The following is a 55,526-nucleotide window of genomic DNA, read 5'->3' as shown; positions in this document are numbered from 1 at the left end:
CTCAAGCCGGTGCGCGCCGAACGCCTCGCCGAGACGGTGCGCAGGCTCGAGGCGGCCGCCGCCCCCGCCGCCGACCACGGCTGTGACGACGTCATCCCGGTCGAGCTCGGCGGGGTCACCAGGTTCGTGCCGCAGCAGGCGGTGTGGTACGCCGAGGCCAAGGGCGACTACGTGCGCCTGCACACGCCGGACGGCGGCTACCTGGTGCGCATGTCGCTGGCCGCGCTGGAGCGCCGGTGGGCGGGCGCGGGCTTCATCAGGGTGCACCGCAGCACGCTGGTGTCCGCCCGCCATGTCAGCGAGCTGCGGTTCGACGGCGGCCGGGTGACGCTGACCGTCGGCAGGGAGACGCTGCCCGTCAGCCGCCGCCACACCAGGCAGGTCAGGGAGCAGCTGGTGCGGCAGTACAAGGCGTTCACGTGAGCGGCAGGCGGGTGCTCGTGGTCAGGCGGCCCGCTCTTCGGCGCGGTCCCCGGCGGCGTGCCGTCGTGCCGCGGGCCCCCGTGCCGCTCGCCTCTGACGGTGCCGTCAGTGACGCGCGGGTCAGGGCGCTCATGGGCAGGCAGGCCAGGATCGCGCTGGCCACGGTCGCGGCGGTGCTCGCCGCGCTGGTCGCCCTGCCGCTGCTGACGGCGCGGGGCGACTGGCTGGTGGTGACGATGGCCGTCCAGCCGCTGTGGGTGGTGCTGGCCGTGCTCCAGCTCAGACGGGCGGAACGCGCGGAACGCGACAGGTGAGCGGCGGCAGCGTCGCCGCGTCGGCGGTCGGCATCGCGTTCGTGGTGGTCATCTCGGTGGTCGTCGGCGTGGTGCGGCCGCGGCGCTACACCAGCGCCGCGGAGTTCTACGTGGCGGCGCGGACCGTCCGGCCGTGGTGGAACGGGGCGGCGATCAGCGCGGAGTTCACCTCGGCCGCGGCCTGCCTGGGGCTGGCCGGCCTGATCGCCCTGCACGGCGCGTCGGCGCTGTGGTACCCGGTGGGCGCGGCGGCGGGCTACGTCGTCGTCATCGCCCTGGTGGTGGCGCCGCTGCGCCGCTCGGGCACCTTCACGCTGCCCGACTTCGCCCAGTGGCGGCTCGGGTCGGTCGCCCTGCGCAGGTTCGCCACCTGGCATGTGCTGGCGATCGGCCTGCTCTACCTCGTCGCCCAGCTCCACTCGGCGGGGGTGGTGCTGCGCGTGCTGACCGGGATGCCGACGTGGACGGGCTGGGTCTCGGTCACGCTCGTCTCGGTCGTCGTCACGCTGGCCGGGGGCATGGGCAGCGTGACCAGCGTGCAGGCGGTGCAGTACTGGCTCAAGCTGGTCGTCTTCACCGGGGTCGCGCTGGTGCTGTGGTGCGCCTGGCGGTGCGGGGGGCGGGGCGGGGCGCGGGCGACGGCGGGGTTGGAGGGGTTCGAGGGGTTGGCGGCGCCGTACGGGGAGGCGCTGGCGGGGGCGGGCGAGCCCTCGCTGCCGGGTGTGCTGGCCGTGCTGCTGGTGTGCGCGCTCGGCACCATGGGGCTGCCGCACATCATCGTGCGCGTCTACGCCAACGGCGACGCGCGCGCCGCGCGGCGCTCGATCGTGGCCACCCAGGTGCTGCTCGGCGTCTTCTTCCTGGTGCCGCCGCTGTACGGCATCCTCGGCCGGGTGCACGTGCCCGGCGCCCGCGAGGAGGAGGTCGTGCTGCTGCTGCCCGGGGCGCTGCTGCCGGGGACGGCCGGAGACGTGCTGACCGGGCTGCTGGCGGCCGGGGCCTTCGCCGCCTTCCTGGCCACCTCCTGCGGCGTGCTGGCCGCCGTGAGCGGCGCCGTGTCGGCCTGCGTGACGAGAGCGGGCGTGGGCGCCTTCCGCTTCGCCACGGCCGCCGTGGCGCTGGCGGCGCTGACCCTCACCTCGCTCACCACCCCCGGCACCTCCGTGATCGGCGTGCTGTTCGGGTTCTGCCTGTCGGCGGCGACCTTCTGCCCGTTGCTGGTGCTCGGCATCTGGTGGCGGCGGCTGACCGCCGCGGGCGCCGCAGCCGGGCTGGTGGTGGGCGGCGGGCTCACCGCGGCCCTCGCCGCCGGCGACCTGGCAGGCGTGAAACTGGGGGCGGTGTCCGTGTATCACATGGCGTTCACCGTGCCGCTCGCCTTCGTCGCGATGGTGGTGATTTCCCTGGTCACACCAGGTCGGGTACCTATGGGGGTGGATCGGATGATGGCCAGGATGCACCTGCCCGAACCGATCGCGGGCCCCGCCGACGACCACTCGTCGTCCGGGAACGACCGCTCGTCGCGGCAATACTCTCCGTACATCGATGACTACTGACCGTTTACCGAGCTGTCGCCCAACGGGGTTTCAGCTGCAAGATCGCGACCGTAGTGTTTCCGCATCGGAGAGCCACTCCGCCGCATCAGAGGGACGAGCCACCCGGCTCATACGGGCCTGATGCGCGGATCCCTCCGGTGACCTGCCGGTCACCGAACGGTGGTCGGGCCCTTTACCGGGGGGTAGGGCCCGCACGCCGTAGACGTGAAGGGGCGCCCGCTGTGGCCGCGTGCTGAACCGCGATCCGGCCATACGGGGGCGGCCGGATCGCGCGAGCGGCGCGCCCCTTTACGTCTCCACGGGCCCGGCGGAGCTCAGGAGTCGCGCAGCTTCTTCAGCAGCTCGATGTCGTCGCGGTGCTTGTCGGCCTTGCCCGGCGTCTCGATGCAGATCGGCACGCCCGCCACCGCAGGGTGCCGCATCAGGTCGGCGAACGGCTGCGCGCCGATGTGGCCCGCGCCGATGTTCTCGTGGCGGTCCTTCTTCGACCCGCACACGTCCTTGGAGTCGTTGGCGTGGATCAGCTTCAGCCGTCCCGGCGCGATCCGGTGGAGGGCGTCGAAGGTCTGCGTGACCCCGTCGGCGGCGGCCAGGTCGTGGCCCGCCGCGAAGGCGTGGCAGGTGTCGAGGCAGACGCCGGCCTTGGGATGCCAGTCGAGCGCCGCCAGGTAGGGCTCCAGGTCCTGGACGGTGGCGCACAGCATCGCGCCCTGGCCCGCCATCGGCTCCAGCAGCAGGTCGGGGCCGTCGTCGGGGATCTCCTCCAGCAGCGGCAGCAGGTGCTCGCGCAACTGGCGCAGCGCGTCGTCGCGGGACTGGCTGACCGCCGAGCCCGTGTGGACGACCACGCCCCTGGAGCCGGTCTCGACCCCGCGCCGCAGCGTGTGGCGGGTGACGGCGATCGAGTTGGCCAGCGTCTCGGGGCTCGGCGAGCCGAAGTTGACCAGGTAGGGCGTGTGGATGAAGGACAGGACGCCGGACTCGGCCAGCTTGGCGTCCTGCTCGGGTCTGCCCGCCGCCAGGGCCCAGCCGCGCGGGTTGGTGACGAACACCTGGACCATCTCGGCGCCGATCTCGGCCATGTACTTCAGGCCGCCCGTGGCCAGGCCGCCGGTGACGGAGACGTGTCCGCCGATGAGAGATGTAGCGCTCATGATGGGGCCAGTCTAGGCGCACGCGGTGACATCCCAGGTGGGAGTCAGTGCCAGGGCACCTCGGGGGAGCGGTAGAAGGTCACCGACTGTGCCTGCCAGCGGGGCGCCTGGGCGGCCAGCCGTCCCCGGTAGTCCTCCCAGGAGCGGGCGGCGGCGGGCGACCAGCCGATCTCGGCGATGCCGGGCAGGCGCGGGTAGGCCATGTACTCCAGCGCGTCGGGCGTCTCCAGCGTCTCCGTCCACAGCGGGGCCTCGACGCCCAGGATGTCCTTCTCGGTCACGCCCTCGACGAGGGTGGCCGGATCCCACGCGTAGCTGTCGCCGACCTCGACCAGTCCAGCCCAGTCCAGGCCGTAGTCGGTACCGGCGGTGTATTTCATGTCCAGGTAGGAGCGGTCGGCGGGCGACATGATCAGCTTGGCCCCCCTGGTCACGGCAGCCACGGCGCGGTCGGGCTCGCGGGGGTTCCAGTGCTGGGCCACCTCGCCCGAGGTCATCTCCGCCCAGCCGGTCAGGCGCTTGCCGTACTTGTCGACGATCTGGTGGGCGCGCGTGACGAACTTCTCGTAGTCCTCGGGGTCGGTGCTGTGCGCCTCGTCGCCGCCCAGGTTCAGGTACGGCCCCGGCGTCAGCGCGGCCACCTCGCGCACGACGTCGTCGAGGAAGCGGTAGGTGACCTCCTTGCTCGTGCACAGCGAGCTGAAGCCCACCTCCCTCCCCCTGTACGGCTCCCGCGCCCTGCCGTCGCAGTTGAGCTCGGCGTAGGCGGCCAGGGCCGCGTTGGTGTGCCCGGGCGTGTCGATCTCGGGCACGACGGTGACGAACCGCTCGGCGGCGTAGCGCACGATCTCGCGGTAGTCGTCCTGGGTGTAGAAGCCGTCGGCCGCCAGGCGGGGCCAGCTCTTGATCTCGATGCGCCAGCCCTGGTCGTCGGTGAGGTGCAGGTGCAGGTGGTTGACCTTGTAGGCGACGGCCAGGTCGATGTAGCGCTTGACCTGCTCGACGGTGAAGAAGTGGCGGGCGACGTCGAGCATGACGCCGCGGTAGGGGAAGCGCGGCCGGTCCTCGACGCGGACGCCGTCGATCGTCCACGGCCCCGGCTGCGGGCCGGCGCTCTCGACCTTCGGGGGCAGGAGCTGGCGGAGCGTCTGCACGCCGCGGAACAGGCCCTCGGGGGTGGCGGCGGCCAGCCGTACCCGCTCGGGGGTGACGTCGAGGGTGTAGCCCTCCTGGCCGAGACCGCCCGCCGGGGGCCGGCTCGTCACCTCCAGGGTGATCTCCGCCTCCTGCCGTACGACGGGCAGCGCGTAGCCGGTGGCCCTGCGCAGCAGCCGGGCCAGCCCTTCGGCGACGGGCACCCCGCTCGCCTCGCGCACCCCGATCCGCGCGCCGGCGTCCAGGGTGAAGCCGCCCTCGCTCGCCCGCACGGAGACGGGCAGCGGGACCAGGGCCGGGCTCGTCGGGTCCTGCGCGTCGGCCGCGCACCCGGCGGCGAGGGCGGAGGCCGTCATGAGCGCGGCGAGTCGGCGGTGCGGCAACGGGCCCTCCCGAATTGTAAGGTTTCTTTACATATATCACCTACTGCAGGCGGAGGGCGAGGAAGAAGTCCACCCGGTCCTCGAGGCGCGACAGGTCCCTTCCGGTCAGGTCCTGGATGCGCTGGATGCGGTAGCGCAGGGTGTTGACGTGGACGTGCAGCAACTCCGAGCACCTGGTCCACGAACCCGAGCACTGCAGGAAGGCCTCCAGCGTGCCGACCAGGTCGGCCTTGTGCACCTGGTCGTAGGAGCGCAACGGGTCGAGCAGGCGCACCCTGAACATGTGGCGGACCTCGTCCGGCACCGACGCCAGCAGCAGGACGTGCGTCGCCAGCTCGTCCTGGCCCACGACGGCGTCGGGCCCGGGCTTGCCCTCGGCCATCCGGCGGGCGTACCTGGCCTCCTCGACCGCGCCGCGCAACCCCTCGACAGGGGCCGTGCCGCTGACGCCCACCGTCAGGCGGGCCCCGGCCAGCCCAGGGGCCAGCTCGCGCACGGCGGCGCGGACCCGCTCGGTGAGGCCGGGATCGTCGCAGGGCACGAGCGCGAGCGCCTCCTCGCCGACGACGCCGATCGCCAGCGGAGTCAGTCGGTCGCCCGGCGGCGGGCCGGTGCCGCCGGGCGTGGCCGCGTAGAGGATCTCCTTGACGACGGCGCGCAGCTCGGCGGGGCGCAGCGCGCCGTGCGCGGCGGCGGCCAGGGCGACGTAGCCCGGCGCCCCCGCCAGGCCGGTGACCTCCAGCCGGGGCAGGATGTCGCTGGGCCTGCCCTCGGTGACCACCAGGCGCACCAGTTCCTGGGCGATGCGCCCCTCCGGGCTGAGCCGGTCGTCCAGCCTGACCCGCTCCAGAGCGGCGACGGCGGCCAGCTCGCCCGCCAGCGCCTGACGCTCCTCCGGCCAGTCGGTGAAGCAGCCCTCGACGGCGACGAACCAGTCGGCCACCCTGGAGGTGGTCTGCTCGTCCACGGGGAAGATCGAGTACCCGTTCCGCGAGCAGGGCAGCCGCTTGACGGTCAGGAAGGTCCTGGCCATGGCGGCGGCCGTGTCGCGGTCCAGCGGGCTCGAGCCCGACACCAGGCGCCCCGACGAGGTGAGGACCCAGCACCGCATGCCGAGGTCACGCCCGATCATCTCCAGGACGGGGTCGAGCCCCGCCCCCGAGACGAGCTGGCGGTGCCGGTCGAGGACCGCGGTCACGTCGGAGGCCCTGGCCGTGGACAGGTGCCGCACGATGTGCTCGGTCACCTCGGCGAACGACAGCGCCTGCGGCACGTGGAAGAGCGGCATCCGATGCCGGCGGCAGGCGTCGACCAGGTCGGCGGGCAGATCGCCGCTGCGCGCCTCGCAGGCGCCGAGCCCCGAGGCGCCGGCCCTGGCCAGCGCCCTGACGAAGGTTTCGCTGTCGGCGGGCGCGCGCCGCCAGATCAGCCCGGTGAGGACCAGCTCGCCGCCGCTGAGATAGCGGCCCGGATCGAGCAGGTCGGTGGTGACGACCCACCTGATGGGCCGCTCCAGATCGTCGTGACCTGCCACGACGGACAGGCCCAGCTCGGTCATGCCGAGCAACGCGTTGAGCCGCATGTACTCGGAGGGTAACCGATGGGTGAACGGGACGTGCATTGGAGCATGACACGAAAAGACCTGGCCAACCCCCCGCGCACTTCGGAGTTCTTGCTGCTGGACCGGGGACATCAGCGCTGTGTGTACTCGTGACATGTCCAACCTCAACGCCCTCAGCGCCGGCGAGGCGGAGGAGGAGCTGCTGACCTGCTGCGCCTCCCGCGCCTTCGCCCGCGAGGTGGCGGCCCGGCGTCCCTACGCGGACCTGGCCGAGCTGACCGCCGCCGCCGACGCCGCCGTCCGTGCCCTGGACTGGCCGGACGTCGAGGAGGCGCTCGCCGCCCACCCGAGGATCGGGGAGCGGGTCCAGGGCGCCGGCCGCGAGTCCGCCTGGAGCAGGCAGGAGCAGTCGGGAGTCGAGGACCACCTGCGCGAGGCGCTGGCCGAGGGCAACCGCGCCTACGAGGACAGGTTCGGCCACGTCTACCTGGTGTGCGCCACCGGCCTGTCCGGGCAGGAGATGCTCGCCCGGCTGAAGGCGCGCCTGGCGCACGACCCCGCCACCGAGCGCGAGGTCGTGCGGGACGAGCTGGCCAAGATCACCAAGCTGAGGGTGGCGCGGATATGAGCTTCTCGACGCACGTGCTCGACGCGGTCACGGGACGACCCGCCGCGGGCGTCCACGTACGGCTGGAGCACCAGGGGCAGGTGGTGGCGCAGGGCCGTACGGACGACGACGGCCGGATCAAGGGCTGGAACCCCGGAGCGGGCGTGCACCGCGTGGTCTTCGACACCGGCTCCTACCTCCAGGACACCTTCTACCCCGAGGTCGTCATCACCTTCACGATCGCCGACCCGGCCGAGCACTACCACGTCCCCCTCCTGCTCAGCCCGTTCGCCTACTCCACCTACAGAGGGAGCTAGATGTCAGTCATCCTCGGACCCAACCGGTACGGCAAGGCCGAGACCAGGCTCGTCCGCGTCGTCCGCGACGGAGAGGTCCACCATCTCAAGGACATCAACGTCAGCAGCTCCCTGTCGGGCGACATGGCGGCGGTCCACCTGACCGGCGACAACGCCGCCGTGCTGCCCACCGACACGCAGAAGAACACCGCCTACGCCTTCGCCAGGAAGTACGGCGTCGACCAGATCGAGGACTTCGCGCTGCTGCTGGCCAGGCACTTCGTCGACACCCAGCCGACCATCCACCACGCGAGGGTGGAGATCGAGGAGTACGCCTGGGAGCGCATCGGCGGCGGCCACTCCTTCGTGCGCGGCGGCAGGGAGGTGCGCACCTGCGTCGTCCACCACGACCGCGACGGCCGCACCAGCGTGGTCTCGGGCCTGCGCGACCTGGTCGTGCTGAACTCCACCGGCTCGGAGTTCCACGGCTACATCGTCGACGAGTACACCACCCTCCAGCCGACCACCGACAGGATCCTGGCCACCGCGGTGGCGGCCCGGTGGCGGCACGCCGCGCCCGGCGCCGACTTCGGCAAGTCCTACGCCGAGGTGCGCCAGTGCCTGCTGGACGCCTTCGCCGAGACCTACAGCCTGTCGCTGCAGCAGACGCTGTACGCGATGGGGCGGCGCGTGCTGGAGGCCAGGTCCGAGGTGTGCGAGGTGCGCTTCACCATGCCCAACAAGCACCACTTCCTGGTGGACCTGGCGCCGTTCGGGCTGGACAACGACAACGAGGTCTTCCATGCCGCCGACCGGCCCTACGGGCTGATCGAGGGCAGCGTGCTGCGAGACGACGCGCCGGACGCGGCGTTCGCCTGGGAGTGAGACATGGACTTTCTGCGGCCCACCACGTGGGCGGAGGCGCTGGCCGCCAAGGCCGACCAGCCGGAGGCGGTGCCCGTCCAGGGCGGCACCGACGTGATGGTGGAGATCAACTTCGACGTGCACCGGCCCGCCGCGCTGCTCGACCTCAACCAGGTCGGCGAGCTCCAGACGGTCGAGCTGGTCGATGGGATGTACCGGGTGGGCGCGGGCGTGCCGTACACGCGGATCATCGAGGAGCTGCCCGGCGCGCTGCCCGGGCTCGCCCAGGCGGCGCGGACGGTCGGCTCGCCGCAGATCCGCAACCGCGGGTCGGTCGGCGGCAACCTGGGCGCGGCCTCGCCCGCCGGTGACAGCCACCCTCCGCTGCTGGCGGGGGACACCGTCATCGAGGTGGAGTCGCGCGACGGCGGGGTCAGGATGATCCCGGCGTCCGAGTTCTACCTGGGCGTCAAGCGCAGCGCGCTGCGGCCCGACGAGCTGATCAGGGCCTTCCACATGCGGCCCGCCGAAGGACCGCAGTACTTCTCCAAGGTCGGCACCCGCAACGCCATGGTGATCGCGGTGTGCTCGTTCGCGGTGGCGCTGCACCCGTCGCGGCGCCGGGTCGGCACCGGGATCGGCTCGGCCGCCCCGACGCCGCGCCGCGCGCTGGAGGCCGAGGAGTTCATGGCCGCCGAGCTCGACTGGGACGCCCGCCTCGACCCGGCCGTGCTCAAGCGGTTCGGCGAGCTGTGCGCCGCGGCGGCGTCGCCGATCGACGACGTGCGCGGCACGGCCGACTACCGCAGGCACGCGATCGCGGTCATGGCCCGCAGGACCCTGACGTGGGCCTGGAACGACTATCGGAAAGCGAGGGCCGCGTGATGCGCGTGAACTTCACCGTCAACGGCCGCACCGAGGCCGTCGACGACGTGTGGGAGGGCGAGAGCCTGCTCTACGTGCTGCGCGAGCGGGTGGGCCTGCCGGGCTCCAAGAACGCCTGCGAGCAGGGCGAGTGCGGTTCGTGCACGGTCTACCTGGACGGCACGCCGGTCTGCTCATGCCTGGTCGCGGCCGGCCAGGTCGAGGGCCGCGAGGTCCGCACCGTCGAGGGGCTGGCCGACGGCGACCGCCTCGACCCCGTCCAGGAGGCCTTCGTCGAGTGCGGCGCCGTCCAGTGCGGTTTCTGCACGCCCGGCCTGATCGTGCAGGCGCACGACCTCATCCAGCGCAACGACCGGCCGACCGACGCGGAGATCCGCGAGGCGCTGGCCGGCAACCTGTGCAGGTGCACGGGCTACGAGAAGATCCTCGACGCCGTACGGCTGGCCGCCGCCAGGAAGGCGGCGCAGCCGTGATCATCGAGAACGTCCGCATCGCGCCCGTCGTCGGCCCCGAGATCGAGTCCGGGTACATCAGGATCGAAGGGGACACGATCGCCGAGGTCGGCCGCGGAAGGCCGGCCGAGGACGGCGACGCCGAGCGGATCGACGGCACCGGCTGCCTGGCCACGCCCGGCCTGGTCAACACCCACCACCACCTCTACCAGTGGGCCTCGCAGGGGCTGGCCCAGGACGCGACGCTGTTCGAGTGGCTGGTGGCGCTCTACGAGGTGTGGGCCGCGATGGACGCCGAGGTGGTGCACGGCGCGGCCACGGCGGGGCTGGGCTGGCTGGCCCTGTCGGGCTGCACGACCTCCTCCGACCACCACTACGTCTTCCCCAAGGGGCGCGGCGACCTGTTCGGCGCCGAGATCGAGGCGGCCCGCGCGGTCGGCATCAGGTTCCACCCCGCGCGCGGGTCGATGGACCGGGGACAGTCGCAGGGCGGCCTGCCGCCGGACGTCGTGGTCGAGCGGCTCGACGACATCCTCACCGCCACGCAGGAGGCGATCGACACCTACCACGACCCCTCCTTCTCCTCCAGGCTGCGGATCGCGGTGGCCCCCTGCTCGCCGTTCTCCGTCAGCGCGGAGCTGATGACCGAGGCCGCCTCGCTGGCCCGGGCGGCGAACGTGCGCCTGCACACCCACCTGGCCGAGACCCTCGACGAGGACGAGCACTGCCTGGAGCAGTTCGGGATGCGGCCGGTCGACTACATGGAGAAGCTCGGCTGGCTCGGGCCGGACGTGTGGTTCGCGCACACCGTCCACCTCAGCGACGGCGACATCGACAAGTTCGCCAGGACCGGGACTGGCTCGGCGCACTGCCCCTCGTCCAACGGACGGCTCGGCGCGGGGATCGCGCGGGTGTCGGAGATGCTGGCCCGCGGCGCCACCGTGGGCCTCGGCGTCGACGGCAACGCCTCCTCCGAGCTGACCACGATGGCCGGTGAGATGCGCCAGGCGCTGCTGTTCCAGCGCGCCCGCTACGGTCCCACCGCGCTGACCGCCAGGCAGGCGCTGGAGATGGCCACGCTCGGCGGCGCCCGTAACCTCGGCCGGCAGGACGAGCTGGGCTCGCTGGAGGCGGGCAAGCTCGCCGACATCGCGCTGTGGCGCGTGGACGGCGCGTTCGACTCGGCCGTCACCGACCCCGTGTGCAGGCTCGTCTTCGGCCCCAGGCAGCCGCCCCTGGCCAGGCTGCTGGTCGGCGGCCAGACGGTCGTCGAGGACGACGAGCTGCGCACGGTGCCGCAGGACGTGGCGGGCAGGGCCGGGGCCGACGCCCACCGCAGGCTGCTGCGCCTGGCGTCCGAGCAGGGATTCAGCGCCGCCAAGGAGGTTCACGCGTGACCGGCTCCCGACAGAGCACACCGCTGAGAGCGCCGCACGAGATCACCGCGCCGGGACAGGGCCGGGTGGGCGACAGCCCGCTGCGGCTCGACGGCACCCTCAAGGTCAAGGGCGAGTTCGCCTACTCCTCCGACCTGTGGATCGACGGGATGCTGTGGGGCGCGACGCTGCGCAGCCCGCACCCCCGCGCCCGCATCGTCTCCATCGACACGTCCGCGGCACTGGCCCACCCGGGCGTGCACGCCGTGCTCACGCACGAGGACGTGCCCGGACGCAAGCACTTCGGCCTCGACCACACCTGGGACCAGCCGGTCCTGGCCATCGGCGAGGTACGCCACCAGGGTGAGCCGATCGCGCTGGTGGCCGCCGACCATCCCGAGATCGCCCGCAGGGCGCTGGAGAAGATCGCCATCGAGTGGGAGGTCCTGGAGCCGCTCGTCGACGCGCGCAGGGCCGCCTTCGACCCGGCCTACCCGCGGGTTCAGGAGCGGCCCAACCCCGCCAGGCACCAGCCGGTGCGGATGGGCGACGTCGAGGCGGCGAAGGCCGCGGCCGAGGTCGTGGTCACCGGCACGTTCGAGGTCGGCATCCAGGACCAGGCCTTCCTCGGGCCCGAGTCGGGGCTGGCCGTACCGGCCGAGGACGGCGGGATCGACCTGTACGTGGCCACCCAGTGGATGCACAACGACCTCAAGCAGATCGGACCCTGTCTCGGGCTGCCCGAGTCCAGGATCAGGATGACGCTGTCGGGCGTGGGCGGGGCCTTCGGCGGGCGCGAGGACCTGTCGATGCAGATCCACGCCGCGATGCTGGCCCTGCGCACCGGACGGCCGGTCAAGATGGTCTACAACCGGCACGAGTCGTTCTTCGGCCACGTGCACCGGCACCCGGCCGAGATGCGCTACGAGTACGGGGCCACCAAGGACGGCCGGATCCTCTACGCCGACGTGGAGATCCTGCTCGACGGCGGCGCCTACACCTCGGCCACGCTCAACGTGGTCGGCAACGCCGCCTCCCTCGGCGTCGGGCCCTACGACATCCCCAACATCAGGATCGACGCGTACGGCGTCTACACCAACAACCCGCCGTGCGGCGCGATGCGCGGCTTCGGCGCGGTGCAGGCGTGCTTCGCCTACGAGTCGATGATGGACCGGCTGGCCGCCGCCTGCGGGCTCGACCCGGTCACCGTCCGGCAGCGCAACGCCGCCTCCCAGGGCACCAGGCTGGCCACCGGACAGGTGCTGTGGGCGCCGCTGCCGATGGCCGAGATGCTGGAGCAGGCCCGCACCCTGCCGATGCCCGCCGCGCTCGACGCCGCCGACATCAGGAACCTGCCGGGCGGCGCGTCGCAGACCACCCACGGGGAGGGCGTCGTCCGCGGCGTCGGCTACGGCGTCGGCCTGAAGAACATCTGCTTCTCCGAGGGATACGACGACTACTCCACCGCCAGGGTCCGCCTGGAGGTCGTCGGGGGAGTGGCCACCGCGCTGGTGCACACCGCGGCCGCCGAGGTCGGACAGGGACTGGTCACCGTCGAGGCCCAGATCGCTCGCACCGAGCTGGGCATCGAGCGGGTCGTCATCCACCCCGCCGACAACCAGGTGGGCGACGCGGGGTCGAGTTCGGCCTCCCGCCAGACGTACATGACGGGCGGCGCGGTCAAGGCGGCCTGCGAGGCCGTCCGCGAGCGGCTGTTCGAGCGGCTGGACCACGACGACCTGTCGCTGTCCGGCGGCAAGGTCGTCTCCGCGAGCGCCGGAGTGATCGCCACCGTCGAGGAGGTCCTGGGCGACGAGCCCATCGAGGAGATCCGCGAGTACCACCACGAGCCGACCACCGGCATGGACGAGGTGACCGGGCAGGGCGACTCGCACACCCAGCTCGCGCTGTGCGTCCACCGCGCGGTCGTGGACGTCGACGTCGAGCTCGGCCTGGTCAAGGTCGTCGAGCTGGCGGCCGTCCAGGACGTCGGGCGCGTCATCAACAGGCTCTCGCTGGAAGGCCAGATCCACGGCGGCAGCGCCCAGGGCCTCGGTCTGGCGGTGATGGAGGAGATCGTGGTGCGCGACGGCAAGGTGCGCAACCCCTCCTTCACCGACTACCTCATCCCGACCATCCAGGACATGCCGCCGATGCGGCTGGAGATCCTCGAGAACGCCGACCCGCGCGCGCCGTACGGGCTGCGCGGGGCCGGAGAGCCACCCACGCTCTCCTCCACGCCCGCGATCGTCGCGGCCATCCGCGACGCCACGGGTCTCGCACTCAACCGGGTGCCGGTCCGCCCCGAGCACATCACGCTCGGAGCAGCAGTGAGTTGATCAACGGGGGCCGCCCGCGGGGCGGTCCCACAACCACACCCCCAGCGGCGGACCCGTCATGTCCCGCCGCAGGTCGACCATGCCCCGAGGAGGGCCCGACCATGACCCAGCTGAAGCCGAAGCCTGTCGCAGGAGACTTCTTCGACCTGGCGAACAGGGGCACCACGGTGGGCAGGGAGGTGCGCGGCGGCATCACGACGTTCGTGGCCGTCGCCTACATCATCCTGCTCATCCCGATCATCCTGAGCGGCGCCAAGGACGTCACCGGCGCCCAGATGACCATTCCGCAGCTCACCACCGCCGTCACGCTGTCGGCGGCACTCACCACGATCCTCATGGGCCTGGTGGGCAACGCTCCCTTCGCCCTCGCCTCGGGCCTCGGAGTGGCACCGGTCGTGGCCTTCCAGGCGGCACCGCACATGACCTGGGCCCAGGCGATGGGCCTGGTGGTCCTGGAGGGCGTGGTCATCGTGATCCTGGCCCTCACCGGGGTCAGGCAGCTCATCATGGACGCCATCCCCACACCCATCAAGCACGCCATCGGCGTCGGCATCGGCATGCTCATCGCGCTGATCGGGCTGGTGGACGCGGGATTCGTCGGCAGGGGAGAGGGCACGCCGGTGACCCTCGGCGTCGGCGGCCACCTGGCCGGCTGGCCGATCGTGGTCTTCTGCGCCGGCCTGCTGCTGACCATCGCCCTGTTCGTCAGGAGGGTGCCGGGCGCGCTGCTCATCGGCATCATCGCGGCGACGGTCCTCGCCGTCGTGGTCAACGCGGTGGTACCCGGCCTGAAGTGGGGCGTCGTGACGCCCGAGATGCCGTCGCAGATCATCGCCACCCCCGACTTCGGGCTGCTGTTCGGCGTCGACCTGTTCGGCGGCTTCGGCTCGGCGGGCGTCCTGACCGCGACCGTCGTGCTGTTCACGCTGGTCCTGTCCGGCTTCTTCGACGCGATGGGCACGATCCTCGGTGTCGGCGAGGAGGCCGGCATGGCCGACTCGCAGGGCCGCATCCAGGGCATCGGCCGGATCCTCACCGTCGACGGCCTCGGCGCGGTCATCGGCGGCGGCACAGGGGCCTCGGCGAACACCGTCGTCGTCGAGTCGGCCGCCGGGGTGGGGGAGGGCGCTCGCACCGGCCTCGCCAGCCTCGTCACCGGAGCCCTGTTCGGCGCGGCGATGTTCCTCACCCCGCTGGCCGCCGTGGTGCCCGCGCAGGCGGCCGCGCCCGCGCTGGTGCTGGTCGGCGCGCTTATGATGACCGCGGCCCGCAAGATCGAGTGGGACTCCCTCGACCTGGCGATCCCCGCGTTCCTGACGATCGCGCTGATGCCGTTCACCTACTCCATCACCAACGGCGTGGGAGCGGGCGTCATCGCCTACACCGTGATCAAGGCCGCGCGCGGCCGCTTCGACGAGATCCACTGGCTGCTCTGGGTGATCAGCGCGATCTTCGTCGGGTACTTCGGCATCGGCTTCATCGAGGGCCTGATCGGCTGATGTTCGAACTCCTGGAGCAGCTGCGGGCCTGGGCGGCCACCGGCAGGCCGTTCGCCGTCGCCTCCGTCGTCTCGACCACCGGCAGCGCCCCCCGCCCCGCGGGCGCGGCGCTGGCGGTGTCGGCCGACGGCGAGGCCGTCGGGAGCGTCTCCGGCGGCTGCGTGGAAGGCGCCGTCTACGAGCTGTGCCTGCGGGTCGCCGCCGACGGCGTCCCCGTCCGCCAGACCTTCGGCTACAGCGACGACGACGCCTTCGCCGTGGGCCTGACCTGCGGCGGCATCATCGAGGTGCTCGTCTGGCCCAGCCCCCGCCTCCTCGAGCGGGTACGGCAGGGCGAGCGGGTCGCGCTGGCCAGGACCCTCGACGGGACGGCCGGCGCCGTCGTCGTGTGGCCCGACCGGCACGAGGGCGGCACGGGCGACGACGAGCGCGACGCGGTCGTCGTGGCCGAGACCAGGGCGATGCTCGACGCGGGCCTGACCGGCGTGCGCGAGGTGGGCTGCGGCGAGCGGCGGGTGGAGGTGTTCGTCGAGTCGCACACGCCGCCGCCGCGGATGCTGATCTTCGGCGCGATCGACTTCGCCGCCGCGCTCACCAGGGCGGGCCGCCTGCTCGGCTACCACGTCACCGTCTGCGACGCCCGCCCGGTCTTCGCCACCAGGCGGCGCTTCCCCGACGCCCACGAGGTGGTCGTGGACTGGCCGCACCGCTACCTGGCCGGCACCGAGGTGGACTCCCGCACGGTCGTCGCCGTCCTCACCCACGACGCCAAGTTCGACGTGCCGCTGCTGGAGGTGGCGCTGCGGACGAACGCGGCCTACGTGGGGGCGATGGGCTCCCGCCGTACGCACGCCGACCGGCTGCGGCGGCTGCGCGAGCAGGGGCTGACCGAGCAGGAGCTCGGCAGGCTGCGCTCGCCCATCGGCCTCGACCTGGGCGCGCGCACGCCGGAGGAGACCGCGGTGTCGATCGTGGCGGAGATCGTCGCCGCCCGCCGCGGCGGCAGCGGCCTGCCGCTGTCGCGGACCGGCGGGCCGATCCACCGGTTCAGCGACGACCGGAGGGGTCTTCGCGCAGCGCGCGTTCCAGCGGAGTTCTGAAGCGCGGCGTCACCGTCACGCCGTCCAGCCACGTCGTGACAGCGGCGGCGGCCCGCTCGACGGCGGCCCGCGCGTCGGAGCCGACGTCCTCCAGCAGCCGCCACACCACCTCGCCGTCGCCGCGCTGTCCCCAGCCGCCGACGACCGCGCCGTTCCACCACACGGTCGGGCCGACGTTGCCCGACCGGTCGAACAGCTCGGCCCTGTGCTCCCGCGGGAGGTACCAGTCGCGGTGCTGCCAGCCCATCGGCGTCGGGTCGAGGGCCGGCAGCAACGCCGCCCACGGCTCCGGATCGCCCGCCTCCAGGTCGTCCGGCAGCAGGTGGCCCGTCGCACCGTCGTCGAGCTCGACCGGGACCGCGCCGACCGCGTGCAGAGCCTTGCGCACGTCGCCGAGCGACCAGCCGGTCCACCACTTCAGATCCGCCTCGGTGCCGGGGCCGTAGGACCACAGCCACCGGCGCACCAGCTCGGCCTGCGCCTCCCGCACGGTCAGGACCGGCATCTCGGGCGCCAGGGCCCACCGGTGCTGCCCGCTGACCCAGGAGCCGGCGGGCCGCCCCTGCCTGACGATCAGGCCCTCGGCCGCCAACAGGAACAGCAGCCTGGTGCCCACACCCTGCCTGGCCTCGTACGGCTTGCCCGGCGCGTAGACGATCTGCTCGCGCAGCTCCGGCACAAGCTCGCCCAGCCGGGCCGCGGTCGCCTCGCCGTGCTCGCGCAGCGCCGCCAGCACCGCGCCCTCGACCCGTGCGATCCACGCGCCGTCGAAGCCGCCGCCCCGCTCGACATGCTGGAGGAGTTGCCTGCGCTCCTTCACGGCGACCGCCAGCGCGCTGGAGTGGTGGATGACAGGAGCCAGCTCGCGCCGCACCACGAAGATCGTGCGCCGCATGCCCGTCATCCTGACCAGCGTCCTGTCCTCGTACAGGGCCCGCTCCATCGGCCCAGGTCCCGGCGTGCCGGTGCGCGCCGCCGCCGACAGGAACACCGTCGCGGGATCGGTGCCGTGCAGCGCCACCACCGCCCCGGCCGCCTCCTCGACGCTGCGGCCCCGCTCGGCGAGCAGGTGCCTGACGCTCAGCCGGGCACGGCGCTGTGCCGTCGTCATGCGCATGATCGGAGCATATGGGGTTGGACCAACGCACAATCCCACCCCGCTCCCGGCCCCGCAGCTTCGGACGTCCTGCCGGTAGACCCGGTGGAGGGCGGGTGTGTCTACTGGTTGGCACACCAGGTACCGCGCTGCCGTACGGCAGAACTACGGGCCTCTCCCCACGAGAGGAGCCTGCGATGGCCCTGATGTTCCTCAACGGCGGCGCGATGCGAGGCGGACCGCTGCACCACCTCCTCGACGGCGCGCCGCTCGTCGCCCAGATCGACACGGCGCCCAAGTACCGGTTCTACTCGGTCGGCGGGCGCTGCCCCGCGCTGGTGCCCGTCGCGCACGGCGGCGCCGCCATCGCGGGCGAGCTGTACGACGTGGACATGGACGTCCTGCGCGACCGCCTGCTGCCGGCCGAGCCGCCCGAGCTGGAGCTCGGGGTGATCGAGCTGGCCGACGGCCGCTCGTCCCTGGCGATGGTGCTGCGCAAGCCGATCACCTCGCACGTTCCGCTCATCGACATCACCTCGCAAGGAAGGTGGGTTTCGTGAGGTTCGACGTCAACTGCTCGATCCTGTTCACCCAGCTCCCGCTGCTCGAACGCCCTGCCGCCGCCAAGGCCGCCGGCTTCGACGCGGTCGAGTTCTGGTGGCCCTTCGACACGGCCGTCCCCGACGACAGGCAGGTGGACGCCTTCATCGACGCGATCAGGAACGCGGGCGTGCGGCTCGTCGGCCTGAACTTCGCCGACGACATCCCCGAGGGCGGGCGCGGGCTCGCCGGTCGCCCCGGCGACGTGAAGAGGTTCAGGGACAACCTCGACGTGGCCGTCGGCATCGCCGGACGGCTCGGCTGCCAGGCGCTCAACGCCCTGTACGGCAACAACGCCGACCCCGACCTGGCGCTGGAGAATCTGGCCCTGGCCGCCGGCAAGGCCACGGCGATCGACGCGGTCGTGCTGGTCGAGGCGCTCAACGCCTACGAGTCGCCGACCTACCCGCTCGTCTCCGTCAAGGCCGCGACCGACGTGATCGAGGCGGTGGGGCAGCCGAACGTGCGCTTCCTCTGCGACCTCTACCACCTGGCCCGGATGGGGGAGGACCTGCGGGCCGCGCTCGCGCACCCGCTGACCGGGCACGTCCAGATCGCCGACGCCCCCGGCCGCGGCCGTCCCGGCACCGGCACCCTGCCGCTGGCCGAGCTGCTCGACGGCTACGACGGCTGGGTCGGCCTGGAGTACAAGGACCCCGACCTCGACTTCGGGTGGATCTCGACCTGGTCGGCACCGACACACGAACAGGAGCTCGTCACGTGAGGATCGCTTTCATCGGGCTCGGCATCATGGGCCTGCCCATGGCCGGGCACCTGGTCAAGGCGGGGCACGACGTCATCGGCTACGACGTGGTCGCACGGCCGTTCCCGACCGCGGCCGACGTCGGCGAGGCCGTGCGCGACGCGGAGGTCGTCATCACGATGCTCCCCGCCGACCCGCAGGTCGAGGCGGTCTTCCCGGAGATCGCCGCGCACGCCCCGCAGGACGCGCTCTACATCGACTTCTCCACCATCACGCCGCAGACCTCCCGCTCGCTGGCCGCCCGGTGGAAGCGCACGCTCGACGCCCCGGTCTCCGGCGGTGAGAAGGGCGCCGTCGACGGCGTCCTGTCCATCATGGTCGGCGGCGCCGAGAGCGACTTCGAGGCCGCCAAGCCGATCTTCGAGGCCGTGGGCAGGACCTACCGGCTCGTCGGCGGGCCCGGCGCGGGCCAGTTCGTCAAGGCCGCCAACCAGCTCGTCGTCGGCGGAACCTACGCGCTGGTCGCCGAGGCCATCGTGCTGATGGAGGCCGCGGGCGTGGACGCCGCCGCGGGTCTCGACGTGCTCGCGGGCGGGCTGGCCGCCAGCCGCATCCTCGACCTCAAGCGCGAGTCGATGCTGGCCCGCAGCTTCCAGCCGGGCTTCCGCATCGACCTGCACCACAAGGACATGGGCATCATCCTCGACGCCGCTCGCACCGCCGAGGTCGCCCTGCCCATGTCCGCGCTCACCGCGCAGCTCGTCGCGGCCGCCCGCGCGCAGGGCCACGGCTCGCTCGACCATTCCGCCCTGCTCCTGGTGATCGAAAGGCTCAGCAGATGAAGATGCCCGCGATGAACGCGGTCGTGGAGGTCCTCAAGTCCGAGGGCGTCGACGTCGCCTTCGGCTGCCCGGGCGCGGCGATCCTGCCGCTGTACAAGGCGATGGAGGAGGTCGGCGGCATCGAACACCTCGTCGTCCGGCACGAGGAGGGCGCCACCCACATGGCCGACGGCTGGGCCCGCACCAACGGCCGCGTCGGCGTGGCCATCGGCACCTCGGGCCCGGCCGGCACCAACATGATCACCGGCCTCTACACCGCGCTGGCCGACTCCATCCCGATCGTCTGCGTCACCGGGCAGGCCGTCTCCACCAAGCTGCACCAGGAGGCCTTCCAGGCGGTGGACATCGTCGCGGTCGCCATGCCCGTCACCAAGTGGGCGGTGCAGATCAAGGAGGCCGGGCAGGCCCCGTGGATCTTCCGCGAGGCCTTCCGCGTCGCCCGCTCGGGCCGGCCGGGCCCGGTGCTGATCGACATCCCCGTCGACGTGGCCCGCCAGGTCATCGAGTACGACCCCGCCATCGACGCCCCCCTTCCCGTCGCCGCCGTCGAGCCCCACCTGCCGCGCGTGGAACGGGCGCTGGACCTGCTGCTGGCCGCCGAGCGCCCGCTGCTGCTGTCCGGCGGCGGCGTCATCGGCGCCGGCGCCTCGGCCGAGCTGGTGGAGCTGGCCGAACTGCTGCAGGTCCCCGTGCAGGTCACCCTCATGGGCAAGGGCTCCATCCCCGACGACCACCCGCTCCACAGCGGGATGACCGGCATCCAGACCTCCCAGCGGTACGGCAACGCCTCCTTCCTGGAGTCCGACCTCGTGCTCGCCCTCGGCGCCCGCTTCGGCGACCGCCACACCGGCGCGCTCGACGTCTACCGCGGCGAGCGCACGTTCATCCACGTCGACATCGAGCCCACCCAGCTCGGCAAGGTCTTCGAGCCCGACCTCGGCATCGTCTCCGACACCGGGCTGTTCCTGCGGGCGATGATCGACCTGGTGAAGGCGCGCGGCATCACCCGCGCCCCCGGCGCGTGGGTCGAGCGCGTGCGCGACCTGCGCAGGACGCTCACCCGGCGCGAGGACTTCGACGACATCCCCGTCAAGGCGCCCCGCGTCTACAAGGAGATCAACGACTTCTTCGACGAGGACACCTACTTCGTCACCGCCATCGGGCTCTACCAGATCTGGGGCGGCCAGCACCAGAAGGCCTTCAAGCCGCGCCGCTACCAGGTGTGCGGCCAGGCGGGCCCGCTCGGGTGGGAGATCCCCGCGGCGATCGGCGTCAAGAAGGCCGCGCCCGACGCGCAGGTGGTCGGCGTGGTCGGCGACTACGGCTTCCAGTACCTGGTCGAGGAACTGGCCGTCGCGGCGCAGTACGACGTGCCGTTCGTGCTCGTCATGCTCAACAACGAGTACCTCGGCCTGATCAGGCAGGCGTCGCTCCCGTACGAGATGAACTACCAGGTGGACATCCACTACGACGAGTACGGCACCGACAACGTCAAGATCATGGAGGCGTACGGCTGCGCGGGCGTCCGCGTCTTCGACCCGGCCGAGATCAGGTCCTCGCTGGAGTGGGCGACCAAGGAGGCCGCACGCACGTCCCGGCCGGTGCTCGTGGAGATCATGATCGAGCGGGAGGCGAACACCCCGCACGGCCTGTCCATCGACGCCGTCCGCGAGTTCGAACCGCTTCCCGCCGAGGTGTGATGATGGGTCATCGCAGGCACGCCCTCCTGCCCGCTCGCACCGGGCAGGAAGGCGTGCCAGCCCATTCTTCATCATCAGGCTGGGAGTGTCGCAGTGGTTGAGCATGTTCTTGTTGCCCCTGACAAGTTCAAGGGGTCGCTGACGGCGGCCGAGGTGGCCGCGCGGGTGTCGGCGGGCCTGGGCGTCCCCACCGTCGAGCTGCCCGTCGCCGACGGCGGTGACGGCACCGTCGACGCCGCTGTGGCCTGCGGTTTCACCCGTGTCACCCAGGAGGTGACCGGGCCCACGGGCGCGCCCGTGACGGCCTCCTACGCCTTCCTGCCCCCCGCCCATGGCGACGCGGGCCCGCCTGCCGTCGCGGTCGTCGAGCTGGCCGAGGCGTCGGGGCTGCGCCGGTTGCCCGGCGGGCCCGAGCCGCTGACGGCCACCAGCCGCGGCACCGGCGAGCTCGTCGCCGACGCCGTACGGCGCGGCGCCCGCCGGATCGTGCTCGGCCTGGGCGGCAGCGCCTCGACCGACGGAGGCGCGGGCATGGTCCAGGCGCTGGGCGCCCGCCTGCTCGACGCCGGCGGACAGGAGCTGGGCGCCGGCGGGGCGGCGCTGCGCGAGCTGGCCAGGATCGACCTGTCCGGGTTCGCCGACCTGTCCGGCGTGGAGTTCGTCGTCGCGAGCGACGTCGACAACCCGCTGCTCGGCCCGCACGGCGCCGCCGCCGTCTACGGACCGCAGAAGGGCGCGACACCCGGTGACGTCGCCGTCCTGGAGGCCGCGCTCGGCCGGCTGGCCGCCGTCGCCACCCAGACCCACGGCCTGGTCGGCGCGGTCGAGCACGACGGCGTCCCGCGCCCCATGGGCGTCGCGGGCGCGCCCGGCGCCGGCGCGGCGGGCGGGGTGGGCTTCGCCGCCCTCGCCTTCCTGCGCGCCGAGATCCGCCCCGGCATCGAGTACCTGCTCGAGCTGCTCGGCTTCGACGAGCAGGTCAAGGGCGCGCGGCTGGTCGTCACCGGCGAGGGCTCGCTCGACGGGCAGTCGCTGCGCGGCAAGGCGCCCGTTGGCGTCGCCCAGGCCGCGGCGAAGGCCGGCGTGCCCGTGGTCGCCGTCTGCGGTCGCCGCACGCTCACCGACGAGGAGCTCCGGGCGGCCGGCATCGAGGCGGCCTACGCGCTCACCGACATCGAGCCCGACCCCGCCCGCTGCATGGCCGAGGCGGGTCCCCTTCTGGAGCGGCTGGCCGCCCGGGTCGCCGCCGACCGGCTGAGCTGATGCGCACCACCTCGCGGAAAGGCAGCAGATGACCGGTTACGAGCTCGTCATCCGATCCCGCAGGGCCGTCACGCCCGACGGCGAGCGGCCCGCTGCCGTGGCCGTACGGGACGGGAAGATCGTGTCCCTGCACGCCCACGACGCCGCCCTCGACACGGCCGAGGACCTCGACCTCGGCGACCTGGCCCTGCTGCCCGGCCTGGTCGACACCCACGTGCACGTCAACGAGCCCGGCCGTACCCACTGGGAGGGCTTCGCCTCCGCCACCAGGGCGGCCGCGGCGGGCGGGGTGACGACGATCGTCGACATGCCGCTCAACTCGTTGCCGCCCACCGTCAGCGCCGACGCGCTGACCGTCAAGCAGGAGGCGGCGCGCGGCCAGTGCTACGTGGACGTGGGCTTCTGGGGCGGGGCGGTCCCCGGCAACCTCGACGACCTGTACCCCCTGCACGAGCGCGGCGTCCACGGCTTCAAGTGCTTCCTGTCGCCCTCCGGTGTGGAGGAGTTCCCCCCGCTGACCCCCGACCTGCTACGGCAGGCGCTCAAGGTCGTCGCCGGGTTCGACGGGCTCATGGTCGTCCACGCCGAGGACCCGTCGCTGCTGCGGGAGCCGGCCGGGCCGAGCTACCCGGAGTTCCTGCTGTCGCGGCCGGGCGCCGCCGAGCGGCGCGCCGTCGAGCAGGTCATCGAGCTGGCCAGGCAGACCGGCGCCCGCGTCCACATCCTGCACGTCTCCAGCGCCGACTGCCTGGAGCCGCTGGCGGCCGCCCAGCGGGACGGCGTGCGCGTCTCGGCGGAGACGTGCCCGCACTACCTCACGCTCACCGCCGAGCAGGTCCCCGAAGGCGACACCGCCTTCAAGTGCTGCCCGCCCATCCGCTCGGCCGGCAACCGCGACCGCCTGTGGGCCGGGCTCGCCGACGGCGTGCTGAGCTGCGTCGTGTCCGACCACTCGCCGTCGACGGCCGACCTCAAGCTGCCCGACTTCGCCGCCGCCTGGGGCGGCATCGCCTCCCTCCAGCTCGGGCTGGCGGCGGTCTGGACCGAGGCCGCGGCCCGCGGGCACGGCCTGGCCGACGTGGTGCGCTGGATGTCGGCCAACCCGGCCGTGCTGGCCGGCCTCCACGGCAAGGGCGGCCTGGTTCCCGGCGGCGACGCCGACCTGGTCGCCTTCGACCCGGCCGCCGACCTCACCGTCGACGCCGCCGCCCTCCATCACAAGAACCCCGTCACCCCCTACCACGGGCGCACCCTCAAGGGCGCCGTCCGCACCACGTGGCTGCGCGGCGTCCCCGTCGACGTCACCGCGCCGCCGCGAGGCGTCTTCCGCTGACCTACCATCGAGACCGAGCAGGAGAGAGAGCGAACCGCATGCCGGACTTCACCACCCTTCCCGACCTGGCCCTGCGTACCGTGGGCGGCTCCGTCGTGGCCGCCAGCGACGAGTCCTTCGCCGAGAAGGAGAGCCTGATCAGGCCCGGCCGTCCCGGCTTCCAGGCCGAGACGTTCGGCAACAAGGGCCAGGTGTACGACGGGTGGGAGACCCGGCGGCGCCGCGAGCCCGGCCATGACTGGGCCGTCGTGCGCCTCGGCATGCCCGGCGTGATCCGCGGCGTGGTGATCGACACGGCCTGGTTCAAGGGCAACTACCCGCCGCACGCCTCGGTCGAGGCCTGCGCGGTCAGCGGCCACCCGAGCCCGGCCGAGCTGGCCGAGGCGACGTGGGTGGAGATCGTCCCCAAGGTCGACCTGAAGGGCGACGCGGAGCACGCCTTCGAGGTCTCCGACGAGAGCCGCTACACCCACGTCCGGCTCAACATGTTCCCCGACGGGGGCATCGCCCGCCTGCGCGTGCACGGCGAGGTCCGCGCCGACCTGTCGGTGTACGAGGGGCTGGGCCTCGACCTGGCGGCGCTGGCCAACGGCGCGGTCGTCACCGCCTGCTCCGACGAGTTCTACTCCGCGCCGAACAACGTCCTGGCCCCCGGCCTGGCCCGGCACCAGGCGGAGGGCTGGGAGACCGCCCGCAGGCGCGACGGCGGCAACGACTGGCTCGTCATCCGACTGGCGGCGCCCGGTGTCGTCAAGGTGGTCGAGCTCGACACCACCAACCTGCTGTTCAACGCGCCCGGCGCGGCGTCCGTGCAGGGCAGCCTGGACGGCGAGACGTGGTTCGAGCTGCTGCCGAAGACGCGCCTGCAGCCCGACACGCCGCACCGCTTCCGGCTGGAGGAGGCGCGTCCGGCCGCCTACGCGCGCGTCGACATCTACCCCGACGGCGGCCTCGCCCGCGTTCGCCTGCTCGGCACGCTCGCCTAGCCGTCACGCGGGGCGCGGCGGCGGGGGCCCGCCCGCCCCTGCGGGGCCGGTCACCGGCTGGCCATCAACAGGGTCCAGCGCTGGCGCGTGTAGCCGACGCCGACGTAGGCGTAGCCGCAGTTCAGGATGTTGGCCTTGTGCCCGGGGCTGGCCATCCATTTCTTCACCACCTCGGCCGCCGTGCCCCTGCCTCTGGCGATGTTCTCGCTCCACGCGGCCGGCGGGGTGAAGCCCGCCGCCTCGATGCGCTGGCCGGGCCCGAGGCCGTCGGGGGAGGTGTGGCCGAAGTAGTTCCGGGCCGCCATGTCGTCGGAATGGCTCACCGCGGCGTCGCGCAGCCGCGGGTCGGGAGTGAGCGGCTCGCAGCCGGCGGCGGCGCGTGCCTCGTTGGTCAGCCTGACGACCTCGTCGGCCATCTCCACCTCCGGGCTGTCGAGCCGGTCGAGGTCGTAGAGCGTCTTCCAGCCGCCGCAGTGCTGGGCGGCGCGGCCGTCGGACTGGCAGGCCCGCACCCGCATGCCCTTCACCCGGGTCACCTCGAAGCCGAAGGTCCGCGCCACGTCGCCGCACGCCGTCGCGGTGTACGCCGTGCTCCAGCGCCCGGTGGTGGTGGCGAGGGCCTGGAAGACCACCCGCGCGCACCTGCGCCGCGTCTCAGCCGATCCGTTGTCGAGGTCGCGGAGGATCACGGCGGCCCTGGCGTCGGTGTCGCCGTCGGTCGAGGCCCTCACCATGATCGTGCCGCTGGCCTCGGCCAGGCCGTTCGCCGAGGAGACCGAACCCCAGGAGCTGGGCATGTCCGCGATGTCCGCGGTGCCCGCTACGGGCGGCGGGGCGGCCGGGACGGTCGCGGCGGTGGCGATCCCGGGAACCGACAGGACCAGCGCCCCCACGGCGGCCGTCGCGAGCAACCCCGGTGTCGACTTCGTGCTCATGCTTTCTCCGGACAGCCCTCCCCCCTCCGGCCCCCTGCCGGATCCCGGGCTGTGGTGACCACCGATATCGCGTGCCGCTTGCACGTCACCTGCAGCCCGCAGAACGCGTCCTTGCAGGTCACAGACACCGTAGGCGGCGGCGGGCTCAGGGGACGAGCCTGGCCTGGTGCCGCGGCGGGAGCATGAGCCTGCGCAGCGACAGCCGGGGCTCGCCGGGCCGCCACGCCGCCACGAAGCCGGCGTAGTCCGTCTCGGCGGGCATCACCCGGTCGGTCGTCACGAAGTCGCCGGTCAGGACCAGCCGCCCGTCGCGGCTCCACGCCATCGAGGTCGACTTGAGCGAGGCGGGCACCGGCATCGACGGCAGTCGCGTCCACGTCCGCGCCCGCACATCCAGCACCTGCACGTCCAGGTACTGGCGTGGTCCCGGCCAGGCCGGATCGGCGAACCAGAGCGCGATCAGCCGCCCGTCCGGGCTGACCTCGGCGGTGGACGGGCTGCCCCCGGTGACAGGGGAGGGCAACGGCGTGCGGCGGCCGGCCGCCGGCTCGACCAGGGACAGCCGGGACGCCCTCGAGACCAGGACGAGGTCGCGGGTGACGGCGTGCACCCGCTCCTCGGAGAAGACCTCCTCGCCCGTGGTCCTGTCGAGCAGCCGGGCGCGCTCCTGGGCGGCATACGACAGCAGGCCCTGCGGGGTGTCCTGGGCGGGAGCGCGCGAGCAGGCGATCGGCAGGACAGGGCCGCGCTCGCGACCCCCGAAGTCGAGCGGGCGCAGGCGGCAGCCGTCGTCGCCGCGCGCCCGCTGGAGCACCCACACGCCCTTGCCGTCCGCCGCGGCGAAGGCGGACGACACCGCGCCGCCGAGCGGGCGGGCCCGGTCACCGGACAGCAGGAACAGGCGGCCCTCGGCGGAGGGATCGGCGGGCGTGGTCACGACGAGCTCGCGGGAGCCCGCGGTGAAGGACCAGACCGGCCGGCCGTCCGGCAGGCCGCGCAGCTCGGTGCGTACCCGCGAGTCGACGTCGAACCTGAAGGCGCCGCTGTCGCCGGTGACCAGCAGCCGCAGCCCGCTCCCCGGCGGCAGCGGACGGCCGGAGACGGGCGGCATGGGGTCACGGGGGCCGCGCCCGGGACCGTCCGTCCCGGGAACCCCCGACGTGCCGGGCGCGCACGGGCCGGGATCGCAGGGGCCGGCCGTACGGGCAGAGGACGCGGGGACGGCGGGCGAGCATCCCGCGGCGGCGGCCAGCACAGGGACCAGCACGGCGACCAGTACGACAGCGGGCACAGCGGCAGACACAGCGGCCGGCAAGGAGGTCTGTCTCACGCTCCTTCTACCGCGCCGGGCCGCCACGGGTTCCGGCCGCTCAGCGCCAGATCGTCACCGTGGTGCCGGAGGGCCGTTCCTCCCCGGGCATCGGGCGCTGGAAGCGAACCTGCTCGCCGTTGGTGAGGTTGCGCACCCGCACCCGGTAGCCCTGCTGCTGCAGCTCGGTCGTGGCGTCACGGACGCTCTTGAACACCACGTTGGGGACGATCCTGAACTCGGCGTGGTCGTCGGCCTGGCCGTTGCGCTTGCCGAACCAGTCGAGCCAGAGGCCGCCGCATCGCGAGACCGTGATGCTGGTCATCGTGCCGGGGTCGACCTCGGCCTTCGGCCGGGGGTTCTGCGAGATGACCTGGCACGGCTCGGCGTCGTCGTCGACCTCGTTGACCTGCACCTGGAAGCCCTGCTGGGTCAGGAACGCGGCGGCCTCGTCCTTGGACATGTCGCCGACGTCGGGCATCACCAGCCCGGCGCTGAGCACCAGGTTGATGCGGGTGCCCTCCTTGACCCGGTCGCCGATGCTCGGCCTGGTCTGCGTCACCAGACCGCGCTGCACCTTCGGGTTGGCGATCTTGGTGACCTTGCCCACCTTGAGGCCCTGCTCGGCGAGCTTGACCGCCGCGTCGTTCTGGCCCAGGCCCTCCACGTTGGGCACGGTCACCCGCTTGGCGCCGAGCGAGGGCACGAGCGTGATCGTCTGGCCGATCTCCGCCTCGGTCTGGGCGACGGGGTCGGTGCTGATCACCTTGCCCTCCGCCACCTTCTCGTCGTACTGCCCCGGCGCCTCCTTCACCAGGAAGCCGTTCTTGGCGGCCTCGCTCTTGGCGGCCGAGACGCTGATGCCGACGAGGTTGGGCACGAGCGCGTACTTGCTCTGCGCGAAGTACCATCCGGTCAGGCCGACCGCGACCACCATCAGCCCGGCCAGCGTCACCAGGAACCAGTTCGGCCGGAAGCCCCGCCGGCGCGCGGGGGGCTGGCCGGCCTGTCCGGCGGGCGCGGTCAGCACCTCGGTGCGGGAGACCACCAGCGTCGGGTTCGGCGCGGCCGCCGCCCTCGGCTGCGGCTGCGGCTGCGACGGCTGCGGCTGCGTGGCGTTGGGCACGGCGTGCTGCCCCGTGGAGTAGGGCGGGATGGACTCCCGCGGCAGCATCCGGTGCGTGTCGACGGCCGCCACCAGCATCGCCGAGGCGTCGGCGGGGCGGTTCTCGGGATCGCGCGCGGTCGCCTGCGCCACCAGCGTGTCGATCAGCGGCGGCACGTCGGGCACCACCGACGAGGGCGGCGGGACGGTGTCGTGGACGTGCCGGTAGGCGATCGACATCGGCGTCTCGCCGTCGTACGGCTGGCGGCCCGTCACCAGCTCGAACAGCATGATGCCCGCGGCGTAGACGTCGCTGCGGACGTCCGCCCCTCCGGTGGTGACCTGCTCGGGCGACATGTAGCCGATCGTGCCGATCATCACACCGGTGCGTGTCTGGTTCGTCGCCTCGATCGCCCTGGCCAGGCCGAAGTCGACGACCTTGACCCGGCCGTCGTCGGTCAGCAGGACGTTCTCCGGCTTCATGTCGCGGTGGACCATGCCCTGCTGGTGGGCGGCGCCGAGCGCGGCCAGCACCGGGATCATGATCTCCAGCGCCTCGCGGGCGGGCAGCCTGCCCCGCGAGCGCAGCACGTCGCGCAGCGTCTTGCCGGGCACGTACTCCATCGACAGGTACACCACGTCGCCGTCGGTGCCCTGGTCGAACACGTGCACCACGTTGGGGTGGGACAGGCTGGCCACCGACTTGGCCTCGCCGATGAACCTGCGCACGAAAGCGGGGTCCTCGGCCAGCGTGCGGTGCATGACCTTCAGCGCGACCGTGCGGTCGAGCCGGATGTCGAGCGCCAGGTAGACCGTCGCCATCCCGCCCCGGGCGATCCGGGACTCGATGCGATAGCGCCCGTCGAGCAGTCGCCCTACGAGGGGGTCCGCGATCGTCGTGTCCACCTGGCCGAGTTTACGGGCGATTCGCCCCCCGCATGGCCCGACAGTCCCAAACCGATGCCCGTTTGATTCCTGATCTGGGAAGGCGGCGCGAAGCCTGCCCGGAGGTCACGTCCCACCGGTGCTCTGCGCCCACCGCGGCCCCACGGCCCCCGGTGGCGCGGGGGCCGTGGCGGACCCCCGCGCGGATCAGGGAGTCATCGGGGAGGACGCCTCGGCGTAGCGGCGGCGCGGGATCCGTCCGGCCTGGCGCGCCAGCCGCCCGGCCTCCACGGCGGACCGCATCGCCGCCGCCATGAGGTCGGGCCGCCGCGCCCTGGTGACCGCCGTCGCCAGCAGCACCGCGTCGCACCCCAGCTCCATCGCCTGGGCGGCGTCGCTCGCCGTGCCGATGCCCGCGTCCAGGATCACCGGAACCGACGCCGCTTCCACGATCAGCTCGATGTTGTGCGGGTTGCGGATGCCGAGCCCCGAGCCGATCGGCGCGCCCAACGGCATCACCGCCGCGCACCCCGCCTGCTCCAGCCGCCGCGCCAGCGCCGGGTCGTCCCCGATGTACGGCAGGACCACGAACCCGTCGGCCACCAGCCGCTCGGCCGCGTCGAAGGTCTCGATCGGGTCGGGCAGCAGCGTCCGCTCGTCGCTGATGACCTCGAGCTTCACCCAGTTCGTGCCGAGCGCCTCGCGCGCCAGCCGCGCCGTCAGCACCGCCTCGCCCGCCGTGAAGCAGCCCGCCGTGTTTGGCAGGACCTTGATCCCGCGGGCGCGCAGCACGTCGAGCACCGACCCCTTGGCCCCGGGGTCGAGGCGGCGCATGGCGACCGTGGTCAGCTCGGTGCCGGAGGCGGCCAGCGCCTGGTCGAGCACCTCGAGGGAGGGGGCCCCGCCGGTGCCCATGATGAGCCGGGAGCCGAACTTCTCCCCGGCGATGATCAGCTCATCCACCCTGCACCGCCGTGAGGATCTCGACCCTGTCGCGGTCGGCCAGCGAGGTGCTCTCCCACGTGCCCCTGGTGACCACCTCGTCGTTGACCGCCACGGCGACACCCGTCGTCTGCGCCGTCAGCCGCTGGACGGCCTGGGCCACCGTGGTGCCGTCGGGCACCTCGTGCGCGGCCCCGTTGATCGTCACGTGCATCAGTCACTTCCTTGTCCGGCTGTCTGGAACCGCTGCGGCGCGCACAGGGCGGCCAGCTCGCCCTCCTCGCCGTGGAGGATCGCGGTGGTGAGCGGGGCCAGCAGCACGCCGCCCCTGTGGTGTCCGGTGGCGACGGTGAGGCCGGGGCCGTACGGGCCGATCAGCGGCAGGTTGTCGGGGGTGCCCGGCCGCAGTCCCGCCACGACGTCGGCCACCTGCAGCTCGGTGATGCCGGGGACCAGCTCCCTGGCGTCGCGCAGCAGCTCGTACAGGCCGCCCGCGGTCACCGTGGTGTCGAAGCCCAGCTCCTCCTGGGTGGCGCCGACGACGAGCTCGCCGTCGCCGCGCGGCACCAGGTACACGGGCGAGCCGTGGACCACGCCGCGCACGCAGGTGCCGAGCAGGGGGGACGGCGAGCGCAGCCGCATGATCTGGCCCTTGACCGGGCGCACCGGCAGGTCGGTCAGCCCGCCGCTCCACGCGCCGGCCGCCAGCACCACCCGCTCGCCCGTCAGCACATCACCCGAGGCGTCCGAGGCGTCCGCGCGCCCGTCGTCCGAGGCGTCGATCGGCCTGCCGTTCGGGGAGTCGGCCGGCCCGCCGTCCGTGGCGTCCGCCGGAACGTTCCCGGTGGCGGCCGAGGGTGGCTCCAGCCGTACGCCCACCACGGCCGAGCCGTCGCGGACCAGCGCGGCCACGCGCCGCCGCACCAGCGCCACCCCCGCCTTCTCCAGCGCGGCCAGCAGGGCCGCGGTGACGCGTCTGGGGTCGACCCACGCGTCACCCTCGGCCAGCACGCCGCCCCTGACCGACGGCGCCAGCATCGGCTCCCTGCGGCGGCACTCGCGCCCCGTCAGCCGCCGCACCGGCAGCCCGAGCTTGTCCATGAACACGGCGAGCTCGTCCAGCGCCGCCAGGTCGTCGGTGTCGAAGGCGACGTCCAGCGTGCCCTGGGCGCGGTAGTCGAGCCGCAGCCCGCTGTCGGCCTCCAGCTCCGCGGCGAAGGCGGGCCAGCGCTCCAGCGCCGCCAGCCCCAGCCTGAGCAGCGACTCCTCGGTGTAGGAGACCTCGCTGACCGGGGCCAGCATGCCCGCGGCCGCGTGGGAGGCGCCACGCGCCGGGGCCGGGTCGATCACCGTGACACGCGTGCCCGCGCGCGCCAGACGCCAGGCGACGGACAGGCCAACCACGCCGCCGCCCACGATCAGATGCATCTCGCTCCCTTCGCCGGCATGACCCGGATCAGGTGTCTTGCGGTCGAAGGCCCGTCACAGCCTTCCTCTCAGCCCGGTACGGCCGGACTCCCGCGCGTCTTCCGCGAACAAGCCTACTCAAGGCCCGGACCCTGGTGACCGGCGCCGGATTGGTTATGGTCTGAGCGTGAATCATGTCGTGGTGGTGGGCGCCGGACTGGCAGGCATACGCAGCGTCGAGGCGCTGAGATCTCGTGGATTCAGCGGCAGGATCACGCTGGTCGGCGAGGAGCGGCACCGGCCCTACGATCGTCCGCCCCTGTCCAAGGCGGTGCTGCTCGGCACGGCCGACTCCAGCTTCGTCGACTCCGACCTCGAGGCCATGCGGGTGGAGCACCGGCCGGGGGTGTCGGCCAAGGGGCTGCGCGCGGGGGTCCTGGAGACGACCGAGGGCGAGATCGGCTACGACGGCCTGGTCATCGCCACCGGGGCGGAGCCGATCAGGCTGCCCGGCGAGGGCCGCCAGCACGTGTTGCGCACGCTCGACGACTCCCTGGAGCTGCGGGCCCGCCTGGTGGCGGACGCCAGGGTCACGGTCATCGGCGCGGGCTGGATCGGCGCGGAGGTGGCCACGGCCGCCCGTACGGCCGGCTGCCGGGTCACCGTCGTGGAGGCGGGCCCCGCCCCGCTCGCGCACGTGCTCGGGCCCGAGGTGGGCGGCGACACCGTCCCCTGGTACGAGGGCATGGACCTGCGGCTGGACACCATGGTCGCCGCCGTGGAGGAGGGCGGGGTGCGCCTGGTCGACGGCGACTTCGTCGAGGCCGACGTGGTGGTGTCGGGCATCGGCGTCCGCCCGGCCGTCGAGTGGCTGGCAGGCTCCGACATCGACCTGCACAACGGCGTCGTCACCGACGAGCACCTGCGCACCTCCCTGCCGAACGTCGTGGCCGTCGGCGACTGCGCGGCCTGGTGGTCGCGCCGCTTCCACACCAGGCTGCGCGTGGAGCACTGGGACACCGCGCTCAACGCCCCCGAGGTCGCCGTGGCCACGCTGCTGGGCGACGAGGCGGTCTATGATCCTGTGCCGTACTTCTGGTCGGAGCAGTTCGGCCACATGGTGCAGTACGCCGGCCACCATGCCGGCGCGCGCCTGTTGCGCCGCGGCGATCCCTCGGCGGCCAAGTGGTCGGTCTGCTGGTTGACAGACACCGACAGGCTGGCCGGGGTGCTGACCGTCAACAGGCCACGCGACCTCGTCCAGGGCCGTAGGATCATCGAGTCAGGACAGCGACTCGACCCCCTACGCCTGGAAGATCCCGAGGTCGGGATACGTGACTGTGTAGTTTGAAGCCGGATGCGATGTGGTAGTGGTGGATTCGTGACGCTTTCTGTTGCGCAGATAGACCGGGAAACCGACCAGCTCGTCGGCGAGTGGCTGACGCTTCCCGAAGTGGCCGACCGCCTCGCCCTCTCGATCGGGCGGGCCAAGCAGCTCCTGAAGGACCACAAGCTCCTCGGCGTACGGCGGGGCGCGGGCGGCCCCCAGGTCCCCGCGGTGTTCCTCGAGGGCAGGGACGTCGTGAAGGGCCTGCCGGGCACGCTCACGCTCCTGCTCGACGCCGGCTACGACGACGCCGAGGCGTTGCGCTGGCTGTTCACCCCGGACGAGTCGCTGCCCGGCTCGCCCATCGACGCGATCAAGGCGGGTCGCCATACCGAGGTCAAGCGGCGTGCCCAAGCGCTCGGTTTCTGAAGCCCGTCTCTACCTCTGCACCGACGGCCGGAAGAAGCGCGGCGACCTGGCCGACTTCCTCGACGCGGTGCTGTCCAACGGCGTCGACATCGTCCAGCTCAGGGAGAAGGGCCTGGAGGCGCGCGAGGAGCTCGCGCTGCTGGAGGTCTTCCGCGAGGCGTGCGACCGTCACGGCGCGCTCCTGGCGGTCAACGACCGGGCCGACATCGCCTTCGCCGCCCGCCCCGACATCCTTCACCTGGGCCAGGACGACCTGCCCGTGAGCGTCGCGCGAGAGATACTCGGCGACGACATCCTCATCGGCAGGTCCACCCATTCGACGGCGGAGGCCTCGGCCGCCGCCGTCGAGGAGGGCGTCGACTACTACTGCTGCGGGCCGATCTGGCCCACCCCGACCAAGCCAGGCCGGCCGGCGCCTGGACCCGCCCTGCTCAGGCACGCGGCGGGGCTCGGCGACCGTCCGTGGTTCGGCATCGGCGGCATCGACCTCGGCAACCTCGACGAGGTCAGGTCGTACGGCGTCAGCCGCGTCGTGGTCGTCAGGGCGATCACCGAGGCGGACGACCCCGGAGCGGCGGCGGCCGAGTTCGCCAAGCGGCTGGGCCGGTAGGTCCGCGACCGCAGCGGCCCGTCAGGTCTTGCGCGAGGTGGCGGCCACCGCCAGTTCGGCCAGGGCGGCACGGGCCTCGGCGGTGATCGGCGCGTCGTCGAGCGAGGCGAGAGCCTCCTCCAGGTACGTGCCGATCATCTTCTCGCACGCCTCGAGCGCACCGCTGGCCTCGATGACGCCGCGCAGCTTGGCGACGCCCTCGGCGTCGAGGCCGGGGTCGCCGAGCAGCCTGCGCACCGTCGCGGCGTCCTCGGGCGTGGCCGCGGCCAGCGTGCGGGCGATGAGCATGGTGCGCTTGCCCTCGCGCAGGTCGTCGCCGGCGGGCTTGCCGGTCTCCAGCGGGTCGCCGAACACGCCGAGGATGTCGTCGCGCAGTTGGAAGGCGATGCCGACGCGGTTGCCGTACTCGACGCACAACTCGTCGATCCACGGCGCGCCGGCGCCCGCGGCCAGCATCAGGCCGAGCCTGAGCGGCTGCTCCACCGAGTACTTGCCGCTCTTGTAGAGCGCCACCCGCAGGGCCGACTCGAAGGTGTTCTCGCCGTGGGCCTGCTCCAGCAGGTCGAGGTACTGGCCGCACATCAGCTCGGTGCGCATGTGGTCGTGGAAGGGCTGGGCGACGGCCAGGTGGGGCAGGTCGCACGAGCGCCACATCTCGCCCGACCAGATCAGCAGCAGGTTGCCCAGCAGGACCGCCGCGCCCTCGCCGAACTGCTCGGCCGAGCCGTACCAGTCGCTCTTCTCGTGCAGGTGCTGGAAGCGGCGGTGCGCCGAGGGCATGCCCCTGCGCAGGTCGCTCTTGTCCATGACGTCGTCGTGCACCAGCGCGCTGGCCTGCAGCAGCTCCAGGGAGGCCGCCGCGACGAAGACGCCGGGCTCGTCGGAACCGCCCGCCGCGCGCCACCCCCAGTAACAGAAGGCGGGACGCAGCCGCTTGCCGCCCGCCAGCAGCTCTCTGGCCGCGTTGAGCAGGGGGGCGAGGTCGGGGCCGCTGACCACGGCACGTTGCCGGTCGAGGAACTCCCCGAGGGAGCGATCCACCTCGGTACGGAGGGTGTCCAGGCTCATGCCATGAGAGTAACGGGCTGTAGCCGGCGTTTCGATCTCCCGCTCCCGTCATATGGACGTGGCCACGTCGCCCGCGTCCGTACCGGTAGCCTTGGATTATGGCTCTGGGTCGACCCTCCGTCCTTCCCGATCGCGTCCCCACCGTTCGCGATCTCCTCGCCTCTGGCGGCCGCTCCTTCTCCTTCGAGTTCTTCCCCCCGAAGAACGAGGAGGGCGAGCGCCAGCTCTGGCGGTCGATCAGGGAACTCGAGGCACTGCGGCCGACCTTCGTGTCCGTCACCTACGGCGCGGGCGGCTCCACCAGGGACCGCACCGTCGACATCGTCGAGCGGCTGGCCCACGAGACCACGCTCACCCCTGTGGCGCATTTCACCGCGGTCAACCACTCGGTCCGCGAGCTGCGCCACCTCGTGGGGCGCTTCGCCGACGCCGGTGTGCGCAACATCCTGGCCGTGCGCGGCGACCCGCCGGGCGACCCCAACGGCGACTGGATCCGCCATCCCGAAGGCGTGCTCTACGCCGAGGAACTGGTCAAGCTGATCCGCCAGGCCGGAGACTTCTGCGTCGGCGTGGCCGCCTTCCCCTACAAGCACCCGCGCTCGCCCGACATCGAGAGCGACACCGAGTACTTCGTCAGGAAATGCTCGGCCGGGGCCGACTACGCCATCACCCAGATGTTCTTCCGGGCCGACGACTACTTCAGGCTCAGGGACCGGGTGGCGGCGCGCGGCTGCGAGACGCCGATCATCCCGTGCATCATGCCCGTCACGAAGATGAGCACGATCGCCAGGTCCGAGCAGCTGTCGGGCGCGCCGTTCCCGCCCGACGTCGCCGCCCGCTTCGAGGCCGTCGCCGACGATCCGGCCGCGGTCCGGCGGCTGGGCATCGACCACGGGGCCGAGCTGTGCCAGCGGTTGCTCGACGAGGGCGCCCCCGGCATCCACTTCATCACCTTCAACCGGTCGAGCGCGACGCGCGAGGTGTTCCAGCAGATCCAGCCGGCCGCCCTGTCGGCCTGATCCCGCCGCCGCGCCCGCTCAGCGCGGGGGCAGGGGCAGGGGCGTGCCCGCGATCGCGTAGTGCTCGTACCCGCCGGGGAAGACGAACTGGGTGAGCAGGTCGGTGAAGCCCACCGCCCGGTAGAGGTGCCGGGCGGCCGTCGGCTGGTCGTGCGTCGACAGCACCGCCGACCGCTCGGGACGGCCCTCGCACAGGGCGTGGATCAGCGCCCTGCCGATGCCCTTGCCCTGGTAGTCGGGGTGGACGTGGATCTCGGCCACTTCCAGCGAGTCGCCCAGCCAGGCGTCGGCCACCTGGAGGCCCGACTTCTCGGCGAGCGCGCGGTAGACCACGTCGTGCCACCACTGTCCGGCCTGGCCGTGGAACCCGTAGGCGAAACCCGCGGCCCGGCCGTCGGGCAGTTCGGCGAACAGGCAGCGGAAGGCCGGGTTGGCGCCGTGGCCGCGCATGATCGCCTGCCGTCCGGCGAGCTGGTCGGCCGGCGGCTTCATGGCGGCCGTGTAGATGCCCATCACCGACTCGAGACGGTCGGTGAACTCCGCAGATCCGGTGCCGCGGATGGCTATCACTCGACTTCGACCGCCGTGCCGCCGGTGATGCGCAACAGCTCGTCGAAGGTGGTCGGGAAGACCGTGTGCGGGTGCCCGCCGGCGGCCCAGACCTGGTCGTGCTTGTCCAGCCACGTGTCGACGAAGGTGCGGATGGGCGCCGGATGCCCGACCGGGGCGACCCCGCCGATCGGCTGGCCCGTCGCCTCGCGGACGAACTCAGGGGTGGCCCTGCGCACCCGCTCGACCCCCGCCGTGCGGGCGACCAGCTCGACGTCCACGCGGTGGGCGCCGCTGGTCAGGACCAGCAGCGGAGCGCCGTCAGCGGCGAAGATCAGGCTGTTGGCGATGGCGCCGACCTCGCACCCCAGCTGCGCGGCCGCCGCGGTGGCCGTCGGCGCCGACTCGGGCAGCACCACGATCTCACCCGTCGCGCCCAGCTCACGCAGCGCCGATGCGACACGAACAGCGTTGGGGTGCAAGAACTTTTCCGGCATGCGCCCACTCTAAACAGATTGACCCAGGAATTGCCGGTCCATGGTGGTGCGCTAGGGTCCTTTGATTCGATTGTTAATTATTTGAGGGGATGGATGGCATGGGAGCTCGGCGCCAGCTCGGCCTGGCTGCTCTCTTGACGGTGGGCACCGTCGTTCTCTCAGCGTGCGGCACGGCCGCCACGCCGCAGCCCGCGGCCGCGGTCATGCGCGCCCCCGCGCCCGTCACGTCGCCCGCCGCGGCGCCCGTCACGTCGCCCGCCACGGCGGCCGGCGCGATGGCGCGGGTGGAGCGGACCGTCACCGCGCCGGACAAGACGCTGAAGCTCGGCTCGAAGGGCTCGGCGGTCGTGTGGCTGCAGAAGCGGCTCCGGGAGCTCTCCTACCTGCCGGGCAAGGCCGACGGCAGGTACGGCGGCAGCACGCTGGCCGCCGTGTGGGCGTTCCAGAAGGTCAACGGGATCAGGCCGACCAGTACGGTCGGCAGGCGCACCTGGGACGCGCTGGAGAACCCCAAGCAGCCGCAGGTCCTGGTCAAGAACGGCAAGCCGACCAGGGTCGAGGTCAACCTGACCAAGCAGATCCTGGTCTACTACGTCGACGACCAGGTGAAGCTGATCTCCCACACCTCGTCGGGCAGCGGCGTGCCGTACTGCGAGACGGCGGTCTGGCAGGGCAAGTCGCAGCGGTTCTGCGGGTCGGCGACCACGCCGACGGGCGACTACCGGACGACGTGGCGGGCGAAGGGCTGGCACAAGTCGTACCTGGGCCAGCTCTACAACCCGATCTTCTTCAACGGCGGCATCGCCTTCCACGGCGCGCTGTCGGTGCCGCTGTACCCGGCCTCCCACGGCTGCGTGCGGCTGCCGATGAACGTGGCCGAGGTGCTGCCCGGAATGCTCGGCAAGGGCGTGCCCGTGCACGTCCGGGGCCGTTTCAGGCGCTAGCCGAGGAGGTCCTGACCCCGGTCGGTGGTCGTAGCCGATCAGCGACCGGGTGTCGGGCCGGCCGGTGGCGCGGCCGTGCCGGCTCACGGCGGTCACGCGGGGATGCCATCCCGGGCAGGACGTGGGCGACCGCCAACCCGCCGCGCTCCGCCGGCCGCTGGGCGCGCCGCCGTGGGTCAGTGGTTCAGGACCTCAGGTGAGCCCTGGCGGGCGCAGGCTGTCGTCAGGCGGGCCTCCTCAGACGGACCACGGACCGTCAGGCGGGTCTCAGGCGGGATCGCCAGGCGGGTCTCAGGCGGGCCTCCTCAGGCGGACCGTCAGGCGGGGCCCTCAGACGGACCGTCAGACGGGCCTCAGACGGGCCTCAGAAGGGACCGTCAGGCGGGACCGTCAGACGGGTCTCAGGCGGGACCGTCAGGCGGGTCTCAGGCGGATCGTCTCGTGGTGCCGAGCGAGTCGAGACCGCCGGCGACGATCCGCGCCGCCGCGCGTACCGCCGCCCACACCTCGGCGTACGGCTCGCCCCTCGACAGGCTCATGACGGCCGCCAGCTTCGTCGCGCCCACCATCGCCCCCACCGCGGCAGCAGCCGCCACCGGGTCCAGCTCGTCCGGGTAGGCCGCGCACAGCGCCTCGGCCGTCCGCCGCTGGCTGTCGAACAGCAGGTGGAGCGCCCTCGCCTGGAGCGCGGGGACCGTCATCACGAGCTGGAAGCGCTCGCCCCCGAGGCTCCTGGCCAGATCGTCCTCCCAGGTCGCGCCCGTCTCGACCACCCGCAGCAGCAGCTGCGCCACCGACTCTCCCGGCCGCCGCGCGGCCACCATGGTGAGAGTCCGGTCGAGGCGCTCCCCGGCGTCGAAGAAGACGATGTCCTCCTTGCCGGCGAAATAGCTGAAGAACGTGCGCGTCGACACCTCGGCGGAGGCGGCGATCTCGGCGAGCGTCGTCTGCTCGAACCCCTTCTCGGCGAACAGCCGCATCGCGCCCTCGACGAGCGCGCGCCTGGTCCTTGCCTTCTTGCGCGCCCGAAGTCCTGCCATATCCGTCATTGAAGCAATGTAGTGCACTGATGGAAATTTTGCATGCGATGAGGTTTTCTGGAGGGTAGTCGATCACGTCGATCTCACGAAGGAGCGCGACATGAGCTACCCGATGACCCGGCAGCGCAGGTTCGACCCGCCCGACGAGCTCTTCGACGACCCGGCGCCGGTGCGGCCGCTGACCTTCGCGGACGGACACCAGGGCTGGCTCGTGACGGGACACGCGGCCGGCCGGGCCGTCCTGGCCGACCCGAGGTTCAGCACCGTCCCCCGGCGGCTGCACCCGCTGCTCGCCTCGCGGCGCGTACCCGAGGGGGAGGTGCCGCCCGGATTCTTCCTCCGCATGGACGCGCCCGAGCACACGCACTACCGGCGCCTGCTCACCGGGCAGTTCACCGTGCGCAGGATGAACCAGCTCAGGGCGCGCATCGAGGAGATCACCGCGGCTCGCCTCGACGACATGGAGCGCGCGGGCCCGCCCGCCGACCTGGTGCGCACCTTCGCGCTGCCGATCCCCTCGCTGGTGATCTGCGAGCTGCTCGGCGTGCCGTACGACGACAGGGAGCAGTTCCAGCGCGACACGACCGAGCTGCTGCGGCTGGCGAACTCGCCCGAGCAACTGACGGCCAAGGTCGGCGACCTGATCAAGTACGTCTACACGCTGGTCGCGCGCAAGCGGGCCGAGCCGGGCCACGACATGCTCACCGGGCTGGTCGACAGCGGCGAGCTGAGCGACGACGAGATCGCCGGCATGGGCTTCCTGCTGCTGGTGGCGGGTCACGAGACGACCGCCAACATGCTGGCGCTCGGCACGTTCGCGCTGCTGCAGCACCCCGAACAGCTGGCGCTCGTCCGCGACGACCCGTCCGTGATCGACAACGCGGTGGAGGAACTGCTGCGCTACCTGTCGATCATCCACTTCGGCGCGACGCGGGCCGCCGTGGAGGACGTCACGATCGAGGGCACGCTCATCAAGGCGGGCGACTGCGTCGCGGTGTCCATCCCGGCCGCCAACCGCGACCCCGCCCGCTATGCTGACCCTGCCGTCCTCGACGTGCGGCGGCCCGCGGGCGGGCACCTGTCCTTCGGGCACGGCATCCACCAGTGCCTCGGGCAGCAGTTGGCCAGGATCGAGATGCGGGTGGCCTACCCCGCGCTGCTCGGACGCTTCCCCGCCCTGCGGCTCGCCGTCCCCGTGGACGCGGTGCCCATGCGCTCGGACATGAGCATCTACGGCGTGCACGCACTGGAGGTGGCGTGGTGAAGGTCAAGGCCGACAGGGACGTGTGCATCGGCGCGGGCATGTGCGTGCTGACCGCGCCGCTGGTGTTCGACCAGGACGAGGAGGAGGGCCTGGTCGTGCTGACGTCGGCAGAGGTGCCGCCGGAGGCCGAGGACGCCGTGAGCCGTGCGCTCACCCTGTGCCCCTCCGGCGCCATCACCCGCGTCGATCCGTAGGCGGCCTTCGGCCCTCATAGCGCCGGTCCGAGGGCGCCCCCGGCCATCGCGTCGATCTGTAGGTGCCCTCGGTCATCGCGCTGATCTGTGGGCGCCCTCGGTCATCGCCTGCTTCGGGCACCCTCGGGTGTCATCCCGCTGATCCGTGGAAGCCCTCCGTCATCGCCTACTCGATGGGCGCCCTCGGTCATCGCCTGCTTTGGGCGCCCTCGGATGTCACTGAGCCGATCTGTGGGCGCCCTTCGCGAGTTCGTCGCGCCGATCGGCAAGTGCCTCGTGGGCGCCATCGTCCCGGCGACCGAGGAGTCCTTCGACGTCGACGCCGCGCCGATGTACGGAAGTCCCATAGGTGGTGCCATCGCTGCGGCGATGCGCAGAGACCCGCAGGTGGTGGCGCCGCCGTGCCGAGGCGCGGGAGTCCTCGGGCGGCATCGCCCGCGTCGATCCCTCCAGCGGCTCTTGGCGTACCTTCAGCGATCTCTCAACGATCCCTCCCGGCCTCTTGGCGTGCCTCCAGCGATCTCTTGGCGGTCCCCTCCGGGGCCTCTTGGCGTACCTTCAGCGATCTCCCGACGATCCCTCCCGGCCTCTCGGCGCGCCTCCAGCGATCTCTTCGCGGTCCCTCGGGGGCCTCTTGGCGGTCCTCCTGTGGCATCGCCCGGTGTCCCGGTCGCTCCGCGTGTCGCGCTCGCCCCGCAGGTCAGGCCCCATGATCGAACCTGTGTTCGCCAATCGGTTGACATTCAAGGTCATCGAAATTATGTTCGACGGAGTGACGTGAGACTCGCGGCTCGCGTCGAAGAACCTGGTCGCGGGCTCCCGCCACCCCCATGCGGGGCCCGCGGTCGGGTTCCACGGGCGAAAGGCGCGTCCTCGTCGTCGGCGGAGACGAGCGGGCGCGCCTTGACCGGACGGGGAGAGGGGAAGCTCCTCGTCCGGTCGCCCGGCGGAAATGTCGGTGGCGTCTGCGAGTGTTGGCTCCACCGACGGAGACGCCGGGAGCCGCCACGACCCCTCAAAGGAGGCTGGCATGACGACAAGGCTCAGCGACACGCACGGGCCCCGACTGTCGCCCGCAGTCAGGGCGCACCTCACCGAGTCACGCACCTGCTTGGCCGACGCCGTGACGGCCCGTACCCCCGCCACCCGCTACGTCGCCGCCCACCTCGCCGCCCTGCGCGCGGCGGCGGCGATCCTGGCCGCCCGGCCCCGTCCGATGGAAGGGCGCAGGCGCCGGCTGCGCAGTGCCTGGGAGCTCCTGCCCGAGGTCGAGCCCAGGCTCGCCGAGTGGGCCGCCTACTTCTCCGTCAGCGCCGCCAAGCGCGCGGCCGCGGAGGCGGGCATGGTGCGCGGCGTGACCCTCGCCGACGCCGACGAGCTCCTGGCCGAGGCCGAGACGTTCGTGTCCATGGTCGAGGAGATCCTCGGCGTCGCCGGGCAGCCCGCCCTTCCCGTCAGCGTCCCGCTGGCGGGCTGAGGGCCGCACACCCGGTCTCAGTCGCGGCTGGTCGCGTCATTCTCGTCGGTGGGAGGATGAACGCCCAGCCGGCCGTCCGGCTCGATCCCTCCGCGAGCCGGACCTCCCCCTTCCACCCCACGCGTTCACACCCCCGCTCCCGCTCCCGCTCCTGCTACCGCTCTCTGTGCGCTCGTCCTCCCGCACACAGTGGTCTCCGGTGTCATGAGGCGCTGAGCGTCATCCGGTCCCGCGCACCGTTTGCTTGAACTCCGGGCAGGCGACGAGCGGGTCGTGCGTGCACGAGGCCGCGTGGCGCAGGCTGTCACGCATCCGGGTGAGCTGCGCGATCCGGTCGTCCAGTTCGCGCGCCTTCTCGGCGATCCGGTCGCGCAGTGCCTCGTCGGACGGCTTGGCGTCCAGCAAGCGGCCGATCTCGCCCAGGGAGAACCCCGCGCTCCTCGCGCAGGCGATCAACGCCAGCCGGTGGAGCGTGTCAGGCTCGTACGCGCGTCTGAGCCCGTTGCGCCCGGTCGCCCTGATGAGCCCCTTGCGCTCGTAGAACCGCAGCGCCGAGGCCGCCAGCCCCGACCGCTGGGCCACCTCGCCGATGTCGAGCAGCATTCTTCGTACCCCTTGACTTGAACCGCGATTCAAGTCGCAGTCTAGGGGCATGATGAAAGTTCACCATCTGAACCTTGCCTCCATGCGCACCGTCGACCCCACCTACGACGGGCTCGCCCCAGCCCCCGCCGTCAGCCACGCCCTGCTGGTCGAGACGGACGCCCACGGTCTCGTCCTGGTCGAGACCGGCCTCGGCGTCGACTCGGTCGAACGGCCGGAGGAGGTGCTCGACCCGGAGTGGGTGGAGCTGGTCGCCCCGAGCCTCGACAGGGGCGAGACCGCGCTCCGCCGCATCGCCGACCTCGGCCACGATCCCGCCGACGTGCGCCACATCGTGCTCACCCACCTCGACGTCGACCACGCGGGCGGGCTGCCCGACTTCCCCGAGGCGACCGTCCACGTGATGGCGGCCGAGCACGCGGCGGCGATGTTAGGGGCGCCGAGCCGCCGCTACCGTCCCGCGCACTGGTCGCACGGCCCCCGCTGGGAGCTGTACGCCACGGGGGAGTCGTGCGAGGAGTGGTACGGCTTGGCGGGCGCCCAGCCGCTGCGCGGGCTGTCACCGGACTTCCTGCTGGTGCCGCTCGGCGGTCACACGGTGGGGCACGCGGCGGTGGCGGTCAGGGACGGGGACGGCTGGTGGCTGCACGCCGGCGACGCGTACTTCTACCACAAGGAGATCGACCCGGCCGGGGCCGAGTCGCACCCGCTGTTCGACATCGTGCAGTTGGACTCGCAGGTGGACGGCGAGCTACGGGTGGCCAACCAGGCCAGGCTGCGCGAGCTCGTGCGCGACCACGCCGACGAGGTGCGGGTGTTCTCCGCGCACGACCCGTGGGAGTTCGCCAGGCACGCGACACCCGCCTGACGCGCCCCGCCTCGCGCCCCGCCCCCCGCCCCGGCCCGCGACGGTCTCAACCTCACGCCCCGGCCCGCGACGGCCTCGACCTCACGCCCCGGCCTGCGACGGCCTCGACCTCACGCCCCGGTCCCGCGCCCCGGTCTCGTGGTCTGGTCTCGTGGTCCGGTCCCGCGCCCGGCCCTACGGTCGGGCCCGCGACACTCTGGTCCCGCGCCCCGGTCCCGCGCCCGGCCCTACGGTCGGGCCCGCGACGCCCTGGTCCCGCGCCCTGGTCCCGCGCTCCGACCCGGCGGTCGGGCCTGCGACGTCCTGGCCCCATGGCCCGGCTCGGGCCCGGCCCCACGCACAGCTCAGCCCCGCGCTCCGGTCTCACGGGCCGGTCCCACAGCGCGGCCTCCGTGCTGCGGTCTCACGGCCGGCCCTGCGCTCCGGTGCCACGGACTCGCTCCGCGATGGCGCTGGGCGGAGGGCCGGGAGTTGGGCGGGGCCGCGTCTGACCGGCGCAGGCAAGGACTATCCACCCGCCGCGGCCATTCCCCAGCGTCCGGCGCCGAGCAGCTGCAGGTGGTGGGTGTGGAAGGGGTGCAGCGTGCGGCGATGGCCCACGCTGACGAACATGCACCGCGGTAGGCGCTCGCGGATCAGCTGGTACAGCGTGTGCTCGAGCCCTTCGTCGACAGCGGACGTCGCCTCGTCGAGGAAGGCCAGGCTGGGCCGGGTCAGCAGGATCCTGGCGAACCCGAGCCGTTGCTGCTCGCCCGGTGAGAGCGTGCGCGCCCAGTGCGCCTCGTCGTCGAGGCGGTCCTCCAGGTGGCCGAGGTGGACCGAACGCAACGCCTCGCGGGCCTGCTCCTCGCCGATGCGGTGCGCGGGCTCGGGGTAGGCCAGCGCGGTGCGTAGGTCGCCCAGAGGCAGGTACGGCTGCTGCGACAGGAACAGCGTGTGAGGCCCCGCGGGGCGCCGGACGACGCCGTGCGCGTGCGGCCACAGGCTGGCCAGGCTGCGCAGCAACGTGGTCTTGCCGCTTCCCGAGGGTCCTCTGACCAGGAGGGCCTGCCCCGGGCTCATGCTCAGGGTCAGGTTCTCGATCAGCGGCTGGCTGTTGGGGCGCCACACCTGGAGGTCCTCGATCTCCAGTGCGTCGGGCCGGTTGGTGAAGGCCGGTCCGGACAGGGCGCGCGACTCCTTGTTGGCGTCCGTCAGCGCCGTGAGCCGGTCCAGTGTCGCCCGGTAGGCGGCGAAGCTCTCGTAGGAGTACCTGAAGAAGGACAGCGCTTCGTGCACCTGGCTGAAGGCGTCGGCCGTCTGGGTGACGTCGCCGAGCGAGATCGCCCCGTGGAAGAAGCGCGGCGCCTGGATGATGAACGGGAACACGATCGAGGCCTGGGACACCGCGCCGTTGAACGCCTGGAGCCGCAACGACCGTTTGGCGCACTGCCAGGCGTTCCCGATGACCGAGCGGAACCTGGTGGCCAGGGTGGTCCGTTCCACCTCCTCACCGCCGTAGAACGCGATGTTCTCGGAGTTGTCCAGCAGGCGCATCAGCGCGTATCGATAGGAAGCGGACAACTTCTCTTTCAGGAAGGTGAGCTGGATCAGCGGGCGGCCGATTTTGAAGGCCATGAACGAGGCCCCGATCACGTAGGCGTAGGCGAGGAGGACCATCGCCCTGGGCACCTCGTACCCGAAGATCGTCATCGGTCCTGACAGCGTCCAGAGGACGGCGGTGAACGACACCAGCCGCAGGGCGGCGCGGACGGCGTCGAGCGACAGGTCGTAGGACTGCTCGACGAACTGCGTGATGTCCTGCTCGATGCGCTGGTCGGGGTTGTCGACCGGGGTCGCGACGAACCTGCCCCGATGGTAGGCGCGGCCGTCCAGCCAGTCGGCGACCGCGCGGTCGTTGAGCCAGTCTCGCCAGTGGATGATCAGGCGCTGCGTGATGAGGTAGGCGAGCTGGCTGCTGACGACGTAGATCGCCGCCAGGACCGCGAACACGATGACATGGAGCCAGAACGTGTCCGGGTCCATCGCCTGCAACGACGTGAACAGGCCGTTGGTCGCGTAGGAGGCGAGCACTTCCAGGCGCACCCCGACGACCGTCAGCCAGAGCACCAGCAGCATGGCCAGGAGCGGCCGCCGGCTGGCCCACGTGCGGCCGGGCCGGAAGTACGGGAAGGCCAGCAGCCGGAACTGCCGCCCCCAGCGCGTGTAGCGGGTCAGCAGCGGGACCGCCAGGGCGCCGCCGAGGACGATGCCGCCGGAGGTCACCGCGGTGGATGTGAACGACGTGAGCCATTCGTGCTGCCAGTCCATGGATCTGTCCAAAAAGTCCTATATGTGCCTCTATTGGCAGATTTATAGGCAGGACAGCTTGCCGCTCGCTTTCATGCGGGTAACCACGCGTCGGCGGGCGAACGGGTTTCGGGAAAGGCGCCGAACCATCGCTCTCACGACCACAGGCCGGTGAGCTCCAGTGCGTGTTCGGGGCTGGTGGCGTACCGGACGCCGGGGAGAGGATGGCCTTGCTCGTCGAGCACCTGCCAGCCACCGAGCCGCACGACGGGCACCCGCCCCTTGCGCATCGCCAGGGCGAGCTCCGACAGCGTGCCCCACGAGCCGCCGACCACGATGACCGCGTCCCCGCAGTTGACGATGACGCCGTTGCGCGCCTCGCCCATGCCGGTGGGCACCACGATCGTCAGGTGCGGGTTGGCGCCCTCCCGGTCGGCGCGCGACAGGATGCCCACGACCGTTCCGCCGGCGGCCCGCGCTCCGGCGGCGACCTCCTCCATGACCCCCGCGTAGCCGCCGCACACCACCACGGCCCCTCGCTCGGCGAGCAGCCGGCCCAGCTCGCGGGCGTTGTCCCGGTCCGCGGCCGAGCACTCTCGCGGCCCGCACACCGCGACCTGAACGGCCATGTGTCCCTCCTTCACCGGCACCACGGGCGGTGGGGGAGTCTGGTGCGGGGGTCTGGGGCCGGGGCGCGCCGCCGGAGACCGACGAAAGGGGCGCCCCCGATCACCGGGAAGCGCCCCGCCCGCGCCTACGGGAGCGTCAGAAGGACTCGACGGCCCTGCGGGCCTCCGCGTCCAGCACACCCCAGCTAATGAGCTCCTCCGTCAGCTCACTGGGCGACTTGTCATAGATCACCGCAAGCGAGCGCAGGTCTTCCTGGCGGATGGAGAGGACCTTGCCGTTGTAGTCGCCGCGCTGGCTCTGGATGGTGGCCGCGTAGCGGGCCAGCGCGCCGGCCTTCTCCTTGGGCAGCGTCGCCAGACGCTCCAGGTCGATCACAAGCTTCGGCGTCGGCCCGAGAGGGCTGGGCGCTGCACCCCCCGGCAGCAGCTCCGAGACCGGCACGCCGTAGAAGTCGGCAAGTTCGGCAAGCTTCTGCACCGTGACCGCCCGGTCGCCACGCTCGTAGGAACCCACGACGACGGCCTTCCAGCGTCCACGCGACTTCTCTTCGACTCCGTGCAGGGACAAACCCTGCTGGGTGCGGATGGCGCGGAGTCGTGCACCCAGCGACTTGGCGTACTCAGACGGCATTGTGTGGCCCCCGGCTGTTGTATGTGCTGCTCTCAGTTGATTGTCCTCCCTCGCGACGATTGCCTGGACCACCGGGGGGTGGGTGCCGGACAGGCACCTTCGGTAGCCGGGCTACTGGGGTTTACCCCGGTACGCCGCAAGGTGTGGTTACGGACAGTGACGGTAAAGCTGTGGACGCCTAAGGTCAAGCTGATTGGAAAAAAGATGCCGAATCCGGTCCGGGATGGTCCGCCTCAAACATCACTCTTGTCCCATGGCCAACACTACTTCGTCACTGTTTGCCGAGAGCCGCCGGGCTGTCTGGTCAGAACGAGCACAGGACGCGGCGCCACCCTTATGATCTTGACCGATGTGTCACCGAGGAAGACCCGCCGCAGCGGTCCTGACGAACTGGAGGCGACGATGATCAGCTCGCCGTCCAGCCAGGACGTTCCGTCCATGGCCTGGGCGACGTTCCTGCCCGCCAGCGTCTCGATCGCCGCCTCGGGCTCCCACCCCCGCGCCGCCTTCTCCAGGTCGGTCGTCGCCTGGGCGCGCAGCCCGTCGAGCATCCGCTGCTCGATCTTGGCGCGGCCCGCGCCGACCACCAGCGTCACCAGCCGCAGCGGCGCGTCCAGGGCGGCGGCCAGCTCCACGGCGGAGGCGAGGGCCGCGTCGCAGCCCGGGCTGCGCCGGTAGGCCACGGTCAGCCGCTCGATGCGCCGCGGCGCCTGCTCGGTGTAGCCGTTGGGGGCCAGCAGCACCGGCACCGGAGAGGCGTGCAGCAACTGGTCGGCCGTGCTGCCGAGGGAGATGCTCCCCTTGCGGCCCCGCGGGCCCGAGCCGATCACCACGAGGTCGGCGTCCGCGGCCCGAGCCACCTCCACGAGGCCCCGCCCGCTGCCCCTGTTGTAGTGGATGACGTACTCGGCCTCGTCGCCCGCCAGTTTCCTGGCCTGCTCGAAGCCCGCCTCGACCTGTTCGTTGAGGAAGGCCAGCCAGGCGCTCTCCTCGGCCTTGGCCGGGCCCGGCGTGGTCCACGGCGGCGGCTGGATGGTGGCGACCGTCAGCCGCGCGCCTGCCTGCCTGGCCAGCATGACGGCGAGCGTCAGGCCGTCGCGGCCCCGGGAGTCGGGCAGGAAACCGGACAGGACGTGCTCGGGCTTCATCGGATGCTCCCGGTGTTGAGCCGCGAATGTCTGAAGCCGTACGCGAAGTAGGCCAGCAGGCCCACGGCCGACCACAGCAGGAACGCCACCCAGGTGACCCCCGCCAGCTCGGACATGAGCAGCACGCAGAAGATCACGCCGAGCACCGGGGTGACGGGGAACAGCGGGGTGCGGAAGCTGCGCGGCAGGTCAGGCCTGGTACGGCGCAGCACCAGCACACCGACGTTGACGATGGCGAAGGCGAACAGCGTGCCGATGCTGGTGGCCTCGGCCAGCTGCCCGAGCGGCACGAACCCGGCGAGCACGGTGACGAACAGGCTCACGATGATCGTGTTGGCGACGGGCACCTGGCGGCGCGGGTTGACCTTCTCGAAGATCTTGGGGATCAGCCCGTCACGGGACATCGCGAACAGGATGCGGGTCTGGCCGTACAGGACGGTGATGACCACGCTGGCGATCGAGATGACCGCGCCGAAGGAGACGATGGCCCCCGCCCAGGTGGAGCCGGTGGCCATGTTGGCGATGACGGCGAGGACGGCCTCGGTGCTCTCGGGATCGAAGTCGGTCCAGGCCATGGCCCCGATGGCGGCGATGGCGACCAGGACGTAGATCACCGTCACGATGCTCAGCGACAGGAGGATCGCCAGGGGCAGGTCGCGCTTGGGGTTCTTGGCCTCCTCACCGGCGGTGGAGGCGGCGTCGAAGCCGATGTAGGAGAAGAACACCTGGGAGGCCGCGGCCGTGATGCCGGCGACGCCCAGCGGCGCGAAGGGCGTGAAGTGGGCCGAGTTGAAGGCGGTGAAGGCGACCACGCAGAAGAAGATCAGCACGGCCACCTTGATGTAGACGAAGATCGTGTTCGCGGTGGCGGACTCGGAGGTGCCGCGCAGCAGCAGCCAGGTGGCCAGCAGGACGATCAGGATGGCCGTGAGGTTGATCACGCCGCCCTGGTTGCCGGGGGAGTGGGTGATCGAGTCGGGCAGCGAGAAGCCGAAGGTGCTCTCGAAGAAGGTGTTGAGGTACTCGCCCCAGCCCACCGCCACGGCCGCGACCGAGACCGCGTACTCGAGCATGAGGCACCAGCCGCACACCCACGCCACGAGCTCGCCGAGCGTGGCGTAGGCGTAGGAGTAGGACGACCCGGACACCGGGATGGTCCCGGCCAGCTCGGCATAGGACAGTGCGGAGAACAGCGCGGTGATGGCGGCCAGCACGAAGGACAGCACCACCGCGGGCCCCGCCTTCGGCACCGCCTGCCCGAGGATGACGAAGATCCCCGTCCCCAGCGTGGCGCCGACGCTGAACAGCGTCAGCTGCCACAAAGACATGGTGCGGCGCAGGTCGCCGCCCTCCCCATGACCGCCCTCCGCCACGATCTGGTCGGTGGGCTTGGTGCGGAACAGCCGCTCGGCCAGCGCCACGGGCACCTCCCTACAACGTGCTGGACAGCGGCCAGGTGGCGTTGGGCGTGATGATGGTGCCCGCCTTGCCGTCCAGGATCTCCAAGGCCTGATCCAGCCGCCCGATGGCCGCCATGTCGCCGGTCGTCTCCACGAACCTGCAGACCGCCTCCACCTTGGGGCCCATGGACCCCGCGGGGAAGTCGATCGCGCGCAGCTCGTGCGGCGTCGTGTGGCCGATCTCGGTCTGCTGGGGGGTACCGAAGTCGCGCATGACGCGCTCCACGTCGGTGAGGATGAGGAAGGCGTCGCACTCCAGGGCCTCGGCGAGCAGCGAGCCCGTCAGGTCCTTGTCGATGACGGCCTCGACGCCCGTCAGCCGGCCGTTCTCGTCGCGGATGACGGGCACGCCGCCGCCCCCGGCGCCCACGACGATGACGCCGTCCCGCATCAGTCCGCGGATCAGCCGCGTCTCGACCACACGCTGCGGTTTGGGCGAGGGCACCACGCGGCGCCAGTACTGGCCGTCGGGCTTGACCACCCAGCCGTTCTCCTCGGCCAGTTTCTCGGCCTCCGCCTGGTCGTAGACCGGCCCGACGAACTTGGTCGGGTTCTGGAAGGCCGGGTCGACGGCCGAGACCAGGGTCTGGGTGATGATCGAGATCACCTGGCGGCCCGGCAGGCCGTTCTGGAGCGCCTGGAGCATCCAGTAGCCGATCATGCCCTGCGTCTCGGCGACCAGCGTGTCGAACGGGTAGGGCTTGGTCAGCTTGGGGTCGGCGGCGCTCTCCAGGGCCAGCATGCCCACCTGTGGACCGTTCCCGTGCGTGATGATCAGCTCATGCCGCTCGGCGACCTTGGCCAGCGGCCTGATCGCCGCGGCCAGGTTCGCCCGCTGGACGTGGTCGTCCTGCCGCTCGCCGCGCCGCAGGACCGCGTTTCCCCCCAGCGCCACCAGGACCTTCATGTCAGCTCCCCAGGGTGGCGACCATGATGGCCTTGATCGTGTGCAGGCGGTTCTCGGCCTGGTCGAAGACGATCGAGCGGGGCGACTCGAAGACGCTCTCGGTGATCTCCAGGGCGTCGAGTCCCGTCTTCTCGTAGATGTCCTCGCCGACCCTGGTCTCCCTGTTGTGGAAGGCGGGCAGGCAGTGCATGACCTTCACGCCGTCGTTCCCCGTCGCCTCCACCACCTCGTCGTTGATCTGGTACGGCTTGAGCAGCCTGACCCGCTCGTCCCACACCCTCTTGGGCTCGCCCATCGAGACCCAGACGTCGGTGTAGAGGAAGTCGACGCCCTCGACGCCCGTGGCCACGTCCTCGGTGATGGTCAGGGTGGCGCCGGTCTGCCTGGCCAGGTCCGTGGCCGGCTTGACGACCATCGTCGGGTCGGGCTGCAGCGACCTGGGCGCCACCAGGCGCACGTCCATGCCGAACATCGCCCCCGTGACCAGCAGCGAGTTGCCCATGTTGTTGCGGGCGTCGCCGAGGTAGGCGAAGGAGACCTGGCGCAGCGGCTTGTCGGTGTGCTCCCGCATGGTGAGCATGTCGGCCAGCATCTGCGTGGGGTGCCACTCGTCGGTCAGGCCGTTCCAGACCGGGATGCCCGAGTAGGCGGCCAGCTCCTCGACGTGCTCCTGCTTGGAACCCCGGTACTCGATGCCGTCGAACATCCGGCCCAGCACGCGCGCGGTGTCCTTGACCGACTCCTTGTGCCCCATCTGCGAACCCGAGGGGTCGAGGTAGGTCACGTGCGCGCCCTGGTCGTGGGCGGCCACCTCGAACGCGCAGCGGGTCCTGGTCGAGGTCTTCTCGAAGATCAGCGCGATGTTCTTGCCGGTGAGCCGCCGCTGCTCGGTGCCGGCGTACTTGGCCTGCTTGAGCTCGGCGGACAGGGTGAGCAGGAAGCCGAACTCCGCGGGCGTGAAGTCGAGCTCCTTCAGAAAGCTGCGGTTGCGAAGGTTGAAGCCCATGGTCAGATGCCGTCCCTCTCCAGCGGGCAGCTCATGCAGCGCGGCCCGCCCCGGCCGCGGCCCAGCTCGCTGCCGCGGATGGTGATGACCTCGATGCCGTTGTCGCGCAGGTAGTTGTTGGTGGTGGTGTTGCGCTCGTAGGCGACCACCACCCCCGGCGCGATGGCCAGCACGTTGCACCCGTCGTCCCACTGCTCGCGCTCGGCGGCGTTGACGTCCTGGGTCGCGGTGAGGATCTTGATGTCGTCGAGGTCGAGCGCCTGGGCGATCGCCTTGTGCATGTCCTCGGCCGGGTGGTCGGTGACCTTCAGCTCCTTCTCGGTGTCGCCCGGCTCGATCGTGTAGGACGGCAGCATGCCGAGGCCGGCGTACTTGGTGAAGACGCCCACGTCCACGTTGGTCATGACCGTGTCGAGGTGCATGAACGCGCGGGCCTTCGGCATGTCCAGCGCGACGATCTTCTTGGCCCCGCCCGTGGCGAACAGGTGGCGGGCGAGCATCTCGACCGCCTGCGGCTGGGTGCGCTCGCTCATCCCGATCAGCACGGCGCCCCGCCCGATGATCAGGACGTCGCCGCCCTCGATGGTGGCGGGCGCGACCTTGGTGCCCGGCATCCACACCTGGAAGCGGCCCGCCTCCGAGGTGAACATCGGGTGGTAGGTGTAGATGGCCTCGAAGTTGACCGTCTCGGCCTGCCTGGCCTTCTTCCTCATCGCGTTGATGGACACCCCGTTGTAGATCCAGCACGAGGTGTCACGCGTGAACAGGTGGTTGGGCAGCGGCGGAAGGACGAAGTCGTTCCCGCCGAGCACGTGGAAGGCGACGCTCTTCGGGTCGGCCCCGCGCTCCATGATCTCCGACTTGGTGATGCCGCCGGTCAGGGCCTGCTGCAGGTCCTTCGACGGCAGCGAGTCGAGGGTGTTGCGGATGGCGTCGGTGGCCAGCGGCCCGTGCCAGCGCTCGTCGACGACGTGGTCGAGGATGTGCTTGCGCGCCTCGGGGATGTCGAGGGTCTCGCGCAGCAGGTCGGCCAGCATGTGGACGGTGATGCCCTGGTCGCGCAGCGTCTGCTGGAACTCCTCGTGCTCTTCCACCGCGCGCTGCACCCACAGCACGTCGTCGAAGAGGAACTCGTCCTTGTTCGTGGGGGTGAGCCGCTTCAGCGCCAGTTCGGGCTTGTGCAGCAGAACCTGGTGGAGCCTGCCTACCTCGGAATCGACATGAAAGGTCATAACAGGTATTCCTTTCCTAGACCAGCGGGCCGTACTCGCCGCGCTTGGCCTTCACCCAGATGTAGACCGGCACGCCCACCAGGAGCATCAGCGTTCCGCCGAGCACCGCCTCGGGGCCTGATCCGTAGGCCATCCAGAACGCGAACAGCAGCGCGACGACGCTGATGACGAGGTCGCGGCCCAGCCGTCCCCTGTTGACCTGGCGTTCACCCGTCACCAGCCAGAACAGCTGGGCGCAGGCGGAGAAGAAGTAGGGGATGACGGTGGTGAAGGAGGCCAGCAGCACGATGGTGTTGAAGGCGTTCTCCGACGAGTAGGCGACCAGCAGCATGCCCGACGTCAGGACGGTGCCGATCAGGATGCCGGGGATGGGCGCCCCGCGCGGTGACTCCCTGGCGAACAGCGGCGGGAACATGCCGTCCTGGGCCGCGGCCTTGGGCATCTCGGCCACCAGCATGGTCCAGCCGTTGAGGGCGCCGATGCCGGAGAAGATGGCGCAGGCGGCCATCGCGATGCCGCCCCCGGTGCCGCCGAACATGTTGTTGATCGCGTCGGCGAACGGCGCCGACGACTTCACGAGCTCGGCGTACGGCACAGTGCCCATGACCGCGACGGTGCTCAGCATGTAGAGCACGGCGCAGGCCAGCACGCCGATGACGCTGGCGCGCCCGATGTTGCGCATCGGGTCCCTGATCTTCTCCGCGGCGATGGAGACGCTCTCCACGCCCGAGTAGATGAACAACGCCACCGCGCCGGCGAGGGAGATCGCGGCGACGACGTTGCCCTCCGTGGCGTTGAACGGCCCGAAGTTGCCGCCCTGGATGAAGAACAGGCCGACCAGCGAGACGAACAGCAGCGGCGCGAACTTCAGCACCGTGGTGACGAGCTGGAAGGCGGCCATGTTCTTGGGGCCCATCAGGTTGACCACCGCGGGGATCCACAGCCCCACCAGCGCGATGACGATCGCCGCGGTCGTGCCCGTCCAGTTGAGGCCGAAGACCTGCTGCGCGAAGTACTGCACGTACCCGACCCACGCGACGGCGATGGCGGCGTTGCCGATCCACGCGGTCAGCCAGAACGACCACGCGTTCCAGAAGCCGACGAACTCGCCGAAGGCGTTGCGCGCGTAGGCGTAGGGGCCGCCGCCGGCCGGGATGCGCGCGCCCAGCCTGCCGAAGACGATCGCCATCGCGATGGCCCCGAGGGTGACCAGGCCCATCGCCACGATGCTGACGGTGCCGAAGGCGGCCAGCGAGGCGGGGAGCAGGAAGATGCCGGTGCCGACGATGTTGCCGATCACCAGGGCGATGGCCGCGCCGAGGCCGAGACTGCGTTGTGGGCCTTCGGTGACGCCCGTCAGCTCGGTCTCGACGGTGCCGACGCCTCCGCCTTCAGGCGGCCGTGGCTCTCCCATTGCGCCCCCCAACGCGGATACCCCGGACGTCATGTGACATTCGGGGCGTCCCCGTCGGTGAGTACGCTAAAACGCCCAGCTCAACCATCTTCTCTTGTTCATGAGAGCGCGGGCGGGCGCGCCGGAGGGGCTCAGCTGCGGGGGTTGCCGGACACGAGCAGCACGACGGCGAAGACCGCCATGCAGACCGCGATCAGAGCCACGGGCCACGCCTCCCAGCGCCCGTTGATCCGCTCGGCGGTCACCGGCCCGCGGCCGTGTTCGGCGAAGCCGCGGACCAGCGCGGGCTCCTCAGTGGCGAGCTGGCGGGCGATGGCGTCGAGAATCTTGCGCTCGCGTGCGGACAGGGACATTCCGCGACCTCCCCGAGAAAGACTTGGAGGAGGTTTTATCTCTTTTGTCCGGATTTTCCAAATTGTTCAATGGTGCTTGAGCGCCTCGACCCCGCCGACGATCTCGTTGAGCTCCGTGGTGATCTCGGCCTGCCTGGCCTCGTTGGCCTCCCTGGTCAGCCGCTCGACCAGCTCCAGGGCGTTCTCGGTCGCCGCCGTCATCGCCGTGCGCCTGGCCGCCCACTCCGCGGCCGCCGAGTCGAGCATCATGTACCAGATCCTGGAGCGGACGTACTTCTGCAGCATCTCGTCGAGCACCGCCTCAGGCGTGGGATCGAACTCGTAGGGCGCCTTGGGCAGCACGTCCGCGGCCCGGTCCTCGTCCTGCTCCTCCACCTCCTCCAGGACCATCGGCAGGATCCGGTGCACGGTCGTCTGCTGGGTCAGCATCGACGCGAAATGCGTGTACACCACGTGCACCTCGCCGACCCCGCCGTCCCGCGTGGGCATGTCGAAGGCCTCGATCAGCGTCCGCCCGATCTCCGCGGCCGTCGCGTAGTCGGGGTGTCCCGACACCCCGATCCACTTCCCGCGCACCTCCCTGTTGCGGAAGCCGAACCAGTCGACGCCCTTGCGCCCCGTGACGAAGGGGATGATCTCCTTGCCCTGGCCCTCCAGCAGGGTGGCCAGCGCCCGCGCGTGACGGAGCACGTTCTGGTTGTAGGCGCCCGCGAAACCCCTGTCGCTCGTCATCAGCAGCACCGCCACCCGCGAGGTGTCGGGCCGCGTGTTCAGCAGCGCGTGGTTCATCCGCATGCGATGGCTGACCAGCGCCGACACCGCCCGCGAGATCTCCCTGCTGTACGGCTCGGCGTCCATGGCGCGGTCACGCGCCTTGCCCACGCGTGAGGAGGCGATCAGCTCCTGCGCGCGGGTGATCTTCGCCGTCGATCTGACCGACCTGATCCGCTGACGGATCCGGCGTAGTTGCGCACCCAACGTAACCCCCCGACGCCACCCGACTACGGCACGTGAGACACCAGCGTAACCGTCGTATCACCCCCTGCCCGTCGTGGCTGGTAGCTGCTGGTAATGTGGCTGCGACCCAACACCCTTTTAACCCCGTCCCGTGAGGCGGGAAAGGCGGTGAGCTTCACCATGTCCGAACCCAGGGCCGTTCTCGAAGGCCCGGACATCCACCGGGCGCTGACCCGCATCGCGCACGAGATCCTCGAGCGCACCAAGGGCGCCGACGGCGTCGTCCTCCTCGGCATCCCCACCCGTGGCGCCACTCTGGCCGGCCGGCTCGCCGAGCGCATCGAGCAGTTCGAGGGCGTGAAGGTCCCCGTCGGCTCGATCGACATCACGATGTACCGCGACGACCTCAGGCTCCGGCCCGCGCGCCCGCTCGGCCGTACCGACCTGCCCGCCGACGGCATCGACGGCAGGCTCGTCGTGCTGGTCGACGACGTGCTCTACTCCGGCCGCTCGGTCCGCGCCGCGCTCGACGCGCTCAACG

General features: G+C 71.8%; 55 protein-coding genes and 1 riboswitch (2 of these 56 cut by a window edge). Of the genes, 29 read left to right on the top strand and 26 right to left on the bottom strand.

What is annotated here, in order from left to right; translation table 11 throughout:
* The 3 genes in view from ACWEVS_RS22260 to ACWEVS_RS22250 are tightly spaced (each overlapping or abutting the next) and all read left to right on the top strand, a layout consistent with a single transcriptional unit that may run on beyond the window.
* Nucleotides 1-423 carry the 3' portion of a LytR/AlgR family response regulator transcription factor gene (locus tag ACWEVS_RS22260; protein ID WP_354910099.1) on the top strand. The gene continues 315 nt to the left of window position 1, outside the view, so 423 of the gene's 738 nt are visible here — the last part of the coding sequence; the start codon falls outside the window, past its left edge; the stop codon is at nt 421-423.
* Nucleotides 420-737, top strand: coding sequence for a hypothetical protein (locus ACWEVS_RS22255; RefSeq protein ID WP_452553069.1), 318 nt, complete (start codon nt 420-422; stop codon nt 735-737). Before ACWEVS_RS22260 ends, ACWEVS_RS22255 begins: the two co-directional genes overlap by 4 nt.
* A complete protein-coding gene (locus ACWEVS_RS22250) occupies nt 734-2,293 on the top strand; it encodes a sodium:solute symporter family transporter (protein ID WP_452553067.1) in 1,560 nt (519 codons plus the stop codon). Before ACWEVS_RS22255 ends, ACWEVS_RS22250 begins: the two co-directional genes overlap by 4 nt.
* A gap of 314 nt (nt 2,294-2,607) precedes the next feature.
* Here the strand turns inward: ACWEVS_RS22250 and ACWEVS_RS22245 are convergent, their stop codons facing one another.
* From ACWEVS_RS22245 to ACWEVS_RS22235, 3 genes are read right to left on the bottom strand one after another with little or no spacing between them, the layout of a single operon-like run.
* Entirely contained in the window at nt 2,608-3,447 is an 840-nt protein-coding gene (locus tag ACWEVS_RS22245; protein WP_449921211.1) for a deoxyribonuclease IV, read from the bottom strand.
* A 44-nt stretch (nt 3,448-3,491) separates the two neighbouring features.
* Nucleotides 3,492-4,985 (bottom strand): beta-N-acetylhexosaminidase, encoded by a 1,494-nt coding sequence (locus tag ACWEVS_RS22240; protein ID WP_449921208.1) that lies wholly within the window; start codon nt 4,983-4,985, stop codon nt 3,492-3,494.
* Nucleotides 4,986-5,025: 40 nt separating this feature from the next.
* Entirely contained in the window at nt 5,026-6,606 is a 1,581-nt protein-coding gene (locus ACWEVS_RS22235; RefSeq protein ID WP_452412937.1) for a PucR family transcriptional regulator, read from the bottom strand.
* A 94-nt stretch (nt 6,607-6,700) separates the two neighbouring features.
* Between ACWEVS_RS22235 and uraD the strand changes: the two genes are divergently transcribed.
* The 9 genes from uraD (at nt 6,701) to ACWEVS_RS22190 (ending at nt 15,964) form a co-directional block, all read left to right on the top strand.
* Complete coding sequence (uraD, locus tag ACWEVS_RS22230) at nt 6,701-7,174, top strand: 2-oxo-4-hydroxy-4-carboxy-5-ureidoimidazoline decarboxylase (protein WP_452412938.1); 474 nt, start codon at nt 6,701-6,703, stop codon at nt 7,172-7,174.
* The gene (gene uraH / locus ACWEVS_RS22225) at nt 7,171-7,470 is read left to right on the top strand and encodes a hydroxyisourate hydrolase (protein WP_354910116.1); all 300 of its coding nucleotides are present in this window, start codon (nt 7,171-7,173) and stop codon (nt 7,468-7,470) included. The genes uraD and uraH overlap by 4 nt, the downstream gene beginning before the upstream one ends.
* On the top strand, nt 7,471-8,334 hold the full coding sequence (pucL, locus tag ACWEVS_RS22220; protein ID WP_452553065.1) for a factor-independent urate hydroxylase: 864 nt from the start codon (nt 7,471-7,473) through the stop codon (nt 8,332-8,334).
* 3 nt (nt 8,335-8,337) lie between these two features.
* Nucleotides 8,338-9,198 (top strand): FAD binding domain-containing protein, encoded by an 861-nt coding sequence (locus ACWEVS_RS22215; RefSeq protein ID WP_452553063.1) that lies wholly within the window; start codon nt 8,338-8,340, stop codon nt 9,196-9,198.
* Nucleotides 9,198-9,671, top strand: a complete 474-nt coding sequence (locus ACWEVS_RS22210; protein ID WP_354910514.1) for a (2Fe-2S)-binding protein — start codon at nt 9,198-9,200, stop codon at nt 9,669-9,671. Before ACWEVS_RS22215 ends, ACWEVS_RS22210 begins: the two co-directional genes overlap by 1 nt.
* Before the next feature lie 2 nt (nt 9,672-9,673).
* Nucleotides 9,674-11,047: an 8-oxoguanine deaminase gene (locus ACWEVS_RS22205; RefSeq protein ID WP_449921449.1), complete on the top strand. Its 1,374-nt coding sequence runs from the start codon at nt 9,674-9,676 to the stop codon at nt 11,045-11,047.
* On the top strand, nt 11,044-13,365 hold the full coding sequence (locus tag ACWEVS_RS22200; RefSeq protein ID WP_452553061.1) for a xanthine dehydrogenase family protein molybdopterin-binding subunit: 2,322 nt from the start codon (nt 11,044-11,046) through the stop codon (nt 13,363-13,365). The genes ACWEVS_RS22205 and ACWEVS_RS22200 overlap by 4 nt, the downstream gene beginning before the upstream one ends.
* A 101-nt stretch (nt 13,366-13,466) precedes the next feature.
* A complete protein-coding gene (locus tag ACWEVS_RS22195) occupies nt 13,467-14,864 on the top strand; it encodes an NCS2 family permease (protein WP_449921194.1) in 1,398 nt (465 codons plus the stop codon).
* Complete coding sequence (locus ACWEVS_RS22190) at nt 14,864-15,964, top strand: XdhC family protein (RefSeq protein ID WP_452553059.1); 1,101 nt, start codon at nt 14,864-14,866, stop codon at nt 15,962-15,964. Before ACWEVS_RS22195 ends, ACWEVS_RS22190 begins: the two co-directional genes overlap by 1 nt.
* Here the strand turns inward: ACWEVS_RS22190 and ACWEVS_RS22185 are convergent.
* Nucleotides 15,912-17,081, bottom strand: coding sequence for a winged helix DNA-binding domain-containing protein (locus ACWEVS_RS22185; protein ID WP_452553057.1), 1,170 nt, complete (start codon nt 17,079-17,081; stop codon nt 15,912-15,914). The two genes, ACWEVS_RS22190 and ACWEVS_RS22185, sit on opposite strands and share 53 nt — an antisense overlap.
* Before the next feature lie 176 nt (nt 17,082-17,257).
* Here ACWEVS_RS22185 and ACWEVS_RS22180 point away from each other — a divergent pair, with 176 nt between their 5' ends.
* The 7 genes from ACWEVS_RS22180 to alc all read left to right on the top strand — a co-directional run bounded on the left by ACWEVS_RS22180 (nt 17,258) and on the right by alc (nt 24,487).
* Entirely contained in the window at nt 17,258-17,620 is a 363-nt protein-coding gene (locus ACWEVS_RS22180; RefSeq protein WP_449921185.1) for an allophanate hydrolase-related protein, read from the top strand.
* Entirely contained in the window at nt 17,617-18,384 is a 768-nt protein-coding gene (locus ACWEVS_RS22175) for a hydroxypyruvate isomerase family protein (protein ID WP_452553055.1), read from the top strand. Before ACWEVS_RS22180 ends, ACWEVS_RS22175 begins: the two co-directional genes overlap by 4 nt.
* A 26-nt stretch (nt 18,385-18,410) precedes the next feature.
* Nucleotides 18,411-19,205 (top strand): NAD(P)-dependent oxidoreductase, encoded by a 795-nt coding sequence (locus tag ACWEVS_RS22170; protein WP_452553135.1) that lies wholly within the window; start codon nt 18,411-18,413, stop codon nt 19,203-19,205.
* Nucleotides 19,206-19,207: 2 nt separating this feature from the next.
* Nucleotides 19,208-20,905, top strand: a complete 1,698-nt coding sequence (gene gcl / locus ACWEVS_RS22165; protein WP_452553133.1) for a glyoxylate carboligase — start codon at nt 19,208-19,210, stop codon at nt 20,903-20,905.
* 93 nt (nt 20,906-20,998) lie between these two features.
* Complete coding sequence (locus tag ACWEVS_RS22160) at nt 20,999-22,168, top strand: glycerate kinase (RefSeq protein ID WP_452412945.1); 1,170 nt, start codon at nt 20,999-21,001, stop codon at nt 22,166-22,168.
* A 28-nt stretch (nt 22,169-22,196) separates the two neighbouring features.
* Nucleotides 22,197-23,501, top strand: coding sequence for an allantoinase AllB (allB, locus tag ACWEVS_RS22155; RefSeq protein ID WP_452553053.1), 1,305 nt, complete (start codon nt 22,197-22,199; stop codon nt 23,499-23,501).
* 38 nt (nt 23,502-23,539) lie between these two features.
* Nucleotides 23,540-24,487 carry an allantoicase gene (gene alc, locus ACWEVS_RS22150; protein WP_452553051.1) on the top strand — a complete coding sequence of 316 codons (948 nt, stop codon included), beginning with the start codon at nt 23,540-23,542 and terminating at the stop codon, nt 24,485-24,487.
* Nucleotides 24,488-24,537: 50 nt separating this feature from the next.
* Here the strand turns inward: alc and ACWEVS_RS22145 are convergent, their stop codons facing one another.
* The 6 genes from ACWEVS_RS22145 to ACWEVS_RS22120 form a co-directional block, all read right to left on the bottom strand.
* Nucleotides 24,538-25,422, bottom strand: a complete 885-nt coding sequence (locus ACWEVS_RS22145; RefSeq protein ID WP_449921174.1) for a CAP domain-containing protein — start codon at nt 25,420-25,422, stop codon at nt 24,538-24,540.
* A gap of 145 nt (nt 25,423-25,567) precedes the next feature.
* A complete protein-coding gene (locus tag ACWEVS_RS22140; RefSeq protein WP_452553049.1) occupies nt 25,568-26,713 on the bottom strand; it encodes a hypothetical protein in 1,146 nt (381 codons plus the stop codon).
* Nucleotides 26,714-26,792: 79 nt separating this feature from the next.
* Nucleotides 26,793-28,742 carry a Stk1 family PASTA domain-containing Ser/Thr kinase gene (gene pknB, locus ACWEVS_RS22135; RefSeq protein ID WP_452553047.1) on the bottom strand — a complete coding sequence of 650 codons (1,950 nt, stop codon included), beginning with the start codon at nt 28,740-28,742 and terminating at the stop codon, nt 26,793-26,795.
* Nucleotides 28,743-28,928: 186 nt separating this feature from the next.
* Nucleotides 28,929-29,684 carry a thiazole synthase gene (locus ACWEVS_RS22130; RefSeq protein WP_354910143.1) on the bottom strand — a complete coding sequence of 252 codons (756 nt, stop codon included), beginning with the start codon at nt 29,682-29,684 and terminating at the stop codon, nt 28,929-28,931.
* Nucleotides 29,677-29,877 carry a sulfur carrier protein ThiS gene (gene thiS / locus ACWEVS_RS22125; RefSeq protein ID WP_449921167.1) on the bottom strand — a complete coding sequence of 67 codons (201 nt, stop codon included), beginning with the start codon at nt 29,875-29,877 and terminating at the stop codon, nt 29,677-29,679. Before thiS ends, ACWEVS_RS22130 begins: the two co-directional genes overlap by 8 nt.
* On the bottom strand, nt 29,877-31,091 hold the full coding sequence (locus ACWEVS_RS22120; RefSeq protein ID WP_449921166.1) for an FAD-dependent oxidoreductase: 1,215 nt from the start codon (nt 31,089-31,091) through the stop codon (nt 29,877-29,879). The genes thiS and ACWEVS_RS22120 overlap by 1 nt, the downstream gene beginning before the upstream one ends.
* Nucleotides 31,080-31,195: riboswitch (TPP riboswitch) on the bottom strand. (Overlaps the previous gene by 12 nt.)
* A gap of 62 nt (nt 31,196-31,257) precedes the next feature.
* Between ACWEVS_RS22120 and ACWEVS_RS22115 the strand changes: the two genes are divergently transcribed.
* The 3 genes from ACWEVS_RS22115 to thiE are packed head-to-tail and all read left to right on the top strand — an operon-like array spanning nt 31,258 to nt 33,436.
* On the top strand, nt 31,258-32,421 hold the full coding sequence (locus ACWEVS_RS22115; protein ID WP_449921164.1) for an NAD(P)/FAD-dependent oxidoreductase: 1,164 nt from the start codon (nt 31,258-31,260) through the stop codon (nt 32,419-32,421).
* Nucleotides 32,422-32,451: 30 nt separating this feature from the next.
* Nucleotides 32,452-32,826 carry an Rv2175c family DNA-binding protein gene (locus ACWEVS_RS22110; protein ID WP_449921162.1) on the top strand — a complete coding sequence of 125 codons (375 nt, stop codon included), beginning with the start codon at nt 32,452-32,454 and terminating at the stop codon, nt 32,824-32,826.
* On the top strand, nt 32,804-33,436 hold the full coding sequence (gene thiE / locus ACWEVS_RS22105) for a thiamine phosphate synthase (protein WP_452553046.1): 633 nt from the start codon (nt 32,804-32,806) through the stop codon (nt 33,434-33,436). Before ACWEVS_RS22110 ends, thiE begins: the two co-directional genes overlap by 23 nt.
* Nucleotides 33,437-33,457: 21 nt before the next feature.
* Here the strand turns inward: thiE and ACWEVS_RS22100 are convergent, their stop codons facing one another.
* Nucleotides 33,458-34,504 carry a polyprenyl synthetase family protein gene (locus ACWEVS_RS22100; protein WP_449921158.1) on the bottom strand — a complete coding sequence of 349 codons (1,047 nt, stop codon included), beginning with the start codon at nt 34,502-34,504 and terminating at the stop codon, nt 33,458-33,460.
* Nucleotides 34,505-34,602: 98 nt separating this feature from the next.
* On the opposite strand from ACWEVS_RS22100, the gene metF reads away from it, so the two are divergent.
* Complete coding sequence (gene metF / locus ACWEVS_RS22095) at nt 34,603-35,523, top strand: methylenetetrahydrofolate reductase [NAD(P)H] (protein ID WP_452553044.1); 921 nt, start codon at nt 34,603-34,605, stop codon at nt 35,521-35,523.
* An 18-nt stretch (nt 35,524-35,541) separates the two neighbouring features.
* Here metF and ACWEVS_RS22090 read toward each other — a convergent pair whose 3' ends face one another.
* Nucleotides 35,542-36,036: a GNAT family N-acetyltransferase gene (locus ACWEVS_RS22090; RefSeq protein ID WP_449921154.1), complete on the bottom strand. Its 495-nt coding sequence runs from the start codon at nt 36,034-36,036 to the stop codon at nt 35,542-35,544.
* A 53-nt stretch (nt 36,037-36,089) separates the two neighbouring features.
* Nucleotides 36,090-36,569, bottom strand: a complete 480-nt coding sequence (locus ACWEVS_RS22085) for a YbaK/EbsC family protein (protein ID WP_354910163.1) — start codon at nt 36,567-36,569, stop codon at nt 36,090-36,092.
* Nucleotides 36,570-36,667: 98 nt separating this feature from the next.
* On the opposite strand from ACWEVS_RS22085, the gene ACWEVS_RS22080 reads away from it, so the two are divergent.
* Complete coding sequence (locus ACWEVS_RS22080; RefSeq protein ID WP_452553043.1) at nt 36,668-37,513, top strand: L,D-transpeptidase family protein; 846 nt, start codon at nt 36,668-36,670, stop codon at nt 37,511-37,513.
* Nucleotides 37,514-37,938: 425 nt separating this feature from the next.
* Here ACWEVS_RS22080 and ACWEVS_RS22075 read toward each other — a convergent pair whose 3' ends face one another.
* Entirely contained in the window at nt 37,939-38,553 is a 615-nt protein-coding gene (locus ACWEVS_RS22075) for a TetR/AcrR family transcriptional regulator (RefSeq protein WP_452412953.1), read from the bottom strand.
* 100 nt (nt 38,554-38,653) lie between these two features.
* On the opposite strand from ACWEVS_RS22075, the gene ACWEVS_RS22070 reads away from it, so the two are divergent.
* The 3 genes from ACWEVS_RS22070 (at nt 38,654) to ACWEVS_RS22060 (ending at nt 41,488) form a co-directional block, all read left to right on the top strand.
* Nucleotides 38,654-39,817, top strand: coding sequence for a cytochrome P450 (locus ACWEVS_RS22070; protein ID WP_452412954.1), 1,164 nt, complete (start codon nt 38,654-38,656; stop codon nt 39,815-39,817).
* Nucleotides 39,811-40,011, top strand: a complete 201-nt coding sequence (locus ACWEVS_RS22065) for a ferredoxin (RefSeq protein WP_449921144.1) — start codon at nt 39,811-39,813, stop codon at nt 40,009-40,011. The genes ACWEVS_RS22070 and ACWEVS_RS22065 overlap by 7 nt, the downstream gene beginning before the upstream one ends.
* 1,030 nt (nt 40,012-41,041) lie before the next feature.
* A complete protein-coding gene (locus ACWEVS_RS22060; RefSeq protein WP_354910171.1) occupies nt 41,042-41,488 on the top strand; it encodes an SAV_6107 family HEPN domain-containing protein in 447 nt (148 codons plus the stop codon).
* Nucleotides 41,489-41,707: 219 nt separating this feature from the next.
* Here ACWEVS_RS22060 and ACWEVS_RS22055 read toward each other — a convergent pair whose 3' ends face one another.
* The gene (locus tag ACWEVS_RS22055; RefSeq protein WP_452412956.1) at nt 41,708-42,091 is read right to left on the bottom strand and encodes a MerR family DNA-binding protein; all 384 of its coding nucleotides are present in this window, start codon (nt 42,089-42,091) and stop codon (nt 41,708-41,710) included.
* An 82-nt stretch (nt 42,092-42,173) separates the two neighbouring features.
* Between ACWEVS_RS22055 and ACWEVS_RS22050 the strand changes: the two genes are divergently transcribed.
* Nucleotides 42,174-42,959: an MBL fold metallo-hydrolase gene (locus tag ACWEVS_RS22050; protein ID WP_452553041.1), complete on the top strand. Its 786-nt coding sequence runs from the start codon at nt 42,174-42,176 to the stop codon at nt 42,957-42,959.
* A 507-nt stretch (nt 42,960-43,466) separates the two neighbouring features.
* Here the strand turns inward: ACWEVS_RS22050 and ACWEVS_RS22045 are convergent.
* The 11 genes from ACWEVS_RS22045 to ACWEVS_RS21995 all read right to left on the bottom strand — a co-directional run bounded on the left by ACWEVS_RS22045 (nt 43,467) and on the right by ACWEVS_RS21995 (nt 55,006).
* A complete protein-coding gene (locus ACWEVS_RS22045) occupies nt 43,467-45,269 on the bottom strand; it encodes an ABC transporter ATP-binding protein/permease (protein WP_452553039.1) in 1,803 nt (600 codons plus the stop codon).
* A 134-nt stretch (nt 45,270-45,403) separates the two neighbouring features.
* Entirely contained in the window at nt 45,404-45,877 is a 474-nt protein-coding gene (locus tag ACWEVS_RS22040; protein WP_354910181.1) for a TIGR00725 family protein, read from the bottom strand.
* A gap of 136 nt (nt 45,878-46,013) precedes the next feature.
* Nucleotides 46,014-46,508, bottom strand: a complete 495-nt coding sequence (gene bldD / locus ACWEVS_RS22035; RefSeq protein ID WP_026214021.1) for a transcriptional regulator BldD — start codon at nt 46,506-46,508, stop codon at nt 46,014-46,016.
* A gap of 263 nt (nt 46,509-46,771) precedes the next feature.
* Nucleotides 46,772-47,656 carry a universal stress protein gene (locus ACWEVS_RS22030; protein WP_452553037.1) on the bottom strand — a complete coding sequence of 295 codons (885 nt, stop codon included), beginning with the start codon at nt 47,654-47,656 and terminating at the stop codon, nt 46,772-46,774.
* On the bottom strand, nt 47,653-49,077 hold the full coding sequence (locus tag ACWEVS_RS22025) for an amino acid permease (protein ID WP_449921132.1): 1,425 nt from the start codon (nt 49,075-49,077) through the stop codon (nt 47,653-47,655). The genes ACWEVS_RS22030 and ACWEVS_RS22025 overlap by 4 nt, the downstream gene beginning before the upstream one ends.
* 10 nt (nt 49,078-49,087) lie before the next feature.
* Nucleotides 49,088-50,023 carry a carbamate kinase gene (arcC, locus tag ACWEVS_RS22020; RefSeq protein WP_354910190.1) on the bottom strand — a complete coding sequence of 312 codons (936 nt, stop codon included), beginning with the start codon at nt 50,021-50,023 and terminating at the stop codon, nt 49,088-49,090.
* Nucleotide 50,024: 1 nt separating this feature from the next.
* Nucleotides 50,025-51,029: an ornithine carbamoyltransferase gene (gene argF / locus ACWEVS_RS22015; protein ID WP_452553035.1), complete on the bottom strand. Its 1,005-nt coding sequence runs from the start codon at nt 51,027-51,029 to the stop codon at nt 50,025-50,027.
* A gap of 2 nt (nt 51,030-51,031) precedes the next feature.
* The gene (locus ACWEVS_RS22010; protein WP_449921126.1) at nt 51,032-52,261 is read right to left on the bottom strand and encodes an arginine deiminase; all 1,230 of its coding nucleotides are present in this window, start codon (nt 52,259-52,261) and stop codon (nt 51,032-51,034) included.
* 16 nt (nt 52,262-52,277) lie between these two features.
* On the bottom strand, nt 52,278-53,675 hold the full coding sequence (locus ACWEVS_RS22005; RefSeq protein ID WP_449921123.1) for an amino acid permease: 1,398 nt from the start codon (nt 53,673-53,675) through the stop codon (nt 52,278-52,280).
* A gap of 131 nt (nt 53,676-53,806) precedes the next feature.
* Entirely contained in the window at nt 53,807-54,028 is a 222-nt protein-coding gene (locus tag ACWEVS_RS22000; RefSeq protein WP_354910199.1) for a DUF3040 domain-containing protein, read from the bottom strand.
* A 66-nt stretch (nt 54,029-54,094) separates the two neighbouring features.
* A complete protein-coding gene (locus ACWEVS_RS21995; RefSeq protein WP_449921121.1) occupies nt 54,095-55,006 on the bottom strand; it encodes a F0F1 ATP synthase subunit gamma in 912 nt (303 codons plus the stop codon).
* A gap of 159 nt (nt 55,007-55,165) precedes the next feature.
* Here ACWEVS_RS21995 and pyrR point away from each other — a divergent pair, with 159 nt between their 5' ends.
* Nucleotides 55,166-55,526 carry the 5' portion of a bifunctional pyr operon transcriptional regulator/uracil phosphoribosyltransferase PyrR gene (gene pyrR, locus ACWEVS_RS21990; RefSeq protein ID WP_354910526.1) on the top strand. The gene runs 173 nt beyond the window's last position, so only the first 361 of its 534 coding nucleotides appear in the window; its start codon is at nt 55,166-55,168; its stop codon lies off the right edge, out of view.

The organism is Nonomuraea sp. NPDC003754, assembly GCF_053605785.1.
The sequence above is the reverse complement of the archived record's forward strand: the minus strand, read 5'-3'. Positions and strand labels throughout refer to the sequence as shown.

Excerpts from the sequence above, each read along its gene's own strand:
- ACWEVS_RS22245 (WP_449921211.1), bottom strand. The coding sequence starts at position 3,447 with ATGAGCGCTACATCTCTCATCGGCGGACACGTCTCCGTCACCGGCGGC.
- ACWEVS_RS22235 (WP_452412937.1), bottom strand. The coding sequence starts at position 6,606 with ATGCACGTCCCGTTCACCCATCGGTTACCCTCCGAGTACATGCGGCTC.
- uraD (WP_452412938.1), top strand. The coding sequence starts at position 6,701 with ATGTCCAACCTCAACGCCCTCAGCGCCGGCGAGGCGGAGGAGGAGCTG.
- uraH (WP_354910116.1), top strand. The coding sequence starts at position 7,171 with ATGAGCTTCTCGACGCACGTGCTCGACGCGGTCACGGGACGACCCGCC.
- pucL (WP_452553065.1), top strand. The coding sequence starts at position 7,471 with ATGTCAGTCATCCTCGGACCCAACCGGTACGGCAAGGCCGAGACCAGG.
- ACWEVS_RS22215 (WP_452553063.1), top strand. The coding sequence starts at position 8,338 with ATGGACTTTCTGCGGCCCACCACGTGGGCGGAGGCGCTGGCCGCCAAG.
- ACWEVS_RS22210 (WP_354910514.1), top strand. The coding sequence starts at position 9,198 with ATGCGCGTGAACTTCACCGTCAACGGCCGCACCGAGGCCGTCGACGAC.
- ACWEVS_RS22195 (WP_449921194.1), top strand. The coding sequence starts at position 13,467 with ATGACCCAGCTGAAGCCGAAGCCTGTCGCAGGAGACTTCTTCGACCTG.
- ACWEVS_RS22190 (WP_452553059.1), top strand. The coding sequence starts at position 14,864 with ATGTTCGAACTCCTGGAGCAGCTGCGGGCCTGGGCGGCCACCGGCAGG.
- ACWEVS_RS22185 (WP_452553057.1), bottom strand. The coding sequence starts at position 17,081 with ATGCGCATGACGACGGCACAGCGCCGTGCCCGGCTGAGCGTCAGGCAC.
- ACWEVS_RS22180 (WP_449921185.1), top strand. The coding sequence starts at position 17,258 with ATGGCCCTGATGTTCCTCAACGGCGGCGCGATGCGAGGCGGACCGCTG.
- ACWEVS_RS22170 (WP_452553135.1), top strand. The coding sequence starts at position 18,411 with ATGGGCCTGCCCATGGCCGGGCACCTGGTCAAGGCGGGGCACGACGTC.
- gcl (WP_452553133.1), top strand. The coding sequence starts at position 19,208 with ATGCCCGCGATGAACGCGGTCGTGGAGGTCCTCAAGTCCGAGGGCGTC.
- allB (WP_452553053.1), top strand. The coding sequence starts at position 22,197 with ATGACCGGTTACGAGCTCGTCATCCGATCCCGCAGGGCCGTCACGCCC.
- alc (WP_452553051.1), top strand. The coding sequence starts at position 23,540 with ATGCCGGACTTCACCACCCTTCCCGACCTGGCCCTGCGTACCGTGGGC.
- ACWEVS_RS22145 (WP_449921174.1), bottom strand. The coding sequence starts at position 25,422 with ATGAGCACGAAGTCGACACCGGGGTTGCTCGCGACGGCCGCCGTGGGG.
- thiS (WP_449921167.1), bottom strand. The coding sequence starts at position 29,877 with ATGCACGTGACGATCAACGGGGCCGCGCACGAGGTGCCCGACGGCACC.
- ACWEVS_RS22120 (WP_449921166.1), bottom strand. The coding sequence starts at position 31,091 with ATGCATCTGATCGTGGGCGGCGGCGTGGTTGGCCTGTCCGTCGCCTGG.
- ACWEVS_RS22100 (WP_449921158.1), bottom strand. The coding sequence starts at position 34,504 with ATGAGCCTGGACACCCTCCGTACCGAGGTGGATCGCTCCCTCGGGGAG.
- metF (WP_452553044.1), top strand. The coding sequence starts at position 34,603 with ATGGCTCTGGGTCGACCCTCCGTCCTTCCCGATCGCGTCCCCACCGTT.
- ACWEVS_RS22090 (WP_449921154.1), bottom strand. The coding sequence starts at position 36,036 with ATGGGCATCTACACGGCCGCCATGAAGCCGCCGGCCGACCAGCTCGCC.
- ACWEVS_RS22085 (WP_354910163.1), bottom strand. The coding sequence starts at position 36,569 with ATGCCGGAAAAGTTCTTGCACCCCAACGCTGTTCGTGTCGCATCGGCG.
- ACWEVS_RS22080 (WP_452553043.1), top strand. The coding sequence starts at position 36,668 with ATGGGAGCTCGGCGCCAGCTCGGCCTGGCTGCTCTCTTGACGGTGGGC.
- ACWEVS_RS22075 (WP_452412953.1), bottom strand. The coding sequence starts at position 38,553 with ATGGCAGGACTTCGGGCGCGCAAGAAGGCAAGGACCAGGCGCGCGCTC.
- ACWEVS_RS22070 (WP_452412954.1), top strand. The coding sequence starts at position 38,654 with ATGAGCTACCCGATGACCCGGCAGCGCAGGTTCGACCCGCCCGACGAG.
- ACWEVS_RS22060 (WP_354910171.1), top strand. The coding sequence starts at position 41,042 with ATGACGACAAGGCTCAGCGACACGCACGGGCCCCGACTGTCGCCCGCA.
- ACWEVS_RS22055 (WP_452412956.1), bottom strand. The coding sequence starts at position 42,091 with ATGCTGCTCGACATCGGCGAGGTGGCCCAGCGGTCGGGGCTGGCGGCC.
- ACWEVS_RS22050 (WP_452553041.1), top strand. The coding sequence starts at position 42,174 with ATGCGCACCGTCGACCCCACCTACGACGGGCTCGCCCCAGCCCCCGCC.
- ACWEVS_RS22045 (WP_452553039.1), bottom strand. The coding sequence starts at position 45,269 with ATGGACTGGCAGCACGAATGGCTCACGTCGTTCACATCCACCGCGGTG.
- ACWEVS_RS22040 (WP_354910181.1), bottom strand. The coding sequence starts at position 45,877 with ATGGCCGTTCAGGTCGCGGTGTGCGGGCCGCGAGAGTGCTCGGCCGCG.
- bldD (WP_026214021.1), bottom strand. The coding sequence starts at position 46,508 with ATGCCGTCTGAGTACGCCAAGTCGCTGGGTGCACGACTCCGCGCCATC.
- ACWEVS_RS22030 (WP_452553037.1), bottom strand. The coding sequence starts at position 47,656 with ATGAAGCCCGAGCACGTCCTGTCCGGTTTCCTGCCCGACTCCCGGGGC.
- arcC (WP_354910190.1), bottom strand. The coding sequence starts at position 50,023 with ATGAAGGTCCTGGTGGCGCTGGGGGGAAACGCGGTCCTGCGGCGCGGC.
- argF (WP_452553035.1), bottom strand. The coding sequence starts at position 51,029 with ATGGGCTTCAACCTTCGCAACCGCAGCTTTCTGAAGGAGCTCGACTTC.
- ACWEVS_RS22010 (WP_449921126.1), bottom strand. The coding sequence starts at position 52,261 with ATGACCTTTCATGTCGATTCCGAGGTAGGCAGGCTCCACCAGGTTCTG.
- ACWEVS_RS22005 (WP_449921123.1), bottom strand. The coding sequence starts at position 53,675 with ATGGGAGAGCCACGGCCGCCTGAAGGCGGAGGCGTCGGCACCGTCGAG.
- ACWEVS_RS22000 (WP_354910199.1), bottom strand. The coding sequence starts at position 54,028 with ATGTCCCTGTCCGCACGCGAGCGCAAGATTCTCGACGCCATCGCCCGC.